36 protein-coding genes and 1 pseudogene are annotated in these 50,720 nt (G+C 60.0%); 26 read left to right on the top strand and 11 right to left on the bottom strand.

Features of this window, described 5'->3' with window-relative positions:
• Positions 1-360: 360 nt before the first annotated feature.
• The 8 genes from H6M51_RS22755 to urtA form a co-directional block, all read right to left on the bottom strand.
• On the bottom strand, positions 361-7,854 hold the full coding sequence (locus tag H6M51_RS22755) for a DUF5801 repeats-in-toxin domain-containing protein (RefSeq protein ID WP_185812103.1): 7,494 nt from the start codon (positions 7,852-7,854) through the stop codon (positions 361-363).
• 642 nt (positions 7,855-8,496) lie between these two features.
• The gene (locus tag H6M51_RS22750) at positions 8,497-8,826 is read right to left on the bottom strand and encodes a zinc ribbon domain-containing protein (RefSeq protein WP_185812102.1); all 330 of its coding nucleotides are present in this window, start codon (positions 8,824-8,826) and stop codon (positions 8,497-8,499) included.
• Between the two features lie 67 nt (positions 8,827-8,893).
• On the bottom strand, positions 8,894-10,126 hold the full coding sequence (gene fmdA / locus H6M51_RS22745) for a formamidase (protein ID WP_185812101.1): 1,233 nt from the start codon (positions 10,124-10,126) through the stop codon (positions 8,894-8,896).
• A gap of 45 nt (positions 10,127-10,171) precedes the next feature.
• Entirely contained in the window at positions 10,172-10,861 is a 690-nt protein-coding gene (gene urtE / locus H6M51_RS22740; RefSeq protein WP_185812100.1) for an urea ABC transporter ATP-binding subunit UrtE, read from the bottom strand.
• A 9-nt stretch (positions 10,862-10,870) separates the two neighbouring features.
• A complete protein-coding gene (urtD, locus tag H6M51_RS22735; protein WP_185812099.1) occupies positions 10,871-11,629 on the bottom strand; it encodes an urea ABC transporter ATP-binding protein UrtD in 759 nt (252 codons plus the stop codon).
• 11 nt (positions 11,630-11,640) lie between these two features.
• Complete coding sequence (gene urtC / locus H6M51_RS22730) at positions 11,641-12,768, bottom strand: urea ABC transporter permease subunit UrtC (protein ID WP_185812098.1); 1,128 nt, start codon at positions 12,766-12,768, stop codon at positions 11,641-11,643.
• 11 nt (positions 12,769-12,779) lie between these two features.
• Positions 12,780-13,706: an urea ABC transporter permease subunit UrtB gene (urtB, locus tag H6M51_RS22725; RefSeq protein WP_185812097.1), complete on the bottom strand. Its 927-nt coding sequence runs from the start codon at positions 13,704-13,706 to the stop codon at positions 12,780-12,782.
• A 79-nt stretch (positions 13,707-13,785) separates the two neighbouring features.
• Entirely contained in the window at positions 13,786-15,048 is a 1,263-nt protein-coding gene (gene urtA / locus H6M51_RS22720) for an urea ABC transporter substrate-binding protein (protein ID WP_185812096.1), read from the bottom strand.
• A gap of 333 nt (positions 15,049-15,381) precedes the next feature.
• On the opposite strand from urtA, the gene H6M51_RS22715 reads away from it, so the two are divergent.
• Both H6M51_RS22715 and H6M51_RS22710 read left to right on the top strand, forming a co-directional pair.
• Positions 15,382-18,759 (top strand): ATP-binding protein, encoded by a 3,378-nt coding sequence (locus H6M51_RS22715; protein WP_185812095.1) that lies wholly within the window; start codon positions 15,382-15,384, stop codon positions 18,757-18,759.
• Entirely contained in the window at positions 18,752-19,672 is a 921-nt protein-coding gene (locus H6M51_RS22710; protein ID WP_185812094.1) for a response regulator, read from the top strand. Before H6M51_RS22715 ends, H6M51_RS22710 begins: the two co-directional genes overlap by 8 nt.
• Positions 19,673-19,887: 215 nt before the next feature.
• On the opposite strand, the gene H6M51_RS22705 is transcribed toward H6M51_RS22710, so the two are convergent.
• Entirely contained in the window at positions 19,888-20,910 is a 1,023-nt protein-coding gene (locus tag H6M51_RS22705) for a LacI family DNA-binding transcriptional regulator (protein WP_185812093.1), read from the bottom strand.
• Positions 20,911-21,224: 314 nt separating this feature from the next.
• On the opposite strand from H6M51_RS22705, the gene H6M51_RS22700 reads away from it, so the two are divergent.
• The 8 genes from H6M51_RS22700 (at position 21,225) to H6M51_RS22665 (ending at position 29,663) form a co-directional block, all read left to right on the top strand.
• The gene (locus H6M51_RS22700) at positions 21,225-22,511 is read left to right on the top strand and encodes an ABC transporter substrate-binding protein (protein ID WP_246780652.1); all 1,287 of its coding nucleotides are present in this window, start codon (positions 21,225-21,227) and stop codon (positions 22,509-22,511) included.
• 213 nt (positions 22,512-22,724) lie between these two features.
• A complete protein-coding gene (locus H6M51_RS22695) occupies positions 22,725-23,672 on the top strand; it encodes a carbohydrate ABC transporter permease (protein WP_185812091.1) in 948 nt (315 codons plus the stop codon).
• Positions 23,669-24,613 carry a carbohydrate ABC transporter permease gene (locus tag H6M51_RS22690; protein ID WP_185812090.1) on the top strand — a complete coding sequence of 315 codons (945 nt, stop codon included), beginning with the start codon at positions 23,669-23,671 and terminating at the stop codon, positions 24,611-24,613. Before H6M51_RS22695 ends, H6M51_RS22690 begins: the two co-directional genes overlap by 4 nt.
• Positions 24,610-24,798, top strand: a complete 189-nt coding sequence (locus tag H6M51_RS22685) for a hypothetical protein (RefSeq protein WP_185812089.1) — start codon at positions 24,610-24,612, stop codon at positions 24,796-24,798. The genes H6M51_RS22690 and H6M51_RS22685 overlap by 4 nt, the downstream gene beginning before the upstream one ends.
• 2 nt (positions 24,799-24,800) lie before the next feature.
• Positions 24,801-25,898, top strand: a complete 1,098-nt coding sequence (locus H6M51_RS22680; protein WP_185812088.1) for an ABC transporter ATP-binding protein — start codon at positions 24,801-24,803, stop codon at positions 25,896-25,898.
• A complete protein-coding gene (locus H6M51_RS22675; RefSeq protein WP_185812087.1) occupies positions 25,891-26,886 on the top strand; it encodes an ABC transporter ATP-binding protein in 996 nt (331 codons plus the stop codon). Before H6M51_RS22680 ends, H6M51_RS22675 begins: the two co-directional genes overlap by 8 nt.
• A gap of 11 nt (positions 26,887-26,897) precedes the next feature.
• A complete protein-coding gene (locus H6M51_RS22670; RefSeq protein WP_185812086.1) occupies positions 26,898-28,550 on the top strand; it encodes a dihydroxyacetone kinase subunit DhaK in 1,653 nt (550 codons plus the stop codon).
• 312 nt (positions 28,551-28,862) lie between these two features.
• A complete protein-coding gene (locus tag H6M51_RS22665) occupies positions 28,863-29,663 on the top strand; it encodes a creatininase family protein (RefSeq protein ID WP_185812085.1) in 801 nt (266 codons plus the stop codon).
• 7 nt (positions 29,664-29,670) lie between these two features.
• Here H6M51_RS22665 and H6M51_RS22660 read toward each other — a convergent pair whose 3' ends face one another.
• On the bottom strand, positions 29,671-30,624 hold the full coding sequence (locus H6M51_RS22660; RefSeq protein WP_185812084.1) for a LysR family transcriptional regulator: 954 nt from the start codon (positions 30,622-30,624) through the stop codon (positions 29,671-29,673).
• Positions 30,625-30,801: 177 nt separating this feature from the next.
• Between H6M51_RS22660 and H6M51_RS22655 the strand changes: the two genes are divergently transcribed.
• From H6M51_RS22655 to H6M51_RS22630, 6 genes are all read left to right on the top strand, one after another.
• The gene (locus H6M51_RS22655; protein WP_246780649.1) at positions 30,802-31,818 is read left to right on the top strand and encodes an ABC transporter substrate-binding protein; all 1,017 of its coding nucleotides are present in this window, start codon (positions 30,802-30,804) and stop codon (positions 31,816-31,818) included.
• 156 nt (positions 31,819-31,974) lie between these two features.
• A complete protein-coding gene (locus tag H6M51_RS22650; RefSeq protein ID WP_185812082.1) occupies positions 31,975-32,796 on the top strand; it encodes an ABC transporter ATP-binding protein in 822 nt (273 codons plus the stop codon).
• On the top strand, positions 32,796-33,590 hold the full coding sequence (locus H6M51_RS22645; protein WP_185812081.1) for an ABC transporter permease: 795 nt from the start codon (positions 32,796-32,798) through the stop codon (positions 33,588-33,590). Before H6M51_RS22650 ends, H6M51_RS22645 begins: the two co-directional genes overlap by 1 nt.
• On the top strand, positions 33,590-34,903 hold the full coding sequence (locus H6M51_RS22640) for a cytosine deaminase (RefSeq protein ID WP_185812080.1): 1,314 nt from the start codon (positions 33,590-33,592) through the stop codon (positions 34,901-34,903). The genes H6M51_RS22645 and H6M51_RS22640 overlap by 1 nt, the downstream gene beginning before the upstream one ends.
• 2 nt (positions 34,904-34,905) lie before the next feature.
• Entirely contained in the window at positions 34,906-36,318 is a 1,413-nt protein-coding gene (locus H6M51_RS22635; RefSeq protein WP_185812079.1) for an FAD-binding oxidoreductase, read from the top strand.
• 479 nt (positions 36,319-36,797) lie between these two features.
• A complete protein-coding gene (locus H6M51_RS22630; protein ID WP_185812078.1) occupies positions 36,798-37,379 on the top strand; it encodes an NAD(P)H-dependent oxidoreductase in 582 nt (193 codons plus the stop codon).
• A 15-nt stretch (positions 37,380-37,394) separates the two neighbouring features.
• Here H6M51_RS22630 and H6M51_RS22625 read toward each other — a convergent pair whose 3' ends face one another.
• Positions 37,395-37,784 (bottom strand): RidA family protein, encoded by a 390-nt coding sequence (locus H6M51_RS22625; RefSeq protein WP_185812077.1) that lies wholly within the window; start codon positions 37,782-37,784, stop codon positions 37,395-37,397.
• A gap of 434 nt (positions 37,785-38,218) precedes the next feature.
• Between H6M51_RS22625 and H6M51_RS22620 the strand changes: the two genes are divergently transcribed.
• The 10 genes and pseudogenes from H6M51_RS22620 to H6M51_RS22575 all read left to right on the top strand — a co-directional run bounded on the left by H6M51_RS22620 (position 38,219) and on the right by H6M51_RS22575 (position 50,600).
• Positions 38,219-40,633 (top strand): aminotransferase class III-fold pyridoxal phosphate-dependent enzyme, encoded by a 2,415-nt coding sequence (locus H6M51_RS22620; protein ID WP_185812076.1) that lies wholly within the window; start codon positions 38,219-38,221, stop codon positions 40,631-40,633.
• Positions 40,634-41,006: 373 nt separating this feature from the next.
• On the top strand, positions 41,007-41,195 hold the full coding sequence (locus H6M51_RS22615) for a gamma-glutamyltransferase (protein ID WP_185812075.1): 189 nt from the start codon (positions 41,007-41,009) through the stop codon (positions 41,193-41,195).
• Positions 41,196-41,621: 426 nt separating this feature from the next.
• Positions 41,622-42,287: pseudogene (locus H6M51_RS22610) on the top strand (ferric iron reductase); the annotation flags it as partial.
• Positions 42,288-42,522: 235 nt separating this feature from the next.
• Entirely contained in the window at positions 42,523-44,919 is a 2,397-nt protein-coding gene (locus tag H6M51_RS22605; protein ID WP_185812074.1) for a TonB-dependent receptor, read from the top strand.
• 57 nt (positions 44,920-44,976) lie between these two features.
• Positions 44,977-45,909, top strand: a complete 933-nt coding sequence (locus H6M51_RS22600; protein WP_348644570.1) for an iron-siderophore ABC transporter substrate-binding protein — start codon at positions 44,977-44,979, stop codon at positions 45,907-45,909.
• Positions 45,906-46,934, top strand: coding sequence for an iron ABC transporter permease (locus tag H6M51_RS22595; RefSeq protein ID WP_185812072.1), 1,029 nt, complete (start codon positions 45,906-45,908; stop codon positions 46,932-46,934). The genes H6M51_RS22600 and H6M51_RS22595 overlap by 4 nt, the downstream gene beginning before the upstream one ends.
• Positions 46,931-47,917, top strand: a complete 987-nt coding sequence (locus H6M51_RS22590) for an iron ABC transporter permease (protein ID WP_185812071.1) — start codon at positions 46,931-46,933, stop codon at positions 47,915-47,917. The genes H6M51_RS22595 and H6M51_RS22590 overlap by 4 nt, the downstream gene beginning before the upstream one ends.
• Positions 47,904-48,701 (top strand): ABC transporter ATP-binding protein, encoded by a 798-nt coding sequence (locus H6M51_RS22585; protein ID WP_185812070.1) that lies wholly within the window; start codon positions 47,904-47,906, stop codon positions 48,699-48,701. The genes H6M51_RS22590 and H6M51_RS22585 overlap by 14 nt, the downstream gene beginning before the upstream one ends.
• 281 nt (positions 48,702-48,982) lie before the next feature.
• On the top strand, positions 48,983-49,525 hold the full coding sequence (locus tag H6M51_RS22580) for an RNA polymerase sigma factor (protein WP_185812069.1): 543 nt from the start codon (positions 48,983-48,985) through the stop codon (positions 49,523-49,525).
• A gap of 25 nt (positions 49,526-49,550) precedes the next feature.
• Entirely contained in the window at positions 49,551-50,600 is a 1,050-nt protein-coding gene (locus H6M51_RS22575; protein WP_348644569.1) for a FecR family protein, read from the top strand.
• The last annotated feature ends 120 nt before the right edge of the window (positions 50,601-50,720 follow it).

Genomic DNA, 50,720 nt, shown 5'->3' with positions numbered 1-50,720 from the left:
GAGTTTGAATGCGAGAGTCTTGGTCATTGGCTTTCCTTGAGCAAAGACCCAACCCAAACAGTGGCTTGGTCTGGACTGGATTGGCGTTTCCGAAGTGTGGCGGCACGTCTATGAAAAATTGCTAATTTCGGATCTTGTGGCCAAGAGAATCGACACCTGGAGCGAAGCCTATTCGCAGCGCGGCCAGAGAAAGCCGTTCCCAGGAAAGCAAAGAACCGCTGAATGTTTCGAAGCTCCGCACGGTTGCCGTGTCGGTATTGTGCCGACACGCCGCAAAACCTGATCCGGCGTCATCCGACAACAAGCGCACGAAAAAGGGCGCCGGATGGGCGCCCTTTTCATCTTCAATCAGGAGGTGTGTCAGTCGTGCGGGGTGACGACAGTGTGCTTGTCGTCGTAGAGGAACTTCACATCATGAACCCCGTTGAGGACGGCAATATCCGTCGCATTGCTTCCCGTTCCAATGGTGACAACCGTGTTGCCGCCCTCAAGCCTGGTATCGATCGCGGCCATTCTCTGGCTTGCCGTTGCCGCTTCACCGAGCAGGCTGTCAAGAAGCGCGGATACGTCCAAAGTATCGCCCTCCGAAAGCTTGTAGTCGGTAATCACGTCACGAACATCCATGTCATCGAAGGCGGTCTGATCGAACACGAAAGTGTCAGCACCGCTACCACCGGTCAGTATGTCTCTCCCCAGACCACCGAACACAACATCGTTGCCGGTACCGCCATTCATGAGGTCGTCGCCATCGCTACCAATCAAGATGTCGTGGCCGCCCAGACCGTTGATGGTAACACCACCGTCGTCGGCATTCTGAACGGTATCAACATCCGGCTTTTCATGCGGCGTTGTCGAGGATACGAGCACAGACTGACCGATGGTCGGAGTTGCGTCTATCTCCCATCCGTAGAAGTTCTTAGTTTTGGCGGTAGTATACGCCGAGACGCTCAGCGGCTGAGACGTGGTCAAAACAAAGCTGTTGAAATCACTATTATAAGCAACGCTTATCAAACCTTGAGGCTTGGTTGTATCATTATTGATTTGCTGAACAAGGCTAGCTGCAGCGACGTCAAACCGTTTGTCATGGCCGCTGCCACCGTTGAGCGAGTTAACGATGTAGGTTTCGTTGCCAATGACCAAGTGGATTTGGCTGTCTTGGCCAGAGTTGAACTTGGTGATTGTATTCGGAAAATCGACGGTCCGAGTGTAACGTGACATCGAGGGTGCGTTCGCGATGTCCGCGCTTACCGAAAAGGCATTGTCGGTTCCCGGCTCACCCGTCAGGGTAACGGTCGTTCCGGACCAATCACGATCTATCCCCTCGGAATTCAGCAGTTGTTGCAAAGTCTGCCCGCCCCCCACCGGCGCTGTCATCAGCAGAGCATTGTACACAGCAGTTGCCGAAGTTCCGTCTGCCACCACCGTGTGAGAGAAGATCTTGCCATTCAAAGTAATCTCCACCACGTCGCCAACATCATAGCTGTTGGAGAACTTAATGGTCGTGATTTGCCCCACGGGCTTTGCAACTCCGACAATAATCTCATCGCCGTTTGTGCCGTTCAGCGTGTCGGAATAGCGCTGCTCCACTGTAACGCGGGCAGAGTTGGAGTAGTCTTCACCGTCGAACGCGCGATAGTCGAAGCGGCCCCCAACTCGGCCCGTGTCGATGACAATCACGCCGTCGGGGCTCGTATACGCGTCCAGCCCACTGCGCTCCGAGATCGACGTGACAGAGAGATTATCACTGTCGACATCAGTGTCGTTGAACAACAGCGCCCAATCCGGCACCTCAAATTCCGTTCCCACGCCCGCATTGGTGATGATCTTGTCGGCAAACGCTTCTGGAGCGTCATTGACCGCCTGCACGTTTACCACCAGGTTGGCCGTAGTCGTATCGCCATCACCATCGACAAGCGTGTAGGTGAAGGTTTCGGTCGAATTGGACACCAGCTCCGCCGGAGCGTTGTAGGTCCATTCGCCGGTTTGGAAGTTGAAGATCAGCGTCCCATCGAGCGGGCTGTTCACCGCTATGCTTACACCGGTGATCGTCCCGGTTTGCATACCCGACTTTGTGATCGTGGTGGCGCCATCCCAAGTGTAGGTTACCCCACCGACCGTGATCGACAGAATGCGGCCACCATCGGCGCCGAAGCTATCATTGGCGCGGACGTTGCCGGAGGCTGTTGTCGGGACAACGGGCGCACCGACAGTTCCGAGAAGAATCGGGTCTGTGGGCGAGGTGATCACAATGACATTATCGACATTGTTCGGGAACGCGATCTGGCCGAGATCACTGTCATTTTCCGACACGTTGTTGCCGACGCCGACTGCGTAGGAGTCGATATCGTTATCGCGAAGGAAGTTCTCCCAATCCCGCAACTCAGAATTGCTCAAATCGTCATCATCATCGACCCGACCATCGGAAAAGAAGTACAGAGACGTGTTGGTGCCTGTCAGGTTATGGCCGCTGTTCGCATCCATGATGGCTTCAACAGCGTCGTCATACTCGGTGCCACCATAGGGGTTCGGGATGTTGTTCCGGATATAGGCGATGGCTTGGTCCTTCGTCATCCATTCTTCTGCTCTGGCATTGCTGGCGAAGGTTACGATCATGACCATGGCAGCGTCGCTCGCCGTGATCAGGTTGATCGCTGCCTGCTTGGCCACGCTGAGGCGGGACGCGGAGCCCTGACCGTCGACCGGCTCAGACATGCTGCCCGAAACGTCGAAGGCGAGGATCAGATTGCCGCCCACTGCCGGGTCGGATTCGCGAACCGTTGCGCTTTCGCCGATCGCAACCGGGCCGTCGTCTTCGAACCGGATCCGACCGCCGACTTCCACTTCGCTGACAGCCTTGTCGTCGTCGTAATCGGTGACGGTGAGGACGGCGTTGATCTTGCCGGCAAGCGTCTGCAGCGCAGTCGACGGGTTGCCGTCAGTCGCGTCATCGGTTTCGTCGTGGTCGAACGGATAATCATCGTGCTTGATCGAGACATACTGGACCAGAGAAAGGGTGCCAGTGTCCGAAAGATCCAGGGCAAACGCGGCCCGGTCGGACGCGTCGACGGTGGAGTTACCGTTCGAGTCATAGCGGCCTACAACCAGGCCGTTCTCCAGGAACAGCACGATCGAGCGGCCATCCGTGGTGAAGAGGCCCGAGGGGGTGCCGTTTCCACCGATGATTTTCAGATCCCACTCGATCTTCACGTCGTCATCGGCGCCGACGTTAACTTCGGCGGCGACGAAGTTCGCCTGCTGGGCGAACTGAGCCGTCATATCTGGGTCGGAGCCCTTGAGGGTCACGCTGTCAAAGATCGTGAGCGCCGAGGTATCGTCATCCTGCGTCCCAGCCGTTTCGTCAACCACAAGCCTCTCGTTGGTGTTGCGAGCAGTAGCGGTCGGAACGTCGTCGGTCACCTTGATGGTGAAGGCGCCGTCCAGGGGAACCGAGTCGCCGTCAAAGTCCGTCGCGGTGATCAGCTTGCCGAAGTTGATCGAGGTGACATCCGGGACCGACGGGGAATTCTGCAGATCGGTATTCTGATCCGCGATACCCTGACCGTCGCCATTGTCATCAAACGGACGGTCGTGGTCGAGCTGGTCGAAAAGACGGAACTCATAGGAGCCGTCTTGATTGAGCTTCAGCGAAAAGACCAGACGGTCGTCGTTCTTGTCGTAGCTTTCACCCGTATAGGGGCCCTTGTTGTCAAAGGCGTAGAGGACACCGTCCGCCTGAAGGTCGAAGCTCAGAAGCTCGCCCTTCGACTTGAGGCCGAGGGCCGAGAGCTGACTGCGGATCGAAGCCTCATTGATGAACGCGAAGGTGAGCGGATCGTCTGCACCGCCTTTCACCAGATTTGCGAGCGAACCGGAGATGAAAGCGGGCCCGGGCTGGTTGTTGCTGGGGCTGTCCGTATAGGACTTGTCTTGCTCGGCGCCATCATTGGGGCTGGTACCGAGCGATTCACCCGGTACATTTGCACCGATGGTCGAGATGTCGTCCTCATCGATGGTGCGGTCTTCCTTGACGCCGCTGAGGACCGGAATGTCGTCCTTGATCGTGATCGAGAAGGCGTTCTTCAGCACAACGCTGTCGCCGTCATAGTCGGTCGCCTTGATGATCGAACCGAAATCGATGGCCTCGACCTCGATGACCCGGGGACCGTTCTGCAGATCGATGTTTTCGTTGGCGCCCGCATAGGGACGATCGTGGTCAAGCTGGTCGACCAGTTCGAACGTATAGGAGCCGTTCTCGTTGAGCGTCAGCTTGAAGACGAGACGATCGCCATTGTCCGGATCATAGCTATCGCCCTTCTGTGGGCCGGCATTGTCGAAGGCATAGAGCACGCCATCGCGAATGTCGTAGCTGAGTTCAGCGCCCTGGGACTTGAGCCCCAGAAGGTCGAGGGTCGACCGGGCAGTGTTCTCGTTGATGAAGGAGAACTTCACGGTGTCGTCGGCACCGCCCTTGATCAGGTTGGCGAGCGAGCCGGAAATGAAGGCCGGGCCTTCACCATTGCTGCTCGGGCTGCCGGTAAAGGACTTGTCGATGCTGTCGCCGTCGTTCGGGCTGGTGCCGCTCGATTGGTTGTTCTTGATGTCGTCTTCATCGATGAAGCGGTTTTCTTTCGCGCCACTCAGTTCCGGAACGTCGTCCCGGATCTTGATCGAGAACACGTTGTCCAGCGAAACGCTGTCACCGTCATAGTCGGTAGCCTTGATGAGCCCGCCGAAGTTGATTGAGGTGACGTCGCGGAAGGCCAGACCGTCCTGGAGGTCAAAGTTTTCATCGGAATTGGTCGGCCGTTCCCGGAAATCATCGCCGGGCGCGTCGTGGTCAAGCTGGTCGTAAAGACGAAACTCGTAAGAGCCGTTGGCATTCAACCTCAGTTCGAAAACCAGACGATCACCGAACTGCGGATCGTAGCTCCTGCCAAGATCAGGGCCAGCGTTGTCGAAGGCGTAGAGGACGCCGTCACGAATCTCGTAGCTGAGCTCCGCCCCCTTGGAAGAAAGGCCGAGTCTCTCCAGCATGCCGCGGGCAACATCACCGTTGATGAAGGAGAAGGTCAGCGCTTCGTCGGCACCCGACTTCACCAGGTTGGCCAGCGTGCCGGAAATGAAGGCCGGACCGGGGCGATTGTTCGCGGGGCTGTCGGTGTAGGAGTCATCGGCACCGCCATCGTTCGGGCTCGTTCCGAGCGATTCACCAGGAATACGGTCGCCAATCGTGGAGATATCGTCTTCGTCGATCGTGCGGTGTTCGGAAGCACCGCGAACGAGTTCCGGAACGTCGTCCGTGATGGTGATGGAGACGAAGCCAGTCAGCGGCGTGCTGTCGCCGTCGTAATCGGTGGCTTGGATCACGGCACCGAAATCGATTGCGGTGACGTCGACCAGCGGCAGGATGTCCTGCAGATTGGAGTTCTGATCCGCACCGGAGTCAGGGCGAACATGGTCGAGCTGATCGTGGAGTTCGAACGTGAAATACCCCCATGAGTCGACCTGAAGGGAGAACACCAGGCGGTCCTGACCGGCATTGTAGACGACGCCCGGCGCTCCGGCATTGACGAATGCGTAGAGCGTGTTGTCGATGACGTCGAAGGACAGTGGCCCGCCCTTGGAGGTCAATCCCAGCTTGGCCAGCTCGGCACGGGCTGCCGCTTCGTCGATGATCGAGAACCGGGTCGAGCGGTTGTCGGCACCGAAATCGACAATCCCGTAAAGATTGCCCGAAACGGTTGCAGGCCCTGGCCCGTTGGAGAACTGGTCGCCCGTGAACGAGCCGTCGCGCACCGCACCGTCATTCGGGCTGGTACCAAGCGATTCACCTGGGTACTCCTTGCCAATCGTCGAGATGTCATCCTCGTCGACCGTGAATTCGAGCTTCTCGCCGCGGGCAACAGGTTCATCGTCTTCGACGCGAACCGTGACTGTGCCATCGACACTGTCACCGTCGGAGTCCGTCGCGGTAAAGGGAATGGTGAAGTCGAGGAAGGCGACCGGTACGCCCGTGAACGAAGGCTGAGCGTCATCCCCTTCCAAGACCAGTGGACCGAAGACAGGCCCTTCGCTGTTGTTTGTGCCGGGCACATAGTGATCGAGATTGCCGATCAACTCGAACGTGTAAGAGCCATTGGCCGTCGTTGGATCGAGCGTGATGATGAAAACATCACTGAAGAAGTCGCCCTCGGAGATCCGAGCAGGGGCCAAATCATCACCACCGTCGATGACAGACGGGATCAACATGCTCTTGAACGCGATCAACTGGTAACCGCCGTTCCACACGCCGCTCACGACAGTCCGCTCGATACGGTAATCAAGCGGAATTCCATCGGATTTCAACCCGTTCAGCGCGGGAATGGCAGCAACGATTTCGGCATAGCTCGACTCAGTCGTCAGCCCCGTGAAGCTGACCGTGCGGCCGACCGGATCGTCGTCGTTGAAGTTTCCGTCAGTGACATCCTCGTTCTTCAGATCGTTGTCAGCCCCCCAACGGATTGCAAGAGAACCCTGGGCGGTGGAAGCCTGGAAGTCTGAGAACGGACTGTCGAACAAGATCTTGAATTCGGGCTCGGGTCCCTCGCCCTCGCCATTGCCGGAAGGCAATGTATCTTCGGTCAGCACTCCACCAACCGGCGTACCGATGGTCGGAGCATCGTCTTGTATGTCGATATTGAAGGAGCCTGTGACGCTGTCGCCATCGCGGTCGGTAACCGTGTAGGTGAAGCCGAGCCGCAGAAGATCGTCCAGATCATCCTGCGAACCGTTGCGGCCTGCGTCCGGATGCTCAAGCTTACCGACGAGTTCGAATGTAAAGTCACCCGTAACGCGATTGGTGACTGTAATGGTGAACACCAGGTTGCCGCCTGAATCACGACCCTCGAGCGCAACGAAGTCCAGATCCGTGCCGTCGGTCGGCGCCGGCAAGCTTCTGACCGTGATCGGGAGACCGCCCGACGTGAAGCCGCTGAGGACCTTCAGGCCATCCCCCTCATCCACATCGGACGCACCGGTGAAACGGATCGCGGAAATCGGCCCCGAATCCGGGCCCGGATTGAACGGCAGACGACCGTTAAAGATCCTGACGCCTTCGCCGCCGGCAATGACAGCTTCATCGTAGATGAAAGAGGTGGTCAGCGGGCTCGGGATGGAGGGGCGGCCAGCGCCGCCGAAAACCGCCGTACGAACTTCGTCGCCGGAGCTTGAATTGCCCAGCAGAGCGGTCGTCAGGGGGCTCGGGATGGAGGGTCGGCCAGCGCCGCCGAAAACCGCAGCCGTACGAAATTCGTCGCCGAACTCGGTATCGCCCAGCAGATCCGCCAGAGCGAACTCTTCCGGACCCGCGTCGATTGGATTATCGTTGAAGTTCCGGCTGGCGGCAGGTGTCGACTGTGCCGAGAAGGTACCATCCGGACCGGCTGCCACGTTGATGTTGGAGTCTTCCAGGGCTGCAAAGAGAGCAACCTGCGGCAGCTCGACATCGCCGATGACGAAGGTCGGAATGTTGGCTGCGCCGCCGATGACGGTTATTTCGGTGCCGTCGGCGAGGACGAGGACGAGATTGTCGCCGTCGACCTGGAATTCGAGGTTGTCGAGTTCGATGCCGGCTGGCAGCGTGACGACGTTCTGCGCGTTCGGCGTGACTTCGCTCGGGATCGTCGCAGCTGCCGTCTGGACAGGCTGCTGAGCCGGGAGACGATCGGTGCGGTTGTCGGGCGTTTCCGCCTGAGCGACTTCAATTCCTTCTACAGTCTCGCGAACGAAACCCAGATCCTGCTCGACCGCAGAGTCGAAATCCTTGGCTGCGGAAGTATTATCGATGCTGGAGAGACGCGGATCTTCGATGGACATGGTAACTCACCCCTTAACAAGTTGGATGCAGTTAAATCCTGATAAAGGGAAGACGCAATAGTTTGTTAACCTAGGCCGCATAACCTGTTATGCTTGCATAGGCCAATATTGAACTTGAAGTTAATTTCGGAGGAAAAAAGCCGAGTTTTCGACGGTCTATTAAAATTTTATACTTTCTAGAATGCCATCGCATGGAAGAGCACAAGTTCTCTCCCTACCGAAGTAACCTTGAGTTCAGTGGCTCGTGCTCTTTCACAGGACAGCTCCGTACCCGGCTCGCCATGCAGAATTGCAAATCGACACATCTGGACTGCCGCAGTAGGACAGATGAACCAGCTTCCTCGTTCGACAAGCCACCAGCCATGAAGCACATCGCAGGGGGCATCAAGAACAAAACTCGAAGGGACAGTGCGGTTTTCCCGCCAGGCGGCCCCTGCGGTAAAGCGGAAAGCGACACCATGTTCGTTGCGGGCGCGGCGAAACGACGGTCCGCTCGGACAGCGGGTAAGGTAAGGTCTTGTCGCTTATCGTCGTGCGGATTGGTTTTCAGATGAAACGAGCATCAGCGTTCCGTCACCGATAGGACACGCCGGCATGCATCTTGGTCCTGCGCAGGAACACCAACGCCATGCGGATCAACCCTCAGTGACTGATCATCCAGGGTCGAGCTGAGGGGAAGACCTTGGCACCATCCGCGCGATACACCGACTTCGACTGTTTCGGTGCGCCGGAACAGCAGCTGCAGCCGGCCCCGTGGGACTTCGATGTCTTGGGTTCGTGGGCCGCCTTCTCGTTTGTTCCAATCGCAGTTCGCGTCGCCTTGTCCATCAAGGCGAAGAAGGGCGTCGAGAAGAAGGCCCTTGGCGAAGGCGTCCCGCATCGCGGGCAGTCGCAAGGGTCGCCCGAAATCGCCATTGGCCGGTTCTCGGTGAAGCCGCCGCAATCCGGGCAGTTGTAATCGTAGTTGGGCATGATCGGTCTTCCTCCGGATGTAAATCAAGACGCAGGACACGGCCGTACAGCGCCCTGCGTCTGAGCGTCAAAGGTCGCGAGCCAACGGCACGTCGATCTTGCCATCGAGGAACTTCTTCGGCCCGTCCGCACCCGGCTTCATGTCGAATTCGAAGATGTCGAGCGGCAGCCAGAGCGTGGCGCAGGCGTTTGGAATGTCGACAACGCCGGAGATATGGCCCTGGACCGGCGCCGTGCCGAGAATGGCATAGGCTTGCGCCCGGCTATAACCGAACTTCGTCATATATTCGATCGCGTTGAGGCAAGCCTGGCGATAGGCGATGTGCACATCGAGGTAATGCTGCGTGCCACTCTCGTCGACGGAAATGCCCTCGAAGATCAGGTAGTCGTCATACTTCGGCGTGATCGGCGACGGCCGGAAGATCGGGTTCTTGATCCCGTATTTCGACATGCCGTCCTTGATCAGCGAGACCTTGATATGCAGCCATCCAGCCATTTCGATCGCACCGCAGAAGGTGATCTCGCCATCGCCCTGGCTGAAATGCAGGTCACCCATCGAAAGACCGGCGCCGTCGACATAAACGGGGAAATAGATCTTCGATCCACGCGACAGGTCCTTGATGTCACAATTGCCGCCATGTTCCCGCGGCGGTACGGTGCGCGCGCCTTCTGCGGCAGCCTTGTCGTGTGCCTCGCCCTTGAGGCTGCCCATGTGGGCTGTCGGCCCACCATCCGGCAGCGTCGCCAGGGCCGGCACCCGTGCCGGGTCGGTATCGAATAAGGCCTTTTCACGGCTGTTCCACGTCTCCAGCATCCTGTGATCCGGCAGGCAGCCGATCAGGCCGGGATGGATGAGCCCGGCATATTTGACCCCTGGCACGTGGCGCGAGGAGGTAAACATCCCGTGGAAGTCCCAGATCGACTTCTGCGCCTCGGGGAAGTGTTCGGTCAGGAAGCCGCCGCCGTTCTTCTTGGAGAAGAAGCCGTTGAAGCCCCAGAGAGAGTTGTCGAAAGCACCGATGTCGAGGATGTCGACAACCAGCAGGTCGCCAGGCTGCGCCCCCTTGACGCCGATCGGTCCGGACAGGAAATGCACCTGGCTGAGATCGACGTCGCGAACGTCGGCAGCATCGTCGTTATTCTTGATCTGGCCGCCGGTCCAGTCATAGGTCTCGACCAGGAAGTCGTCCCCCGGCTCGACCCAGCAGGCCATTGGAATGTCCGGGTGCCAGCGGTTGTGGATCTTCTCGTTGGTATAGGGCGACTCGCTGAGATCGACCTTGATCAGGGTATCGGGCATGGCTTGGCTCCTTCCTTGGATGTGAAGCGGCTGGGTTTCGTGGGATCAGACGGAGAGGAAGCTGGAGACGCGGGCCTCGTCGATGCCGGCGCGCGGGGCCTCATGAACGAATTCGCCCTTTTCGATCACCAGCACCCGGTCGGCCATATCGAGGGCAAAGCTCAACACCTGTTCGGACACGACAATGGATAGGCCGATCTCGTCGCGGATCCGGCACAGCGTTCGCGCCATTTCCTTGATGATCGATGGCTGGATGCCTTCCGTCGGCTCGTCAAGCAGCAGCACCTTCGGCTTCGACGCCAGCGCGCGAGCGATCGCCAGCTGTTGCTGCTGACCGCCGGAGAGATTGCCGCCACGCCGCCCCTTCATCTCAAGCAGCACGGGAAAGAGTTCGTAGATCTGCCCCGGCACGGCCTTCTCGCCGGTCACGGTCAGCCCGGTCTCGATGTTTTCCTGGACGGTGAGCGTTGAGAAGATCATCCGCCCCTGCGGCACATAGGCGAGACCTTTGGCCACCCGTTCGTAGCTTTCAAGCCGCTCGACCGGGGTCTCGCCGATCCGGATCGATCCGGCGGCGGAGGGAACGACCCCCATCAGCGACTTCATCAGCGTCGTCTTGCCCATGCCGTTGCGACCCATGATCGCAACAATCTCGGCGGGTTTGACGTCGAAGGACAGACCGTGAATGACTTCGCTCTGGCCGTAGCTGACCTTCAGTTTTTCGACAGACAGCATGACGATCTCCTAGTGACCGAGATAGACTTCGACGACCCTTGGGTCGTTCTTGACGCGCTCCATGCTGCCTTCCGACAGGACCTTGCCCTGGTGCAGCACGGTGACCCGGTGGGCGATGTCCTCGACGAACTTCATGTCGTGCTCGATGACGATGACCGACTGGTTCTTCGTGATCATGTTGAGGAGTTCCGCTGTCTTGATGCGCTCGGCAACGCTCATGCCGGCCACCGGCTCGTCGAGCATCAGAAGCCGCGGCTTCTGGATCAACAGCATGCCGATCTCGAGCCATTGCTTCTGCCCATGGCTGAGGATTGCCGCATCGGTATTCAGAAGATCCTTGAGGAAGATCAGCTCGGCCACTTCCTCGACCCGCTCGATGACCTCCTTGTCCCGGCGAAAGGTGAGCGCACCGAAGACGGAGCGACCACGAGGAAAGGAGAGTTCGAGGTTCTCGAAGACGGTAAGATCCTCGTAGATCGACGGGTTCTGGAACTTGCGACCGACACCCGCATGCACGATCTCGTGCTCGCGCATGCGGGTGAGCTCCCGACCATCGAACCGGATGGAGCCGGACGTCGCCTTCGTCCGCCCGCAGATGAGATCGAGCACTGTGGTCTTGCCGGCCCCGTTCGGTCCGATGATCACGCGGATCTCATTCTCGTCGACATAGAGCGACAGGTCGTTGACCGCCTTGAAGCCGTCAAAGGACACGGTGAGAGCGTCGATACTGAGGATGAAGTCTTTGGCGGGTTGAGAAGCAACTTGCATGCTGGCCTCCATCATTCGGCCGCTTGCGGCTGCGTCAGCGGCGCGCGTTTCAGGAAGCCGGGTAGCCGGCGTGTCACGAACGGCTCGACATGGTCCTTGACTACGCCGGCAAGGCCGTAGGGGAAGGCCATGACGACAGCGATGAACAGACCGCCCATGGCAAACAGCCAGAGTTCGGGGAAACTTTCGGAAAAGGTCGTCTTTGCGGCATTGACGAGAAGCGCGCCGTAGATCGCCCCGAACAGCGACAGGCGTCCGCCGACGGCCGCAAAGATCACCATCTCGATGGAGGGCACGATCCCGACGAAGGACGGCGACATGAAGCCGACCTGCAGCGTGAACATCGCACCACCGATGGCTGACATCGCGGCGGCCAGGCAGAAGATGAAGATCTTGAAATTGGCGACGTCATATCCGGAGAAGCGAACCCGGTCCTCGCGATCCCGCATGGCGATCAGCAATCGGCCGAACTTCGAAATGCGGACCGCCTGGGCGAGAAGCAGCACGCCGATCAGAAGCACGGCGTTGACGAAGTAGAGGATCAGCTTGGCCTCGTCAGTACGGATATCCCAGCCAAGCAAGGTCCTGAGATCGGTGATCCCGTTGACACCGCCGGTATAGCCCTGCTGGCCGATAATGAGGATGGTGAGGATCGCGGCAACGGCTTGGGTGATGATGGCGAAATAGACCCCACCGACACGCCGCTTGAACATGGCCGAACCAATGATGAAGGCAAAAATCGACGGCACCAGAATGATCGCGGCAAGTGTGAAGGAGAAGGAATAGAAGGGCGCCCACCATGACGGCAGCGTGGTGATCTGGTTCCAGTCCATGAAGTCGGGAATGCCCGGCGTCGACTGGATCTTCGTCGCCTCGGGCGTGGAGGCCTCAAGCTTCAGGAACATGGCCATGCAGTAGCCACCGAGACCGAAGAATATCCCCTGACCGAGGCTGAGGATGCCCCCATTGCCCCACAGCAGCACGAGGCCGATGGCAACGAAGGCATATGTCAGATACTTCCCGATCAGATTGAGCCGAAAGACATCCAGCCCCAGCGGCAGGACAATGAGCAGCAGCGCAGCGAGGACAGCGAAGTAGAGCCATTCCTTGCGGGAGAAGAGAAAGCCGACAGCAGGCATGGGAGGTCTCCTTAGCGGCGGATGTTGAGGGAGAAGAGGCCTTGCGGGCGCAGCATCAGGATGCCGACGACGGTGAGCAGCGTCAGAACCTTGGCCATGGAGCCGCTGAGGAAGAATTCCATCGTCGACTGGGCCTGGGAGATGGTGAAGGCCGAGGCGATGGTACCGATCAGACTGCCCGCGCCGCCAAAGACGACCACGAGGAAGGTATCGACAATGTAGAGCTGTCCAGCCGTTGGTCCGGTCGAGCCGATCATGGTGAAGGCGGAACCGGCAATGCCCGCGATGCCGCAGCCGAGCCCGAAGGTCATGCGGTCGACCTTCTTGGTATCGATGCCGACGGCACCGGCCATGACGCGGTTCTGCACCACCGCGCGCACCCGCTTGCCCCAGGACGAGCGATACATGAGGAAATAGACACCGGCGGCGATGATCAGGGTGAGCGCCATGACGAAGAGGCCGTTGAGCGGCACCTCGATCGTATCGCTGACGGCAACGGACCCCATCATCCAGTCAGGGAGGGTTACGCCGACTTCGCGGGCGCCGAAGATCGAGCGATACAGTTGCTGCAGCACGAGCGACAGGCCCCAGGTGGCCAGCAGCGTGTCGAGCGGTCGACGATAGAGATGACGGATCAGCGCCCATTCGACGAAAACGCCGAGCGAAAACGAGGCTGCGAAGGCAAGCGCCATGGCAACGAAGAAGTAGAAGGGGAAGAGCCCGGGCAGATAGGTCGTCACCAGGGTCGAGACGAGATAGGTGACATAGGCGCCAAGGATCATGAACTCCCCATGCGCCATGTTGATGACCCCCATCTGTCCGAAGATGATGGCAAGACCCAGTGCCATCAGCACGAAGACGGAAAACAGGATCAGCCCTGCAAAGCCCTGCATGGCCAGGATCGAGAAGAATTCGCTGTAGGTATAGTCGCCGATCATTGCGTCACCTCGCATGCCCTCGAAAAATGTTCGGGAAAAAGGGGCCGGCCAGGCCGGCCCTCCAGACGGGGAACGAGGCTTATTGATAGCCTTCCGGGAACGGATCGGGCTCCATCAGGTCCGTGGTCTCGTAGACGACGTCGTACTGACCGTCGGCGCGGGCATGCCCGATGCGGGTCTTGGACCAGAGGTGGTGGTTCTCGTGAACCTTCACATAGCCTTCCGGAGCCGTGGTCAGTTCTATGCCGGGCGAAGCGGCGCGCACATTGTCGATGTCGAAGGAACCTGCCTTCTCCACCGCAGCCTTCCACAGCCAGGGGCCGAGATAGGCGGCCTGGGTGACGTCGCCGATGACGATATTGTCACCCCACATCTTCTTGAATTCGGCGACGAACGACATGTTGTTCTCGTTCGGCAGGCTCTGGAAATACTTCATGGCGGCATAGGCTCCGACCATGTTTTCCCCGCCGATGCCAAGGATCTCGTCTTCGGTGACCGAGATCGTGAGAAGCAGCGGCTTCTCCTTGGTCATGTCGATGCCGGCAGCCTTCAGTTGCTTGTAGAAGGCGACGTTCGAACCACCGACGACGATCGCATAGATCACATCGGGCTTCTTCAGCTTGATCTTGTTGATCACTGAGTTGAACTGCGTATGGCCGAGTGGGTAGTATTCTTCGCCGACGACTTCGAGGCCGAGCTTCTCGATGTGCTTGCGGGCGATCTTGTTGGAGGTGCGCGGCCAGATATAGTCGGAGCCGAGCAGGTAGAAGCTCTTCGCACCCTTCTCCTTCACCACCCAGTCGATGCCGGCGAGAATCTGCTGGGTCGCTTCCTGACCGGTATAGATGACGTTCGGCGACTGCTCGAGCCCTTCATAGAAGGTCGGATAGTAGAGCATGCCGTTATACTGCTCGAAAACCGGCAGAACGGCCTTGCGCGAGGCCGAGGTCCAGCAGCCAAAAACGGCAGCGACCTTGTCCTCGACAAGCAGCTTCTTCGCCTTTTCGGCAAAGGTCGGCCAGTCGGAGGCACCGTCTTCCTGGATCACCTCGATCTTGCGACCGAGAATACCCCCGCTGGCGTTGATCTGCTCGATGGCAAGCTTCTCGGCCTGGACGGAACCGGTTTCGGAAATCGCCATGGTGCCGGTCACGGAATGCAGGATGCCGACCTTGACCGTGTCGTCGGTCACGGCAAGGCCCGTCGTATTGACCGCCGCGGTAGACGTGTCCTGGGCAAGCAGCGGTGTATTGAGGGCGGCCAGCAGGGGGATCGATGCCACGCCCACAAGCAGGGCTCGGCGACTGATGCTCATCTGTGGGGTCTTGGGGTCTTCAGACATGGCGTGCCTCTTTATCGTTCTAGGAGGGTTGCGGCGGGGCTGGCAGCAGTTGAACCGGCCAACTGGCAGTAAATTCGTCGCAATTTGTGCAGCGCAACAATGGAGCGTTTGACGTATACCCACCCGGGTCTTTGTCCCCTATGATTTCCTTCAACAGAGGCGATCCATTCGGGAAACCAAGGAAAAACAAGAGCCTGCGTCATCGGTTCATTTGACCCGCAAGGTCTGGCGCCAGGATCTGAAATCGCGATTTCCCCGAATGGTACGAGAATTGCCTCCCAAAGCAGGGGCACAGCGCGCGACAGGCCGCCTCGCCGGTCGCAGGGGGATGAATTGAACCAGGCCGAACGGATTCCCAGAATTCGGCGGACCTACAACAAGTGGGTCGCCAACCAGACATTGGAGGACTACGCCCTGCGCTTCACCGCGCACGAGGTGCGTCGTTTCTCGCCGGGTCGGATCGCCAACACGGCGCTGGGTGCGATCTCCTTCCTGGCGCTGGAAGCAATCGGTGGGGCCATCACCCTCAGCTACGGCTTCACCAATGCAACGCTTGCGATCCTGGTTGCATGCTCGGTCATGCTGATCATCGGCATCCCGATTGCCTACAGCGCCGCCCGCTACGGGGTGGACATCGATCTCCTGACCCGCGGTGCCGGTTTCGGTTATCTCGGCTCCACCGTGACCTCGCTGATCTATGCCTGCTTCACATTTCTCTTCTTCGCCATCGAGGCGGCGATCATCGCCAAGGCGCTGGAATTGATCACGGGACTGCCGCTGACGATCGGCTATATCGTCAGCGCGGTCGCAATCATTCCCCTCGTCACCCACGGGGTGACCTTCATCAGCCGGTTCCAGGCATGGTCGCAGCCTTTCTGGGTGGTGCTGCAGCTTGCCCCCTTCGTCTTCATAGCAGCCCAGGGGCTTGAGCCGGTGCGCGACTGGACCGGCTATACCGGTCTCCTCGGCCCGGTCGACCATAGCTTCGATATCGCGCTCTTCGGTCTCTGCTCGGCCGTGGTCTTCTCTCTCGCGGCACAGATCGGCGAACAGGTCGACTATCTGCGCTTCCTGCCGCGCAAGACCGCGCAAAACAGGGTCCGGTGGTGGGTCGCGCTTTTAAGCGCGGGCCCAGGCTGGATCGTCATCGGCGGGCTGAAGATTCTGGCAGGCTCGTTCCTGGCCTTCTACGCCTTCCGCAACGGCGTTGCGTTTGAGGATGCCTCCGATCCGACGCAGATGTATCTAACCGTGTTCAGCCAGATGCTCGGCTCACCAGAGTTTGCGCTGGGCGTCACCGGCATCTTTGTCGTCATCTGCCAGGTCAAGATCAACGTCACGAATACCTATGCCGGGTCGATCGCATGGTCGAACTTCTTTTCGCGCCTGACCCATAGCCATCCGGGGCGCGTCGTCTGGCTCGTGTTCAACGTGTTGATCGGCCTGCTGCTGATGGAGTTCGGCATCTACAAGGCGCTGGAAACCGTGCTCGGCCTCTATTCCATCGTCGCCATCGCCTGGACGGCGTCCATCGCCGCAGACCTGATGATCGCCAAGCCTCTCGGCCTGTCGCCGCCGATCATCGAGTTCAAACGGGCCCATCTCTACGACATCAACCCGGTCGGTTTCGGCTCGATGACGATCGCAGCAATTGCGGCCTTCGCCGCCTATGGCGGCCTCCTCGGCGAACCGGCAAGCAAGATCTATGTCTATGTTGCGCTTGCCCTGCCCTTCGTGCTCGTGCCGCTGATCGCCAAGGTCACGGGCGGGCGCTATTACATCGCGAGAACCAGCAGCGTTCATGCGGACGCTTCGGGCCATGCGGGATGTTCGATCTGCGAACTGAAATTCGACCGGGAGGACATGGCCCACTGCCCGGCCTATTCGGGACCGATCTGCTCGCTGTGCTGCTCGCTCGATGCACGCTGCCACGACATCTGCAAGACCGACGCACGCTTCGGTCAGCAGGCAAAGGCCGTCGCCCGTGCCTGGCTTCCTCCCAGGATGGCCGAGGCGGTCCATGGCAGCGTGATGCGCTATATCGCGCTCTTCGCGGTGGTGAACGCCTTCATGGGCAGTGTCTTCTGGCTCATTTACTTCCAGAGCACGATCGAATATCCGGATGCCGCCGAACTGATCGGCTTTGAGCTCTGGAAGCTCTACATCATCCTCTTCATCCTTGCCGGCATCGTCACCTGGCTCTTCGTCCTGGCGCAGGAAAGCCGTGACTTCGCCGAGGAGGAGGCCAGCCGCCATACCAGGCTGCTGATGGACGAGATCCGCGCCCATGAGGAAACCGACCGACAGCTGCAGAAGGCCAAGGAGGCGGCGGAATCGGCGAACCTTGCCAAAAGCAAATACGTCGTCGGCCTGAGCCACGAACTGCGCACGCCGCTAACTGCCATCCTTGGTTATGCGCAGGTTCTCGAGCGACAGCAGGGCATGCCACACTTCGTCCACAATGCCGCGCGCACCATCAAGCGCAGCGGCGAGCACCTCGCCGACATGATCGAAGGCCTGCTCGACATCTCCAAGATCGAAGCCGGCAAGTTCGAGATCTACCGTCACAAGATTGCACTTGGTCCCTTCCTCGACCAGATCGTGGACATGTTCAGCTTGCAGGCGCAGGCGAAGGGCATCAGCTTCGAGTTTCGTGCCACCTCAGCCATTCCGGATTATGTCTATACCGACGAGAAAAGGCTGCGGCAGGTCCTGATCAACCTGTTGTCCAACGCCATCAAGTTCACCCATCGGGGCCATGTCTGCTTCACGCTGTCCTATCGCGGCCAGGTCGCCACCTTCGACATCGAGGATACCGGCGTCGGCATCAAGCCCCAGGACCTGGAGCGGATTTTCCTGCCCTTCGAACGGGCCGAGCAGCCCGTCGACCAGACCCAGCCGCCCGGTACGGGTCTCGGCCTGACGATCACACGGTTGCTGGTCGAGATCATGGGCGGTGACCTGAAGCTGACAAGCCAGCCCGGCACGGGCACGCAGTTCACCATCCGCCTGATGCTGTCGGAGGCCCAGAGGCCCGATGACCTGGCGGCACCGGCACTCGCCGTTGCGGGCTATGAAGGACGCCGCAGGATGATCCTCGTCGCCGATGACGATGCCACCCAGCGGGCGCTGATGGAGGAGGTTTTGACCCCGCTTGGCTTTTCGGTGATCACCGTGAACGACGGGCCGGCCTGCCTCTCGACCCTTGCCCTGCACCGCCCGGACATCGTCATTCTCGACCTTGCTATGCCCAGCATGTCCGGCTGGGACGTCGCCCGGCGCATCCGCCAGCGTTACGGACGTGACCTGCCGATCCTCATTCTGTCGGCCGACGCCGGCACCGAGCGCACCAGGCCGGAATACGCGCCGCTGTTCGATTCCTACCTGATCAAGCCCTTCAACTTCGAAGGCCTGTTCGAACGTCTGGCGACACTCATTCCGCTGACCTGGATCCTAGATGACGGGATCCATGTCGAGACATCCCAGCGCCCATCCTTCGCCGCAGACGAACTGCCCGACGCGCGCAAGCTGCAGCAGCTCAGGACGCTCGGAGAGACGGGCTTCGTCCGCTCGATCGAAGCGATGCTGAACGACCTGGAGATCTCGACGCCGGGTACCGAGCGTTTCTGCCGACATATGCGCCAACTGGCCACGAACTACCGCATGCGCGAGTTCCTGGCGATCATCGAGGATACGAGGAACCATGCCTGACACGTTCGACGGCAGCCGCGTTCTGATTGTAGACGATTCCAGCGAGGCACTCGCCATGCTGTCGGACGCCCTGAGCCTGGAGGGGCTTGAGGTCCACACATCCAGCAGCGGCCGGTCTGCCATTTCCATGGCCAACTCCAAGGTGCCGGACATCGTGTTGATGGACGCGATGATGCCAGGACTGGATGGTTTTGAGACCTGCCGGATCCTCAAGGCGGCGCGCGGTTTTGAAGACCTGCCGGTGATCTTCATGACCGGCTTCAACGAGAATGAGCATGTTGTGAAGGCGCTTGCCTCGGGAGGCGTGGATTTTGTCGTCAAGCCGATCCTGCTCGATCAGCTTTTTGCGCGCATGCGCGTCCATCTGAGCAATTCCAAACGGTCCCGTTCAGCCCGCCATGCGCTCGATTCCACCGGCCGCTGGATCGTCGCCTGCGACCCCAACGGCTTGATCGCCTGGTCGACACCCCAGGCATCGGATCTCTTGGCCAAGGTCGGGATCCGTGCCGATGCCAATAGCTATCTGCCGCTGGAGATCCTGTCCTGGCTTGCCGACGGCGCAGGAAACGACATCGGCGGCAATCCCAACATCTTCCATTACTCCCGCCTCGGTCACGACATCGAATTCCGCCGCCTGACAGAAGGCCAGAACGACGAAATCCTGCTGCGGCTGGTGGACCGCCACCGCGGCGCCGACGAGGAACAACTGGCTAGAGCCTTCGGCCTGACCCTGCGCGAGGCAGAGGTTCTCCTGTGGGTGGCCCATGGCAAGTCCAACAAGGAAATCGCCGACATCCTTGAGATGTCACCACGCACCGTGAACAAGCACATGGAGCAGATCTTCAACAAGCTGGCCGTGGAGAAGCGCACCTCAGCGGCCACTCTGGCCGTCCGTGTGCTCTGGCGGGAATGACGCAGATCCCAAGATCATGGCTCTCCATTCACCCGGGTCAGCATTGCAGTGACCTTGCGAGCCAATTCGCTGAAACCCCTGTTAGCTCGGTGGCCACAGCCCACCCTGGGCGGATATGCACTTACGATCGGAGTACAACATCGGATAGCGCCGCATTTTCAATACCGGCAGGGTGTTACCGAAGGCCAGCCCTCTTTTTGGTCGCGTTTCACGCCTCAAAGATTTTCCTTGAGTAGGATCTCGATGCGAATCTTTTCCTGGGCAGCCAAAGGTTCGCGGGCATCCGAGCGGGCGCGCATGATCCGAATTGCGCTGCGCACCGCATGGCCCGGATCCTGGGCGATCACGGCGTCGATCTGGTCGTCTCGCAGCGCCTGTTCGGTGAAGGGTGTTCGCTCATGGACGACGACCGCGATGCCGCCAAGCTCCACGTTTCCAGCGGCCGCGAGAATTGGCGCGCGGGCTTCGGCACTCAGAACGTAGATCCCGCAAACATCGCGATTGCCCGCAAGCACGCGCGCAACCACCTGGCGTGTGCGGGCCTCATCGGCATGGGTTTCGATCGACGGCAGACAGGTCAGATGCGGGAAGGCACGGTTGATCACATGGTCAAAGTCCAGACGGCGTTGAATGCTGTCGAGGGACTGCATGGTCTCCGCGATCACCATGACCTTTCCCGGTTGGGGCCCCGCCAGCATCCCCATAAGCTTGCCTGCGGTCGCACCGGCCGCGAAGTTGTCGATGCCGACGAAATCGGCCTCCGGCAGCTTTTCCTGACCAGACAGGAATTGTACGACCTTGATATTGCGCTCCAAAAGCCGGGCCATGGCGTCGCGCACCTGCGGCGATTCAGGCGCCATCACGGCAACGCCGTCGACCGTCTCCTTGTCGAGGCTGGAAAGAAGCTTGGCGAGGCCATGCGCATCGTCGATCTCGATCTGCCGATACGAGATTTCGGTCAGGTCGCCCTTCAGCGCACTGGTCAGTTCCTCCACGTGGCGCAGCAGTTCCATGAGATAGAGATCACCGCTGTTCGGCAGCAGAAAGAGGAAGCGATAGACCTTGTTGCGGGCAAGGCTGACGGCAGCAGGATTGCGGATGAAGCCGATCCGCTCGATCGCGTCATTCACGAGCCGGGCCGCCTTCGGACTCACATTCGGTCGGTCGTTCAAGACACGGTCGACGGTCGCAAGGCTGACGCCTGCAGCCTCGGCCAGATCTTTCGCTGTTGGACGCATGATGACTTCCTGCTGATTTGCGCCTCAGAGCTTTCCTTCAAATCGTCGCGAAAGGCAAGAATTGATGTGCGCACCTCAAAAATTGCTTGCGTTGAGGTGCGCACATCAATTAACCTTTGCCTCGGTTCAGGGCGACGCGTTGGTTGTGGCCCGTTCCGCTGGAGGAGGCCGGCCAGAGATCAGGGTCCGGAGCCGGCATTTGGCCCGCAAGGGCGTTTCGCCATCCGTTGGGAACCGGACGGCGCTGGGAGGATGACATGATGAAATCGCTTTACATGAAAGGCCTGCTTGCTGCCGGAACAGTCGCCTGTTCGATGAGTTTCGGCGCGGTGACAGCGCATGCCGACGACAAGGAACTGACGCTCTGCTGGGCCGCATGGGACCCGGCAAACGCGCTGGTTGAACTCAGCAAGGACTTCGAGGCATCGTCCGGCATCAAGATGAAATTCGAATTCGTGCCGTGGCCGAACTTCGCCGACCGCATGCTCAACGAACTCAACTCGGGCGGCAAGCTTTGCGACCTGATGATTGGCGACAGCCAGTGGATCGGTGGCGCCGCCGAGAACGGCTGGTATGTCAAGCTCAACGACTTCTTCGACAAGGAAGGCATCAAGATGGATGCCTTCGTGCCGGCGACCGTCACGGGCTATTCGGAATGGCCGAAGAACACCCCGAACTACTGGTCGCTGCCAGCCTTCGGTGACGTTGTCGGCTGGACCTATCGCAAGGACTGGTTCGAGCGCCCGGAAATCCAGACCGCCTTCAAGGAAAAGTACGGTCGCGACCTGACACCGCCGGCCACCTTCGACGAACTGAAGCAGGTCGCCGAATTCTTCCAGGGCCGCGACATCGACGGCAAGACCGTCTACGGCGCCTCGATCTACACCGAGCGTGGTTCGGAAGGCATCACGATGGGCGTGATGGACGTGCTCTACAGCTATGGCTTCAAGTATGACAATCCGGAAAAGCCCTATGAGATGGAAGGCTTCGTCAATTCTGAAGGCGCCGTGAAGGGTCTCGAATTCTACAAGTCGCTCTATGATTGCTGCGTCGCGCCGGGAACGTCCAACACCTACATGGGCGAAGGCATCGATGCCTACAAGTCGGGCCAGGTGGCCATGCAGATGAACTTCGCCTTCACCTGGCCCGGGTTCGAGGCTGATCCGAATGTCGGCGGCGGCAAGACCGGCTATCTCGTCAATCCGGCAGGCCCGGGTGGCGAGAAGTTCGCCCAGCTCGGCGGCCAGGGCATTTCTGTTGTCGCCAACACCGACAACATGGACGGCGCATTGGCCTACATCAAATGGTTCGCCCAGAAGGACGTTCAGGACAAGTGGTGGTCGAAGGGCGGCTTCTCCTGCCTTCGGGCCGTGGTCGAAGACCCGAACTTCGCCAAGAGCCAGCCCTATGCGCAAACCTTCCTCGACAGCATGGCGATCGTGAAGGACTTCTGGGCCGAGCCGTCCTATGCGACGCTCCTCCAGGCCTCGCAGAAGCGCTTCCACGACTATGTCGTCGCGGGCAATGGCACCGCGAAGGAAGCGCTGGACGGGCTGATTGCCGACTGGACGGAAACCTTCGAGGACGAAGGCAAGCTCTGACACGAGAAGAGCAAGGCGCCCGGACCTGGGGTCCGGAAGTCGTTCACTCAATCTCTCCCCCAGCAGCGCCGGGGGAGAGCCCCCAAGCCAGCGTTGCCGCCGGCGCCACCGTCTGAAACTTCACGCCGGCACAACCCGAGCTTTGCCTTGTTGCCTCATGGGACAAGGCACTGCGCGCGGCCGCCCTTTGGAAACGCCACACGGATCCGGACGATGACCGACACACCCGCAGACCACCTCGCCCGCGCGACGCCACAACCGGTTGCCAGACGCATCCGGGGCTTGAGCGACAGGGCCATCGCCTGGATCTTCGTGGCCCCCACGATCTTCCTGCTTCTGTCGGTCAACATCTTTCCACTGATCTGGACCATTCGCCTGTCGTTTACGAACTTCGCAGCGAACAAGCCGAATGCGGAAGTGAAATGGGTCGGGTTGCGCAACTACGAGCGTATTCTGACCGACGCCGACACCTGGGCGAACATGCAAACGACCGCCCACTTCCTCATCTGGACGATCGTCTTCCAGGTGCTGATCGGCTTCACCTTGGCATGGCTAATCAACCGCAAGTTCAAGGGCAATGACCTGGTGACGACATTGATCGTCATCCCGATGATGCTGTCACCCGCCGTCGTCGGCAATTTCTGGACCTTCCTCTACCAGCCGCAGATCGGTCTCGTGAACTACGCCGTCGAATTCCTGACCGGCATTCCCGCCGACAGCTTCTCGATGCTTGGCCCGGGCGGCTGGGCGCGCTGGGCAATCGTCATCGTCGACACCTGGATGTGGACGCCCTTCGTCATGCTGATCTGCCTGGCCGGCCTGCGCTCCATTCCCGACTACATCTATGAGGCAGCTGAAGTCGACCGCGCATCGAAATGGCGGCAGTTCTGGACGATCACGCTGCCGATGGCTTTGCCCTTCCTGATGCTCGCAGTCCTGTTCCGCGGCATCGAGAACTTCCGCATGTTCGACCTCGTGGTCCTTCTCACCGGCGGGGGGCCGGGCGACGAGACGCTGCTCGCCTCAATCGACCTGAAGCGCGAAGCCTTCGAGAAATGGCGGACCGGCTATTCGAGCGCCTACGCGATTGTCCTCTTCGTCACGGTCTTCGGTCTGGCTTCCATCTACGTGAAGGCCCTGAACAAGGTGAAAGAACGATGAGCGCCCATTCCGTCACCGAACCGTCGACCGCCTCCAAGTGGCTAGCCGGCATCCTCGTCGGACTTTACGCGGTGATCACGCTGATCCCGCTGCTCTGGATCATCTCGACGAGCTTCAAGTCCGGCCCGGACTCGATCAGCTATCCGCCGAAGGTCGTCTTTCAGCCGACGCTGGAAGGTTATGTGAACCTCTTCACGACCCAGTCTCGCCCCTCGGCAGACGATCTCGCCAAGCTACCGGCGCCCACCACCTGGTACGACAAGATCACCCGTGAAAGAGGCATGATCATTTCGGGTCCATCGCGCTTCGGGCAACGTTTCCTGAACTCGGTCATCATCGGCTTCGGCTCGACATTTTTGTCGATCTTCTTGGGAACGCTGGCCGCCTATGCCTTCAGCCGATTCAAGGTGCCGCTCAAGGACGACCTCCTGTTCTTCATCCTCTCGACCCGCATGATGCCGCCGATCGCGGTCGCCATCCCGATCTACCTGATGTTCCGTCAGCTCGGACTTTCGGATACGCATCTCGGCATGATCCTGCTTTATACGGCGGTCAACCTGTCGCTGTCAGTCTGGCTGCTCAAGGGCTTCATCGACGAAATCCCGCGCGAATACGAGGAAGCTGCACTGATCGACGGCTACACCCGCTTCCAGGCCTTCTACAAGGTCGTGCTGCCGCAGGCGGCGACCGGCATCGCCTCGACTGCCATCTTCTGCCTGATCTTCGCCTGGAACGAATATGCCTTCGCCGTCCTGCTGACGAGTGGCAATGCCCAGACGGCGCCCCCCTTCATCCCGACCATCCTGTCGGTCGGAGGCGGTATCGACTGGCCGGCCGTCGCGGCGGCTGCGACCTTGTTCCTCATGCCCGTGGTTATCTTCACCGTGCTGCTGCGCAAGCATCTGCTCCGCGGCATCACCTTCGGAGCCGTGCGCAAATGATCAACTTCCTTGCCCGCCTCAGCCGGTTCCGCCGGTCCGAATGGGAAATGCTCGCCTCGGCCCTGATCGCGCTCGGCGTAATCATGCTGATGCAGCCGCTTTCGCTCACCCTCTTTACCTTGTCCTTTCCGGTGACGCTGATCGGAACCGTCATGTTCATCGTCGTCAGTCATTTTCCGGAGTAGTCATGGCTCAGATCCGCGTTCAAAATCTGCGCAAGGACTTCGGAGCCTTCAATGCGGTGAAGTCCTCCACATTCACCGTTGAGGACGGCGAGTTCTTCATGCTGCTGGGTCCGTCCGGCTGCGGCAAGACGACGACGCTGCGCATGATGGCCGGTCTCGAACTGCCAACCAGCGGCGAGATCTATATCGGCGGCGAAGAGGTCGGCATGAAGCGCGCCAGCGAGCGCGACATCGCCTTCGTCTTTCAGATGTTTGCGCTCTATCCGCATATGAACGTGCGCAAGAACATCTCCTATCCCCTGGTCAGCCAGGGCGTATCACGCGTGGAAGTGGATCGTCGCGTCGCGGAAGTCGCCCGCATCCTGCAGATCGAATCCATCCTAGACAAGCCGGTCGGCGGCCTCTCGGGCGGCGACCGCCAGCGCGTCGCCCTTGGCCGCGCGATCGTGCGCGAGCCAAAGGCCTTCTTCATGGACGAACCGCTGGGCGCGCTCGATGCGGAGTTCCGTGAGCATATGGCAGAGGAGCTCCGCGCTCTGCATGACCGCATGGGGGCGACAACCGTCTATGTCACCCATGACCAGCTGGAAGCCATGCAGATGGGCGACAAGATCGTCGTCATGAACCATGGCGTGATCGAGCAGTTCGGCAAACCGCAGCAGATCTATGACTGGCCGGCCACCAAGTTCGTGGCGAAGTTCATCGGCTCGCCGCCCATGTCCTTCCTGGAGTTCGAAGGTGCGATTGATGAAGGAGGCGATGCGGTGACGATCGGAGACACCCGCATCGACGTGCCGATGTCCCGCGAAGGACGAAAGGGCGCACTGACCCTCGGCGTCAGGCCGGAACATGTCCGCCTGACGGATGCCGCCGGCCTTCGCGGACGGGTAGCGGCCGTCGAATATCTCGGCACCACACAGATCGTCACCATCGAGACCGCGCATGGTGAGATCAAGGCGCGAACGGCATCGAGCCATGCCATACGGACAGACGCCTCCGTCGGGCTCGAATTCGATCGCCGCTCTCTCACCTTGTTCGATGCGACGAGCGGACGGGCCCTTCTGTCCGAAGCCAATGAAGGAGTTCTCACCCGTGGCTGAAGTCGTCCTTTCCAGCATCGGCAAGTCCTTTGGCGCAACCCGCGCGCTGGACGACGTGACGATGACCGTCCCGGACGGCTCCTTCGTGGTGCTTCTCGGCCCGACAGGCGCGGGAAAAACCACGCTGCTGCGCCTGGTTTCCGGTCTCGAGACGCAGGACAGCGGAGACATCCGGATCGGCGGACAGTCCGTGACCGGGCTGACGCCGGCACAACGCAATGTCGCAATGGTCTTTCAGCAATACTCCCTCTACCCGCACATGACGGTGCGACAGAACCTCGAGTTTCCGCTGAAATCGCCTCTGCTGCGGACACCTCAGGCGGTGATCGATCAGAAGGTGAAGGCCATTGCGGAGGTCCTGCAGATCGGCCACAAGCTCGACAACCGAGCAACGGCCCTCTCGGGCGGCGAAATGCAGCGTGTGTCGATCGGCCGGGCACTGGTTCGCAATCCGCAGATCTACCTGATGGATGAGCCGTTGAGTTCGCTTGACGCGAAACTACGCGCAGACCTTCGGGTCGAACTGAAGAGCATCCAGGCGAAGTCCGGTGCCACTTTCCTCTACGTCACGCATGATCAGATCGAAGCAATGACCATGGCGACCCATGTCGGCGTGCTCAAGGAAGGACGCCTGGTTCAGTTCGGATCACCCCGCGAAATCTACGAAGCACCGGTCAGCATCTATGCCGCGACCCGGCTTGGGCAGCCGCGCATCAATGTGCTCCCCGCAAATCTTTTCCCCGGAGCACCAGCAAAAGCGCATTCGATCGGCCTCAGGCCCGAGAATATTCGCGAGGGAGAGGGCCAGGAGGCGAAGGTGGTCCGTGTCGAACATCTCGGGGATCAGACACGCCTGCATCTCATGCTCGCGGAGCACCCGATCATTACCGTCACCGATGCCCATACCGCCCTCAAGGGCGGTGACATCATCAGAATTCAGCCGCACGAACCGCTCTATTTCGATGCGGCCGGAATGCGTCTCGTCTAAGGGAGGGTCACATGTCTCAATTCCTCAACAGCAGGGAAAACGTCGTAATCGAGGCAATCGACGGTGTGCTCATGGCCTCGGCCGGGGCATTGAGCCGACTCGATGGCTATCCGCATATCCGCGTCGTGGTACGTTCCGACTGGGACAAGTCGAAGGTCGCAATCGTGTCGGGCGGCGGATCCGGTCACGAGCCGGCCCATGCCGGCTTCGTCGGGCGCGGCATGCTAACGGCCGCGGTCTGTGGTGACGTCTTTGCCTCTCCGAGCGTGGATGCCATCCTGGCCGCAATCCTGGCGGTGACCGGTCCCCTTGGTTGCCTGCTGATCGTCAAGAACTATACCGGTGACCGCCTGAACTTCGGCCTCGCTGCCGAGCGCGCGCGTGCCTTCGGGCTCAATGTCGGCATGGTGATTGTCGATGACGACATCGCCCTGCCCGATCTGCCCCAGTCGCGCGGGGTGGCCGGAACACTTTTCGTGCACAAGATCGCCGGTGCCATGGCAGAGAATGGCGCAAGCCTCGATGCCCTCGTCGAGACGGCGCGACGGGTGATCGCCAATACCCGTTCGATCGGCATCTCGCTTGACACCTGCACGGTTCCAGGATCTCCGAAGGAGGCCCGAATTCCGGAAGGGCGGGCTGAACTCGGCCTCGGCATTCATGGCGAGGCTGGGGTCGAACAGATCGATTATGATGGCGTCCGGGGTGCGGTGGCCGCCATGGCGGAGAGGCTTGCCGCTGGCATGGAGGATAAGCCCCATGTCGTTCTCCTGAACAATCTCGGCGGCACCTCCGTCCTTGAAATGGCCGTTGTCGTCAACGAACTGGTCCAGTCCCCGATCGGTGGGCGCATCTCGCATATCGTCGGACCGGCGCCGATGATGACTTCGCTCGACATGCACGGCTTTTCAGTTTCCGTGATGCCGGCAGAAAAGGCCGATCTCGATTTACTGGCCAAGCCCGTCGGGCTGGCGGCCTGGCCGGGCGTGGCGGCAATCCGGCCTGTCAACATCATCGCCTTGCCCGATGGCCTGACCCCGATCGCGCCGCTCGCCTCTGAGCATCTGCCGACGCGCCAGTTCCTGACGGAGTGCTGCAAGCTTCTGATCGAGGCGGAAAAGGACCTCAACGCGCTCGATGCCAAATCCGGCGACGGCGATACCGGCTCGACGCTGGCCAGTGCCGCCCGCGCCCTGATCGAAGCCCTCGACCGATTGCCGCTGGCAGATCACACGCAGCTGCTGCGCGCCATGGGCCAGGAACTCAGCCAGACCATGGGCGGCTCTTCCGGAGTTCTGCTCGCCATATTTTTTGCCGCGGCCGGAGACGGTGCCTCCAGCGGGCTCAGCATGCGTGAGGCGCTGAAAGCGGGACTGGCGCGTATGCAGGAGATTGGCGGTGCCGGCCTCGGTGACCGAACGATGGTGGATGCGCTGTCACCAGCGCTGGAAGCCTTCGACAAGGGTTTTGCAGCGGCAGCCACCGCGGCTCGTACGGGTGCCAACCTGACCGCCACCTATCTCAAGGCACGGGCAGGCCGAGCTGCCTACATCAATGCCCGGCAGCTTGAGGGCCACGTTGATCCTGGCGCAGAGGCCGTCGCACGCCTCTTCGAGTTCCTCGCGCGTCGCCATGGCGGACCACAGGCCAAACCCGCAGATTAAGGGCCGCCGGCAACAGAAAGCGGCAAAGCGCCATGTGCGGCTCCGAAACCAGCCCCGCCGAAACTGCGCCAGAATTTGAAACGACCGAGAACGTCGTGTGGTTCTCCATGTTTAGACGCGGAGCACCTGAACCTTAGCCGCATCTAGCCATCTGGCCGCAGGCATTCCAAATGGCCACTGTCGTCGTCGGAATTTGCCCGATCGGCCAGCCTGCGAGCGCAATTTGGCATCGCTGCGAGCGAAATATGGTGCTTTTCGAGTTCTACGCTTTTGCCTATCGAACGGGAAAGGTTACGAAAGCGGGGAACGGCTATGGCCAGACCATTCTTCTGGAACGAACTGACGACCTATGATTTCGCAGCACTTTCGCCCGAAACAACGGTCGCCATCCTGCCGATCGCCTCGACCGAACAGCATGGCCCCCACCTACCGATCGCAACCGACGTCGCCATCGCCAATGGCATGCTGGCCGAACTGAAAGTTCAGCGTCCGGATGACCTCGACTTTCTCGTGCTTCCTACCCAGGAGATCGGCAAGGCGAACGAACACGTGTACGGCCCCGGCAGCCTGTCCTTCGGCCCAGAGATCCTGATCCCGGCCTGGACGGCCATCGGCAGCAAGGTTGCCGAAGCCGGCATCCGCAAGCTGGTCATCGTCAACTCCCATGGCGGCAATGTCGACGTCATGAGCATTGTCGCTCGCGAACTGCGCGTCCGTCACCAGATGGTCGTCGTCTCGACCCAATGGGGCCGTTTCGGGAACCCGGAGGGGATGATCTCCGAGCATGAAAGCCGCTATGGCATCCATGGCGGCGAAGTCGAGACCTCGCTGATGCTGCATTTCCGACCCGAACTGGTGCGTATGGACAAGGCGCAGAACTTCGTCTCGAAAGCCGAGGAGATGCGCGCGAATTCGAAGTTCCTCACACCGCTTCCACCGCATTCTCTGGCCTGGATCGCCCATGACCTGAACCCCTATGGCGTCGTTGGCGACGCCTCGAAGGGCACGGCGGAAAAGGGTGCCGCGATCTGCCGCCACCAGGTGGCCGGCTTCATCGAAATGCTGCGCGACGTCGCGGCCTACCCGCTGTCCAACCTCTATACGCCCGGATGAAGAGGGCTCAGACCTGGCCGCGAATAGTCTCGGGGATATGGCCCCGGGCCTTCAGATCCTGGACCAGAGCCAGAAGTTCCTGCATCAGATATTCGACAAAGAGGCTCGTCGCGGAATCGAGCGGCGCACGCGCCCGCGCAAAGAGCTTCATCGGCTGGTGCCGGATATGCGCCTCGGTGAGGGGCCGAAAAATCAGCTCGCCCCGCCGGCATTCTGCCACCGCATCAAGCGGATTGAGCATCGTCAGCCCCGTCCCCGCCTTCACCAGCTGCTTCATCAGTTCCGAGGAATTCGTCTCGACGACCGGCTCGACCGGCAGCGGCAGCGGCGCAAGCGCGAGATCGATGATGTTGCGCAGGCTGGTGCCCGCTTGGGCGAGGATCAGCGGCTCCTGCACCACCTCGACCAGATCGACCGGCCCCTCTTCCTCCGCCAGCCGATGCCCGGGCGGCAGCACCACACCGACAGGCACATCGAAATTAGCGAGCGTCCGGATGCCGGGTGTCGCCGGGATGTTGAAACCGAGGCCGAGATCGACCTCTCCGGTCAACACCGGGTTGATCGTCGTCGAGCCGCCGTCATTGCGCAGCTTGATCTGAACCCTCGGATGCTCGGCGACAAAACCGGCCAGGATCGCCGGCAGCGGCCCCGAGGCAAGGCCGACGGTCGTCACCAGCGAAACCTTGCCCGCCTGTGGGGTCTTCAGTCCGCGAATGCGCCCTTCCAGCCGCTCGTAGTTTTTCAGAACGTCGCGGATATGCTCGACACAGAGCTCACCCGCCGCCGTCAGCCGCAAGCCTTTCGGCAGCCGCTCGAAGATCGGCGCCCCCAACTCTTCCTCCAGCGCCAAGATCTGGCGGTTGACGGCCGATGATGCGACATTGAGGCGCTGGGCCGCTTTCCGGATCGAGCCGCAGCGAACGATTTCGTTGATGTAGACGAGCTTTCGGGAGTGCAGCACGGGACCTCCGCTGCGCAAAAATTAGTCATGCCGCATCACTATGCATCAATCTCGGGGGCGATGCAAAAAAAGCATCGATGCGGACGAAATTTGATGCTTTTCAAGACGCAACGCGACCGATCAAATGACCAAAAAGGAGCCCGAAAACGGGTCCTGCAACGAACAGGGGAACGATCAATGCGCGACACGCTCACCAAGACCAGCCTCTTTGCCCTGTTGGGCCTTGCAGCTTCGCTGGCTTCTGCCTCAACCGCACTGGCCCTCGACGAGGTCAGTTATGGCACCAACTGGCTCGCCCAGGCCGAACACGGTGGCTTCTACCAGGCCGTCGCCGACGGCACCTATGAGAAATACGGCCTGAAGGTCACCATCATCCAGGGCGGCCCGCAGGCGGCCAACCGCTCCCTGCTGATCGCCGGCAAGGTGGATTTCTACATGGGAAGCCCGCTCGGCGAGATGGACGCCGTCAAGGAAGGCATTCCGCTGATCGACGTCGCGGCCATCTTCCAGAAGGATCCGCAGGTCCTGCTCGCCCACCCCGATCAGGGCATCGAGACATTTGCCGATCTCGCCAAGCTCGACACCATCTTCATGGGCAAGGATGGCTACGTCACCTATTACGAGTGGATGAAGAAGAATTTCGAGGGCTTCACCGACGAGAAGTACAAGCCCTACACCTTCAACCCCGCCCCCTTCATAGCCGATCCGAAGTCTGCGCAGCAGGGCTACCTGACTTCCGAACCCTATGAGATCGAGAAGCAGGCCGGCTGGGCTCCGAAGGTCTTCCTGCTCGCCGACAACGGTTACAACCCCTACTCCACCATGATCACCACCACGACGACCATGGTCGAGACCAAGCCGGATGTTGTCCAGCGCTTCGTCGATGCCTCGATCGAGGGCTGGTACAACTATATCTACGGCGACAACAAGGCCGCCAACGACCTCATCAAGAAGGACAATCCGGAAATGACGGATGGCCAGATCGAGTATTCGATCGCCAAGATGAAGGAATATGGCATTCTCGAATCCGCCGAAGCGCTCGAAAAGGGCATCGGCTGCATGACCGACGAGAAGTACAAGGCCTTCTTCGACGCCATGGTCCAGATCGGCGTCCAGCCCGCCGACCTCGACTACAAGAAAGCCTACACCACCCAGTTCGTCTGCAAGGGCGTAGGGATGGCGTTGAAGAAGTAAGGCTCTGCCCCTCATCCGGCTGCCGCCACCTTTCCCCGCAAGCGGGGAGAAGGAGTTTCTGGGCAAGCGCCGGGGATGACATCCCCTCTCCCCGCTCGCGGGGAGAGGGTAGGGTGAGGGGCAGCGCTCCTCTTCGTTCACAGTCCAAGGCCATCCATGTCCCTTTCCGAAGTCCAGACGCTCGCTCCTCCCCCCGAACAGCGCCGGGCGCTGGTGGTGATGAAGGACGTGTCCAAGGTCTTTTCCAGCGGCACGGTCGCGCTGACCGGCATGTCGCTGACGGTGAACGGCGGCGAATTCGTCTCGCTTCTCGGCCCCTCCGGCTGCGGCAAGTCGACGGCACTCCGGATCATCGCCGGCCTCGGCGACGTCACCACGGGCACAATCGACTGGCCAAGCTCCCGCATCAATTCCAAGGGACTGCCCGAAGGCGACATCTCCTTCGTCTTCCAAGAGCCTACGCTGATGCCGTGGGCCACCGTCTTCGGCAATGTCTACCTCCCGTTGAAGCTGCGGGGCGTCACGAAGGCCGCAGCAAAGGCGGACATTCTCGCCGCCCTGGAACGCGTCGGCCTCAAAGACTTCGCGGACGCCTATCCCCGCGAACTCTCCGGCGGCATGAAGATGCGCGTGTCGATCGCCCGAGCGCTGGTCACCAAGCCGAAACTGCTGCTGATGGACGAGCCCTTCGCCGCACTTGATGAGATCACGCGCCAGAAGCTGAACGACGACGTGCTGCGCCTCTGGAAGGAGACCGGCATCACGGTCATCTTCGTCACCCATTCGGTCTTCGAAAGCGCCTACCTCTCCAACCGTATCGTCGTCATGAAGGCGCGCCCCGGTCGCGTGCATGCGGATTTTCCGCTGGTCACCAGCCTTGAACGCGACGCGCTTTACCGTTCCTCGGAAGAATATCGCCAGGCCTGCGAAACGGTCTCGAAGACATTGCTGGAAGCCATGGGTGGGGAGGAGCACTGATGACCGGACCGGCCGAAACCCTCCTGAAGATCCTCATTCCGATCCTCGTCGTCTTTGTGCTTCTCGTGATCTGGCAGGTCGGCGTCTGGGTCTCCGGAGTGCCGCAATACATTCTGCCGGGCCCGATCGCCATCGCCGGCGCTCTGGTCAAGGACTGGGGCACGCTCTCGCCGGCGCTCTGGGTCACCACCCAGATCACCCTGATGTCACTCGCGCTGGCGCTGATCGGCGGCGTCGGCATCGCGGTCTTCCTCGTCCAGTCGAAGTGGATCGAAGTCGCCTTCTATCCGATCACCGTCATCCTGCAGGTGACCCCGATCGTCGCGATTGCACCACTGATCCTGATCTACGCGCCTTCGACACAGGTCGCACTTTTGATCTGCGCCTTCCTCGTCGCCTTCTTCCCGATCCTCTCGAACATGGTGCAGGGCCTGAAGAGCGTCGACCACAATCTCCTGAACCTCTTCGATCTCTACGGCGCCTCCCGCTGGCAGACCCTGCTCTATCTGAAGCTCCCGGCCTCCCTGCCCTATTTCATGACAGGCTTGCGCATCGGTGGCGGCCTCGCGCTGATCGCCGCCGTGGTCGCAGAATTTGCAGCAGGCTCGGCCGGCGCCGGCTCGGGCCTTGCCTTCCGCCTGCTGGAGGCCCAGTTCCGTCTGAACATTCCCCGACTCTTCGCTGCCCTCTTCCTGCTCTCCTGCCTCGGCGTGGTCATCTTCGCCATTACCTCCTTCATTTCCTGGCTGGCGCTGCATCGCTGGCATGAGAGCAGCCTGAAACGAGAAAACTGATGTCGAATGCCATTGCCACTCTGCCCGCCGCCAAGCGCTTCGTTCTCGCCAATGCGACGCTGCCCGAGATCTGCGTCGATGGTGTCGAGGCCCCGGCCTGCGAGGGCCTGATCAGCGCCGATATCGTTGTCGCCGACGGCAAGGTCGAGGCGATCCTGAGGCCCGGGACCGCCCCATCAGGCCTCCCCTCTACGGATCTCCGCCACGGCATGGTCTGGCCGACCTTCGTCGACATGCACACCCATCTCGACAAGGGCCATATCTGGGACCGCAAGCCCAACCCGACGGGCGACTTCATCGGCGCGCTCGAAGCCGTACAGGCCGACCGCGTTGCCCGCTGGACGGCTGACGACGTCAAAGCCCGGATGGAATTTTCCCTGCGCACGGCTTACGCCCACGGCACGAGCCTGATCCGCACCCATCTCGACAGCCTGGCGCCCCAGCACCGCATCTCATTCGAGGTCTTCGCCGAAGTCCGCGACGCCTGGGCAGGCAAGATCGACCTGCAGGCCGCCGCCCTTTTCCCCTTTGACCAGATCACCGATGAGGCCTTCTTCAAGGATCTCGTTGAGGTCATCGTCGCCAACAAGGGCCTGCTCGGTGGCGTCACCTACCTGATGCCCGGGCTTGATGAGAAGCTCGACATCCTCTTCCGCACCGCAACCGAGAAGGGCCTCGACATCGACCTGCATGTCGACGAGACGCAGGACAAGGAAACCCTGACGCTGAAGACGATTGCGGAAGCCAAGCTCCGCAATGGCTTCGAGGGCGCAGTCACCGTCGGTCACTGTTGCTCGCTTGCCCGCCAGGACGATGATCTCGCAAAACGAACGATCGATCTGGTGGCTGAGGCCGGCCTCTCGGTCGTCTCGCTGCCGATGTGCAACATGTATCTGCAGGACCGCGTGTCAGGACGCACGCCCCGCCAACGCGGCGTCACCCTCTTCCACGAACTGTCAGCCGCCGGTGTCGCAACCGCCGTCTCCTCCGACAACACCCGCGACCCCTTCTATGCCTATGGTGATCTTGATCCGGTCGAAGTCTTCCGCGAGGCGGTGCGCATCATCCATCTCGACCATCCGCTGGATACGGCAGCAAGGGTCGTCACCCGCACGCCGGCCGACATCCTGAAGCGCCCGGATCATGGCCGCATCGCCGTCGGCGCCAAGGCCGATCTCGTCCTCTTCAGCGCCCGCCGCTGGAGCGAATTTTTGTCCCGTCCGCAGGCCGACCGCATCGTGATGCGGAATGGCATGGGCATCGACCGCAGCCTGCCGGATTACCGCGAACTTGACCCGTTGCTTGGAGTTTAGCCATGGCCGACTACGCCAAAATCAAGGAAGAGCTTGAAGGCATCGCCGTCGAAGACAATCCGGCGCTCGTCAAACAGAAGAGCCGCGACTTCTACTGGTATTCGCCGATCCTGAAAGAAGAGCTCGACAATGTCGTCGGTGACCTCGTGGTCTCCCCGACGACGGAAGACGAGGTAATCCGGGTTCTGAAGGTCGCCTATGCCCATGGCGTGCCCGTCACCCCGCGTGGCGGCGGCACCGGCAATTACGGCCAGGCCATGCCGCTCTCGGGCGGCATCGTCTTGAACCTCATTAACATGAACAAGGTGAAGGAGATCCTGCCCGGTCGGGTGATCTGCGAGCCGGGCATCATCATCTCCGAACTCGACAAGCAGACAAAAGCCCATTCCGGCCAGGAACTGCGCTTCCATCCCTCGACCGCACAGACTGCCTCGGTCGCAGGCTTCATTGCCGGCGGCTCAGGTGGCGTCGGATCGATCACCTGGGGCGGCCTGCGCGATCTGGGCAACATCCTGCGGCTCCGTGTCGTGACCATGGAAGCCGAGCCCCGCGTGCTCGAACTCTCCGCCTGGGACCTGCAGAAGGTCTCCCACGCCTATGGCACCAATGGCATCATCACCGAAGTCGAGATGCCGCTGGCACCCGCTTACGACTGGGTGGACGTCATCGTCGGCTATGAAGAGTTCATGGACGCGGTGAAATTCGCCGATGCACTCTCCCACAAGAACGGCATCCTTTTGAAGGAAGTCGCCCCGATCGCAGCCCCGATCCCGTTCGACTACTTCACCCGCCACAAACCCTGGCTGAAGGAAGGCCAGTCGGTCGTGGTGCTGATGGTGGCCCCGCATTCGATGGAACCCTTCCTGGCGCTCGCCGAACGCATGAATGGCGACATCCGCTTCCGCTCCGATACGGTCGAAAGCATGAAGGGCATCCCGCATGCCTATGAGCTGACATGGAACCACACGACGCTGCGGGCCCTCAAGCTCGACACCAACATCACCTATCTCCAGGTCCAGTATCCCGGCCCCGATCATGTCGAGAAGGTCCGGATCATGACCGAACTCTTCCCCGACGAGGTCATCGGCCATCTGGAATTCATCAAGTTCGACGGCCAGATCCAGTGCGCCGGCCTGCCACTGGTGCGCTACACCACCAAGGAACGGCTGGAAGAAATCATCCGCATCCACGAAGAGAATGGCTGCCCGATCTTCAACCCGCATCGCTACACGTTGGAAGAAGGCGGCATGAAGCAGACCGACCAGGTCCAGCTCGCCTTCAAGAAGGAGACCGATCCGAAGGGTCTGTTGAACCCCGGCAAGATGATCGCTTGGGAAAACCCGGACTTCGATTTCTCCGCAGGCAAGAACTACCTTTTCCCGGGCCTGGAGGTGTTTGCGGAGGCTGGAGAATAGCGACTCGACGGTTTGCCTTGGTGCTCTTGATACCCCCCTCTGCCCTGCCGGGCATCTCCCCCACACGGGGGGGAGAGCGGGATACGGCCGACGCCTTGCACAAACGCCACCATTGAAGATGCGGCTACGGTATTTGGACATGACAAACTTGGAGCAGGACTTCGTCATTCGCAACGATTGAGGGAATGAAACCGGCGCGCCCATCCACTCTCCCCCCGTGTGGGGGAGATGTCCGGCAGGACAGAGGGGGGTACCCCATGCGCAACGACAAACAACAACAAGGAACTACCCTACCGCCACACCAACACCATTCCGAAGGTACTCCCGGCCGGCCTTCCGGCTCATGCAAAACCTGACATGGCATCCCCCATCCCTCGACATCAGGCGGCGAAGGATCGGGATGTTGGGACAAACGGCGCGGAAGTTTTGAATTGAACCCCGACTGCGAAAGCGGCGGGTAACGACTTGGAGCTTTTGATATGCGCGTACTCGTCCTTCACTCCCACCCTCTCGATGAAAGCTTCGGCCGGGCGCTTTACAAGCTCACCTGCGAGACCCTGGAAAAGGCAGGCCACGAGGTCGATGGCTGCAATCTCTACGAGGAGGGTTTCGACCCTGTCCTTTCGGCCCATGACCGCCGCGTCTATCACGACATCCCGGACAATCTGACGCTGGTGAAACCCTATGTCGAGCGCCTGCTGAAGGCTGAAGCACTGGTGATCGTCACGCCGGTCTGGAACTTCGGCTTCCCGGCCATGCTGAAAGGCTATTTCGACCGCGTCTGGCTGCCCGGCGTTTCCTTCGACCTGGTGGATGGCAAGCTCACCCCGACGCTCCGCCACATCAAGAAGCTCGCCGCCGTCATGACCTATGGCGCGACCCCCATGCGCGCCTTCCTCGCCGGCAATCCGCCGAAGAAGATCGTTACCCGCGTACTGCGGGCTCAGATCAAGATCGGCGCACCGGTCAAGTATCTCGCCCATTACGACATGAACAATTGCACGGAAGAAACCCGTGCAGCCTTCATGGCCAAGGTGCGCCGCGAGATGGAAAACTTCTAAGAGAACGGCCGGCGGTCAGACGACCTTGGCCGCCGTCACCTCGACCTCGACGAGGAATTCCGGCCGCGTAAAGCCGCCGACGACGAGCAACGTCGAGACCGGCTTCGGATCGAACGTGTAGCGATCGCGGACAGCCATATAGGCCGGAAAGTCCTCTCGTCGCGTGACGAATCCGGAGATCCGGATTACATCCGCGAAGGTCATGCCGGCCTCATCGAGAACGGCCTTGATCGCTTCGAAACACAGCTCGGCCTGGCCGGTCACATCGGCTGGGATGCTATCATCGGGCCGGATGCCGAGCTGACCGGACGTCACCAGCAGGCTGGCGCCGGGCGGGACCAGCAGACCGTGGTTGTAATGCCCGAAGGGACGGCGGACGGAGGGAGGATTGAAGACCTTTTTCATGGGTTGAGCCTAGCGCGGCATAGAGCCCCTTGGAAGGCAAAAGAAGAACCCATGCCAATTGCTGGGGACAACATCCACACGGTCGTGACCGTCAAGACGCCAACCACGAACCCTCACGCCTGCAGTCCATGGACACATCGCCAAGACCATGGCCTCAATGGACCTGATCGACGTCCTACAGCAGCAGGTCATCACTGCGGGTCGGAGCGCCCGCAGGCCGATGCCATGCATCGGCAGGCGCGTCCCCGCCTCACCTCACGCGCGGCCGCAGGAAAGTTTGGCATTTTCCGAAGTAAACTCGTGCCAATCTTAATGTGCGCCATACGCACGCCGTGAGAATACTGATTAATGCCGACCGATGATGTGCCGCTCATGACCGTGCCTGGCTGAGGCATATGGTACCGTCTGGTCTTTCATGAAGGGGACTTTGACCAATGATGCTCCGTGTTCCGAACGCAGAGGAGACCGAGATTCTGCTCGGCAGCATTTCGGCGCCAGACCTGCCCGTCGATCGGATCGCTCAACGCGTCGAAGAAGTCTACGGGCTGACCGGAGAGTGGAAGCGCCTTGGCGGCGAGCGCGAACAGAATTTTCGGCTGACCACGCTGGATGGAAGCCTCTTCGTCGTGAAGATCGCTGCCCAGACAGAACCGTTGGAAAGCCTCATGTTCCAGATCAATGCTCTGGAGCATATCCAGCGGATTGATCCTGAGATACCCGTGCCTCGCGTGCAGCACACCTTGTCGGGCAAGGCAATCTCCGACATCACCGATACGGACGGGCGCAGCTATGCGCTTCGCATCCTGACATTCGTCACGGGCAGCACACTCCTCGAAGTCATAAAGAGCTCTGGAGCGGTCTTGGGTGCCGAAGAGCTCATGTCGCTTGGCGAGATGGGCGGACGTCTGACACGCGCCCTGCAGGGATTTCGCGGAGACGGTGCGCCCCACGTCATGCCATGGGACCTCTCGAACGGATTGTTGTTCTCCGACACACTGAAAGCGACCATGCCGCAAGATGTCGGTCCGGTGCTACAGTCCGTTCTGGACGAACTGAGAATTGTACTGTCAGACCGGCTGCCCCGGCTTCGTGCGCAGGTCGTCTACCACGACTTCCACGAATCCAACGTCCTTGTCAGCCTTGAACCCTCTTTCAGGATTGATGGTATCATCGATTTCGGCGACATGATCTTCGGGCCGGTCGTCCAGGATCTGAGCGTGACGATCGCTTCGCTGATCCATTGGTCGGTTGATCCGGTCTATGCCGCCGCCTGCCTTGTCCGCGGCTACCAGCGCCAGATGCCGCTGGAGGCGGCCGAGCTTGAGATCCTCAAGCCACTCGTGGTGGCGCGTCTGCTCTTGCAGGTTGGGCTCGTCGCGCATCAAGCGGCTCAGGACGGCGCGTCTGGCTCGAAGCTCGATGAGTTGCAGTCAATGTATGTGGACGCCTTGTTGAAGCTGCACGCGCTGCCGAACGAGGAATTCCTTCAGGCAATGGTGCCCTCAGTCGTCCCCGGGGTCAGCCCGCAGGCCCTCATGTCAAATTCGCCCACGCCCGGTTTGCTGAAGCGGCGCGAAGCGGTGCTCGGCAAGACCTATACGTTCTACAACGAACCCCTCGAAATCGTTCGCGGCAAGGGTAGCAAGCTCTTTGACGCTTCGGGCAAGGAATATCTCGACTGCTACAACAATGTAGCCAATCTGGGCCATTGCCATCCCTATGTCGTTGATGCCCTGGCACGTCAGGCGAGCACGCTCAACACAAACTCCCGCTATCTACACGCCGAGATCGTCAGGCTGGGGGAACGGCTGGGCGCCACTCTGCCGGATAGCCTCGACACCTGGTTCTTTGTCTGCTCGGGATCGGAAGCGAACGACCTGGCCGTCCAGCTCTCACGGATCGCGACAGGCAATGAGGGGGTCGTGGTCACCGAAAACAGCTATCACGGCAACACCACGATCGTGTCGCCGCTGTCGCTCATCGACTATGATGTACAGCACAAACCCGACTGGGTCGAAACGGTATCCCCTCCCAATCTCTACAGAGGCATCTACCGGGAAGGTACACCGGATGCCGGCGCCAGATATGCCGACCACGTAAAGCAGGCGGCCGAACGGCTGGACCGCCGCTCTCACGGCATGGCCGGCTTGATGATCGACTCGATCTTCGACGCCAACGGTGCGCTGGTGCCGCCCCCGGATTACCTTTCGCGCGCCTATGCGGCAGCGCGATCCGCCGGCGCCCTAACCATTGCCGACGAAGTCCAGATGGGGTTTGCGCGCTCCGGAACGCATATGTGGGGTTTTCAAGCCTTCGGTGTTGAACCCGACATCGTGACCATGGGCAAACCGATGGGCAATGGTCATCCGATCGCCGCCTTGGTGACCAGGCGCGAGATCGCAGAACTGCTGCAGAAGCGGACGGGGTACTTCAACACCTTCGGTGGCAACACGGTATCAGCCGTGGTCGGCAACGCTTGTCTCGATGTCCTGATCGGAGAGAACCTGCAGGCGAATGCCGCCCGTAGCGGGGCAGCGCTGCGACAGGGTCTGGAAGCGTTGATGAGCCGGCATCACATCATCGGCCACATCCACGGTCGAGGATTGTTCATCGGCGTTGAGCTGGTGATCGACCACGAAACGAAGGCTCCGGCCAAGCTTGCCGCACGTTGGGTTCGTGAACGGCTGAAATCGCTTGGCGTGCTCGTCTCGTCGACAGGCCCGTTCGGAAACATCATCAAGATCCGCCCGCCTCTGGTCTTCAGCCTGGCAGACGTTGCGCGATGCCTTGAGACACTCGATCAAGCCATTGGCGAGATACCCGCAGACTTGAGGACAAAAGGCGCCTGAGACAAAGCCAAGTCAACGGCGGGAACGCCTCAGATTTTGCCTGATACTGCGCCTTCTGGCGCCTCTCATCTTTGCTCACTCTTTACCGCGAATTGCGGCTTCGCAGCCGGCTTCCGGTCGCGTTCACGCACGCCGAGACACTGTCGAAAGCCGGAAAAGTCCCCGTCCATACTACGAGAATTCACCAAGTAATGCGGGACATCGCGGAGCTAACATCCTTCTGTTACAGAGTGGTTGGGGCATCCGCAACAAGCGATCGGACATCGCTTGGCGGGGACTATCAACCCTTCGGGCATACGCATGTGCTCACCGGCGTCACGGATTTCGGCCTTGATCCGCAGGAGGCGATAGCCAGCCGCGCATCTTCCAAAGCATGGGCCAAACCATCGTCGAACGCGGGATTCCAGGGCCCGCGATCAGAGGGCTTCAGGAAATAGGCCACAAGGTCCTCGTTGCACCGGAGCCCCACGGCGGCGGGCAGATGATCATGATCGACTGGAAGGAGGGTGTTCTGATCGGCGGATCGGACAGCCGTGTGGATGGATGTGCGCTGGGTTATTGAGCGCTGCCCGCTGACCGCATCTCCGCCCTCTGAACACACGTCCCGCAGGGCGGAGATGAATACCGAAGCAAGGTTGGCCGTATAGTTCGTCGGAAGCCAAGTAGCCGAAGCGCTGCACCTGAAATCGATTTTGAAGACCTGATGGAAATTGTCAGTGGCGTGCCAGCCCTGACAAAAAATTTTAGGCGAAGGTCCCAAATGGGGCGTAGAGGACGTCTTCGTTTCAGAGCCTTGGCATGCTCCCACAATTTCATGGCTTTGTTACGAGGACACCTTCCGTGATTAGCGTTATATCTAGCGAATATCACTTTCGCCTTCAGGTCTGAGGCGATAGTGGCGATAATCGAAGCATCAAGAGCGGAAGCAGGACTTGTCCAGCGCGCGCTCGAAGCGCAAGCAGCCTATCTGCAGGATGTCAGGGCGGACATGGGTCTGCCCGGCGAAGGCTGGACGACAGTCGAGGCATTCTTCAATGACGACAAGGCCATCGGGGAATTTCTGGTATTCGAACAATCGCTGAACGAAGGCGCCGACGTGAAGACAGCGGCAGCGCTGCTGATGACCGATTACGGCTACATCATTGCTGCTGCGGTCGTTCCACTCTACGTCGGTTTCGGCCTCGTTCCCGACCTTTCTCCCGCCAGTATCGCGCTTCTCTTTCATACTAAGGAGGAGGACCACGACGGGAAGCTTCATTTGAGGCGCCGTGCCGATGTCCGTTTCCTGGAAGATGGATTTTGGCAGGGACAGTTGGACAGTCACCCTGACGAGGAACGGTTTCGGTTGGAAATCGAGCGGCATTTCACCCCAGTGGTCGAAACAGTTCACGCACGTACACGCCTATCCCGCGCCGCGCTGTGGCGGCTTGCCGCAGATGCGATCGCCGGTCGCTTTCTCGATTGTGGTCGCCGGTTCGGCACGGTCGAGGCCGCAAAGACGTCCGCGATGCGAATTCTCAAAGTGCCCGGTTCGCCACTGAGCAATCGACAACTCCAATTCTTCGACCTGACGGTGCTCGACGAACATCAACGAGAGTTTTCCTATACCTTCCGCCAGCGTGGGGGATGTTGCCGGTTCTATCAGGTTGATGGCGGCGAATACTGTTCGACATGTGTTCTGAAAGACCCTGGCCAACGAGACGACGAGTTGCGTCTCGCCATGCGCCAGCACCTGCGTCTGGTCTGACAGAAGAAACTCGTAAAATTTCCCGAAGTCACAGTCCCAAATCCGGAAACGCGATCGTCTAACTCGCAGGAGCAGCAGCATGAGTTGCTGCTCTGAGTGGTGGACTGCGGCGCGTTAAGCTGCCTGAGATTTGGGGATTTCGATGACGAGAAAGATTGCCGTGCAGGTGGGAGCCAGGAAAGGTCTCCGGCGGATCCTACTGATGACGGGGACGGCACTTGCGATGCTCACGCCTGCCTTGCCGGCGGTAACGCTGGAAGCGCGAGCGCAGGCAACGACGCAATCAATCTCCGTGCCGGAGGGGCCGCTCACCGCCGCTCTCAACAGCCTGGCGGCGCAGACAGGCCTCCAGATTCTGTTCGATGCATCGGTCGCGGAGGGGAAGGTTACACGCGGCGTGAATGGTAAGTTGACCTCCGAACAGGCGTTGAGGGCCGTGCTTTCCGGAACCGGCGTCGATGCCCGCTTCGCCGGTGAAAATCAGGTCACGTTGCTGGATACAGCTTATGGTTCCGGCTCCTCCGATCAAGATGGTACCCTGCTGCAACCGATTCAGGTCTATGGAGCACGCAATACGACAACGCTCAGCGGCACAACAAGCAGTGTAGCCATCCTGAATGCGCAGAGTCTCGCGGACAGCCAGATCCGCACCACGCAGGACACCTATCGCCGCATGGCGAACGTGATGGACAGCGCCACGGTCAATTCCGGTTTCGTCATCCGCGGTATGAGTTCCGAAGGTCTTGTAGCGTCCGGTGGACCAGCGGGCTCAATCTACATCGATGGCATCCTTCAGACACGCTACAATGCACGCTTCGGCTCTCGAAATCTCTGGGATGTCGAACAGGTTGAGGTCTACCGCGGCCCGCAATCGACGCTTTCCGGTCGCGCTGCCATGACCGGAGCAGTCTACATCAAGTCGAAAGATCCGACCTTCGAGAAGGAGGCAGTTCTTTCCAGCACCGTTGGGTCAGACGATTTGGTTGGCGGCGCCTTCATGTTCAACACACCTGTTGTGGAAGACGAGATTGCGTTGCGCATGTCAGGCGCTTTTGAGAGGTCGCGCGCACAGCCGGATTACTCGAACTTCTACATCTACGACAACTACAGCGACCTGATTACAGACATCAGCGGCACCTTCCGTGCCAAGATGTTGGTGACCCCAGCAGAACTGCCAGAGACGCGCGCTCTTTTGACCTATTCCTATTCCAAGGACCGGCCAAATGATGCGCTTGTCGGACTTTATTCGGGGCGTGGCGATTTCAATAATTCGCCCGTCACCTACACCGAATACCGCTGGACGGAAGTCCACAATCTCGGGCTGGAGTTGACCCACGACATTTCCGACGCCCTGCGCATCACCTCGCAAACCGGCTTTCAATATGGAATCAACAACCGGCGCTCCATCGATTACGGCACTCCAGGATTGATCAATGGCATCACGGGCGAGGACGACAACTCAATATTCACCCAGGAACTGCGTCTGAACTACGAAGAAGAGAAGTGGAAATGGGTCACGGGGATCTATGGCAGCCATGAACGCTGGGTGGGCGCAACGGATATCGTCGCATTCAACCTCTACCAGCAGAATGACACGCAGCGGCGCCAAACCTCGAACCTCGCCATCTTTGGCGAGGCAACCTACGAATTCGTCCCCACCTGGTTCGCCACAGTGGGTGGACGCCTGGACTACTTGTACGACAAGGACCATCAGCAGAACTATTTCGGCCTTATCAACCGATCACCGGTTCTGACAGGGCAGCCGTCGTCCCTGACAGAGTTGAACTTTGTGCCGAAAGTCGGGATTTCCAAGGAGTTCGGCGACAGTCAGACCGTCGGCCTGACCTATACCCAAGGCTTCCGGTCGGGTGCATCCTACTATGACCGCGTGACGAAACAGCTTGGCTCCTATGATCCGGAGTATTCACAGAACGTCGAACTCTCCTACAAAGGCACGTGGCTTGACGATCGGCTGTCGCTGAATGCGAATCTCTTCTACACCAGATATGAAGATCAGCAGGTCGAAATACGACCGGACCCGAAGATCCCCGGTTACCGGATCATTTCGAATGCAGCCACGTCGAGGGCCTGGGGCTTCGAAATCGAACCCAGCATGGAGGTCAACGACCAGTTCACAGCCTTCGCTTCGATCGGATATCTGAACACCAAGTTCATCGACTTCAAACATGCGGCACTGCGCGGACCGCAGGATGGGAAATCCTTCCCCGAAGCACCGGAATGGAACTTCAGCTTTGGCGGTCGCTACGAGTTTGACAACGGGGTCTTCGTGAGCGCCGACGGCAAGTACACGACCAGCTACAATTCGCGCTTTGGCACCAATGGCATGTACAAGATCGACCCACGCCTCATACTGAATGCGCAGGTCGGATTCCAGAAGAACAACTGGGAGGTGACCGCCTTCGTGGAAAACCTGACCGACGAGAAATACTTCACGCTTATCGATCCCGATTATTCCCTGCCATTCGGCCAGGCCGGCAAGCGCCGTTCCTTCGGATTGAACCTCCAGGCGAAGTTCTGATTGCGGTGGCTGCGGGGCTCGTGCTCCGCGGCCATTCTGACTCTCAATGAGGTTATGGTGTCCCTGTTGCGTTTCTGTTCCCTTCTTTTCGTTTCACTGCTGTCCGCTTCGCTTGCACAGGCGGCTTGCCTCGGCAAAGCCGTAACTGAGGATATTTACAATCCGCCGGTCTGCATTCCGGCGGAACCGAAACGGATTGTCACGCTCGATCCATTGATCACGCTTGGAATGCTGATCGAACTCGAAGCTCCTGTCGTTGCAACACCCTACATGGCGATCACCGAGAACGAGATCCTCGATGTGGTGAAGACCAAGAAGATGATCGATCTCGGCAATCCAAAGGAGCCGAGCCTTGAGCGGCTCGCCGTGTTGAAGCCCGACCTCATTATCGGTTCGGTCGAAGCGCATGCGTCAATCTACGACCAGGCAGCACGGATTGCACCGACGGTCCTGTTCAAGCATATGGACTGGAAGAAGTATCTGGAGCGCCTCTCCGAAGTGACCGGGCGCGAAGGTGCGGCAAATGCCGCGCTCGCCACCTATGAGATCCGCGTCGCGGCCATTCGTGAACGCATGAAGGACAAGAAGATTACGGTCTCTACCGTCCGCTTTGCGCCTGATCGCTTCGTCGTCTTTGTCGATGGACCGGATGCCTACGCGCCCTTTGCCGTGCTGCGGGAGGCCGGCGTCAAACGGACGGATTACGAAACGGTGACCGATCGTACGATCGTGAAGAGGCCGGACTGGGAAGAACTTGCCAATCTGGATGGCGACGTGCTGCTGTATGTGTCGGCCAGCGGCTTCGAAAAAGCGCCGGACGACGCGCTGGAGAAGCAGGTCACGGACAACCCGCTTTGGCAACTGCTTCCGGCTGTTCAGGCCGGCCGCGCCCATCGGGTCGACCGCGGCCCCTGGCAGAGTTTCCATGGCATCAGTTCGGCCAATCGCATTCTCGATGATGTCGAGCGCTACATCCTGGTTTACCGATGACAGGCCAAGGATCCGGTCGCCCGGCGAGGGCCGGCAGCAATCCGCTGCTCGGGCTGACAACGCTTCTGTGTCTTCTCATTATTGCAGCATGGGGCGCAACCGCGATGGGCGCGGTGACCATGCCGCTTTCCAAAATTGCGGGCGCGATCCTTCAGTTCGACGGCTCTCGGGACCATCTGCTCGTGATGACTGTCCGCCTCCCCCGCGTTATCGCAGCCGTTCTCGCAGGCAGCGCACTGGCCGTGGCGGGCGCCATCATGCAGGCCGTCACCAACAACCCGCTCGCCTCCCCTGACCTGCTCGGTATCAACGCGGGTGCCGCCTTCGCCGTTGTCATGGTGATGACGCTCTTCGGCGCGCGTACCGGCAACACTTTTGTCTGGTTCTCCTTCTCGGGGGCCGCCGTCGCCGCGGTCGTCGTCTACGCCGGGAGCTCTCTAGGCAGGGTCGGGCATTCTCCTCTGGCACTTGTGTTGGCGGGTGTCATTGTCGCAACCTTCCTGACGTCGGTCACCACAGCCATGCTGATTTTCGATCAGAGCACGCTCGATGCAGTGCGCCTCTGGACAGCCGGTTCGGTAACGGGTCGAACCATGGCGCAGGCGAAAACCGTCGCACCGTTCATCGTTGCCGGCCTCACTGCAGCACTGCTTCTCGGCCGACATCTCACGACACTCAGCCTCGGGAGGGATGCCTCCCGTTCACTCGGACAGAACCCTCTCGTCTGGCGAGGTGCATCGATCGCCATCGTCATCCTGCTGGCCGGCGGGGCCGTTGCGCTTGCCGGACCGATCGCCTTTGTCGGACTTGTGGTCCCGCATAGTGTTCGAATGTGCATCGGCGCCGACTATCGACTGGTCATTCCTTTCGCGGCACTCGGCGGTGCACTGCTGGTCGTTACCGCCGATATGGTCGGCCGGCTTCTCTTCGGCAGTCAGAGCTTTCCAGTCGGCGTGACGATCGCGCTCATCGGCGCTCCCTTCTTCCTCCATCTCGCCCGAACACGATTGAGAGGCGAGACATGATCCGCCTTTTCCTCGGCCTTACGCTTCTACTGGCCAGTCTTGTCGCCGCAAGCCTTGCTTTTGGCGAGGTCTCGCTGACATGGCGCGAACTCTATCATGCCATGACCGGCACGGACGCCACCGCCCCACGGAGCGCGATGATTGTTTTCGACCTACGTCTACCGCGCGTGCTTCTCGCACTCCTCGTCGGCGTGGCTCTTTCTCTTTCCGGCACGATAACGCTGGCCATCATGCGCAATCCGCTGGCGGAGCCGGGAGTGCTCGGCATCAACAGTGGCGCGGCGGCGGCGGCATTGGCAGTCATCGTCCTGGTTGAGGACCCACCGGTCGAATTCTTGCAAGGGGCCGGTTTTCTGGGTGCGGCTGCAATGGCACTCGCAGTCTATGCGCTTGCAAGGCGCAGCGGCACATCCTCGCTTCGCATCATCCTGATCGGCATCGGCCTTTCGTCCCTCGCCACGGCCTTCACGACCCTTCTCTCAGCATTCGGCGAGATCGGCGACGTGCAGCGCGCGATGATCTGGCTGGCGGGCAGTGTTTACGATGCCAATATGGTCAAGGTTCGCCTGCTCGCACTCTGGCTCGTCGTTCCCGTCACGTTTGCCCTCCTCTCGGCGCGTGAACTCGATCTCATTCGTTTCGGAGACCATTTGGCCAGAAGCCTCGGACAGCCTGTTGATCTCGTCCGGGGCATCACAATCGTGCTGGCCACCATGCTTTCGGGCGCTGCCGTAGCAGCCTCCGGACTCATAGGCTTCGTCGGCCTGATAGCACCGCATATGGCGCGGCGACTGGTCGGGGGTGCACATCGCCGGATACTTCCGATCGCAGCGCTCATCGGCGCCTGCCTTGTCGTTGCCGCAGACCTCGTCGGCCGCATAGTCCTGCCGCCGGTCCAGCTTCCAGCCGGCATCGTTACCGGGCTCCTTGGTGCACCATTCTTCGCCTATCTGCTTTGGGTACGCCGACATGACCACAGATAAGCCGGCGCGCTTTGGCAAGATCGAAGGCAAAGGTGTCAGCCTTGCTTACGGCAGACATCGTATCGTCGACAATCTTGATATCGCCATTCCGGAACGACGCTTCACCGCACTAATCGGCCCCAATGGCAGTGGCAAATCCACAGTCCTGCGCAGCTGTGCGGCGCTCATGAAGCCGTCCAGCGGTGCCCTGCTGCTCGATGGCCGCGACATGACAGAAATGTCAACCCGCGAGATCGCGCGAAAGGTGGGCGTTCTGTTGCAAGGACCCGTCCCGCCGGAAGGTTTGACTGTGGCAGATCTGGTACGGCAGGGACGCTATCCGCATCAAAACCTGTTTGGCCGGTGGTCTGTCGATGACCAGCAGGCTTGTGACGAGGCCTTGATGCTCACAGGCACGACCGATCTTTCCGATCGCATGCTGGATAGCCTCTCGGGCGGCCAGCGCCAGCGTGTCTGGATTGCCATGGCGCTGGCGCAGGAGGGCGAAGCACTTCTCCTCGATGAACCGACGACCTATCTCGACATCGAGCATCAGATCGAACTGATGAACCTCATCAAAATGCTGGTCGACAAGCATGGGAAGACGGTTGTTGCCGTTCTGCACGACATCAATCAGGCAGCACGCTTTGCCGAGCACATCATTATCTTGAAGGAAGGCAGGATGGTCGCGGCAGGAAAGCCTGACGCGGTCATTTCCGCCAAGACGATCTTTGATGTGTTCAACGTCAAGACCATGGTGATCTACGACCCGGTTGCCGGAACCCCGCTTTGCGTTCCGCTGTGAGACCATCAGCGGCGTTGCTAAAAAATCACATCCTCGGTGCTTTTAGGCGAATGGCACGCACCTGCCCTTCTCTCTGGCCAAAATGAACAACCCGAATCGGGCAATGAAATCAGGCATAAACATGAGATTTTTGCTCTTGATTTAACGCGCTCTGCTGTTTAGTTTTGAATTCTTCTAACCTATTGTGGTTGAACGTTTTTTTAGGATCGATTAGCCCTTTTTGTGATCACGGTTCGGGCATTTCAGCGTGAACCGGAATGCTGTTTGGGACCTGTTAACCAATGCCGAGCTCTTCCTCCTCACACCTGGCCTGGGATGGTGTTGATAGTGACGCCCTGCTCAATCTGGCGATGGAAGCCTACTATGCCGACATCACCAATGCGGTCCGCCGGCGAGGCCATCCCAGTTCCACCGCCCGTGATGTCGTGCATGATCTCTATGTGAAACTCTCCGCCAGACCGGAGGTGCTGCAGAACAAGCGCTCCATCAAGGCCTTTCTCTGCCGCGCCGCCATCAATCTTGGCATTGACCTCCAACGCCGAGAAACGAAGGAAGCCCGCCTTTTCTCCGGCTCCGAGCGCGAAGCGCTTTTGGTCCCGAACTCCGGACATGCACCGGACCACCGGCTCGACATTGAGGCGCGGCTCTCAATCCTGCGCACGGCGATCGCCGAACTGCCGGAACGACGCCGGGCTGTCTTCATTCTGCATCGCCTTCATCATCTCACCCCGGACCAGATCAGCGCCAAGCTGAATATTTCCAGGAATATGGTGGACCGCCACCTGCGTCGCGCCTTCGCCCATTGCCTTGACCGTATTCTCTAGAGCGACAAAAGGTCATCCATCTCGGGTGAAAATCGTTATATGTACGGACCCAATGTACCAAGGAGTCCCACAGCGCCGACCTCAAGCGTCTCATACTCAAAGGACACGTCTGGAATTATTCATGCCGCTCAAGGGAGAGAATCAGATTCGGAAAAAGCGCAATCGCGAAGCGGCCGACTGGCTCTTGCGCAATACCAACCCGAATCGATCACCTGCCGATAGTGCCCGCTTCAAGAAGTGGCTTGAGGAAGATCCGGAGAACTGTCGTACCTATCGTGCAGCAGAACGCATGCTGGGCGACGCTCGGCAAGCGATCCAGTCCGATCCTGACCTTGCCGAGATCGACATCAAGCCAAGGAGCGTTGCAAGGCCGATTGTCGCGACGATTGTCATTGCCGGGATGGCGACCGGCGCCTTTTTTGCCCTCGGCGGCCCGCTGCGCCTTCAGGCAGACGTGATCGCAGGGACAAACGAGATGCCGGTGCACACATTGCAGGACGGCTCGGTGGTGCAACTCAACGCCTCCTCGGCAATCGCCGTGGATTTCACAGGAGAGCGCCGCGTCATTCGCCTTCTGCAGGGGCAGGCTTTCTTCAAGGTCGCTCACGCGCCCGAACGGCCATTTACGGTCGTTGCAGGGGAAGCGGAAATCACGGCGCTCGGCACGGCGTTTGACGTACGCTACGGCAGAGAGGACACGGAAGTGACCGTCACGGAAAATGCCGTACAGGTGGATTTCGCTGGGCAGCACCCCAGTCCGATCCGCGTCCCCCAGGGCCGGCAGGCAATTCTGGACCATGAGAATGAGAAGGCAGCCATCTCAACCGTCGATGCGCTCGTAGCTCTCGCCTGGACGCGCGGTCAGATCGCGGTAGACAATGCGCCGCTTTCCTACGTTGTCGAGGAGATGAACCGCCATTTCTACGGACGGATCGTGATCGCCGGTCCAACGCTGGCCGAGCGCCGCGTCAGCGGCACAATCAAGGTTGCAGACACCGATCACGCGCTTGCTTTCTTGACAAACGCGCTCGGCGTGAAGGCGACACATCTCGGCCCTCTGATCGTGATCCGTTAGTGGAACAATGCCCTTTTACTCCGCTGCCGATCACGCCGCCCTGTTTGCGACGGCGCGGGCGACGACGAAGCGGGAGATCATCTGGCTCAGCGTATTGGCTTCGCCGTTCAACACGGCAGA

The organism is Rhizobium sp. AQ_MP, assembly GCF_014237835.1.
In the GTDB taxonomy this organism is placed as follows: Bacteria; Pseudomonadota; Alphaproteobacteria; order Rhizobiales; family Rhizobiaceae; genus Allorhizobium.
This window is presented reverse-complemented; position numbering and strand designations above follow the sequence as displayed.

Excerpts from the sequence above, each read along its gene's own strand:
- H6M51_RS22755 (WP_185812103.1), bottom strand. The coding sequence starts at position 7,854 with ATGTCCATCGAAGATCCGCGTCTCTCCAGCATCGATAATACTTCCGCA.
- H6M51_RS22750 (WP_185812102.1), bottom strand. The coding sequence starts at position 8,826 with ATGCCCAACTACGATTACAACTGCCCGGATTGCGGCGGCTTCACCGAG.
- fmdA (WP_185812101.1), bottom strand. The coding sequence starts at position 10,126 with ATGCCCGATACCCTGATCAAGGTCGATCTCAGCGAGTCGCCCTATACC.
- urtE (WP_185812100.1), bottom strand. The coding sequence starts at position 10,861 with ATGCTGTCTGTCGAAAAACTGAAGGTCAGCTACGGCCAGAGCGAAGTC.
- urtD (WP_185812099.1), bottom strand. The coding sequence starts at position 11,629 with ATGCAAGTTGCTTCTCAACCCGCCAAAGACTTCATCCTCAGTATCGAC.
- urtC (WP_185812098.1), bottom strand. The coding sequence starts at position 12,768 with ATGCCTGCTGTCGGCTTTCTCTTCTCCCGCAAGGAATGGCTCTACTTC.
- urtB (WP_185812097.1), bottom strand. The coding sequence starts at position 13,706 with ATGATCGGCGACTATACCTACAGCGAATTCTTCTCGATCCTGGCCATG.
- urtA (WP_185812096.1), bottom strand. The coding sequence starts at position 15,048 with ATGTCTGAAGACCCCAAGACCCCACAGATGAGCATCAGTCGCCGAGCC.
- H6M51_RS22710 (WP_185812094.1), top strand. The coding sequence starts at position 18,752 with ATGCCTGACACGTTCGACGGCAGCCGCGTTCTGATTGTAGACGATTCC.
- H6M51_RS22705 (WP_185812093.1), bottom strand. The coding sequence starts at position 20,910 with ATGCGTCCAACAGCGAAAGATCTGGCCGAGGCTGCAGGCGTCAGCCTT.
- H6M51_RS22700 (WP_246780652.1), top strand. The coding sequence starts at position 21,225 with ATGAGTTTCGGCGCGGTGACAGCGCATGCCGACGACAAGGAACTGACG.
- H6M51_RS22695 (WP_185812091.1), top strand. The coding sequence starts at position 22,725 with ATGACCGACACACCCGCAGACCACCTCGCCCGCGCGACGCCACAACCG.
- H6M51_RS22690 (WP_185812090.1), top strand. The coding sequence starts at position 23,669 with ATGAGCGCCCATTCCGTCACCGAACCGTCGACCGCCTCCAAGTGGCTA.
- H6M51_RS22685 (WP_185812089.1), top strand. The coding sequence starts at position 24,610 with ATGATCAACTTCCTTGCCCGCCTCAGCCGGTTCCGCCGGTCCGAATGG.
- H6M51_RS22680 (WP_185812088.1), top strand. The coding sequence starts at position 24,801 with ATGGCTCAGATCCGCGTTCAAAATCTGCGCAAGGACTTCGGAGCCTTC.
- H6M51_RS22670 (WP_185812086.1), top strand. The coding sequence starts at position 26,898 with ATGTCTCAATTCCTCAACAGCAGGGAAAACGTCGTAATCGAGGCAATC.
- H6M51_RS22665 (WP_185812085.1), top strand. The coding sequence starts at position 28,863 with ATGGCCAGACCATTCTTCTGGAACGAACTGACGACCTATGATTTCGCA.
- H6M51_RS22655 (WP_246780649.1), top strand. The coding sequence starts at position 30,802 with ATGCGCGACACGCTCACCAAGACCAGCCTCTTTGCCCTGTTGGGCCTT.
- H6M51_RS22650 (WP_185812082.1), top strand. The coding sequence starts at position 31,975 with ATGTCCCTTTCCGAAGTCCAGACGCTCGCTCCTCCCCCCGAACAGCGC.
- H6M51_RS22645 (WP_185812081.1), top strand. The coding sequence starts at position 32,796 with ATGACCGGACCGGCCGAAACCCTCCTGAAGATCCTCATTCCGATCCTC.
- H6M51_RS22640 (WP_185812080.1), top strand. The coding sequence starts at position 33,590 with ATGTCGAATGCCATTGCCACTCTGCCCGCCGCCAAGCGCTTCGTTCTC.
- H6M51_RS22635 (WP_185812079.1), top strand. The coding sequence starts at position 34,906 with ATGGCCGACTACGCCAAAATCAAGGAAGAGCTTGAAGGCATCGCCGTC.
- H6M51_RS22630 (WP_185812078.1), top strand. The coding sequence starts at position 36,798 with ATGCGCGTACTCGTCCTTCACTCCCACCCTCTCGATGAAAGCTTCGGC.
- H6M51_RS22625 (WP_185812077.1), bottom strand. The coding sequence starts at position 37,784 with ATGAAAAAGGTCTTCAATCCTCCCTCCGTCCGCCGTCCCTTCGGGCAT.
- H6M51_RS22620 (WP_185812076.1), top strand. The coding sequence starts at position 38,219 with ATGATGCTCCGTGTTCCGAACGCAGAGGAGACCGAGATTCTGCTCGGC.
- H6M51_RS22615 (WP_185812075.1), top strand. The coding sequence starts at position 41,007 with ATGGGCCAAACCATCGTCGAACGCGGGATTCCAGGGCCCGCGATCAGA.
- H6M51_RS22605 (WP_185812074.1), top strand. The coding sequence starts at position 42,523 with ATGACGAGAAAGATTGCCGTGCAGGTGGGAGCCAGGAAAGGTCTCCGG.
- H6M51_RS22595 (WP_185812072.1), top strand. The coding sequence starts at position 45,906 with ATGACAGGCCAAGGATCCGGTCGCCCGGCGAGGGCCGGCAGCAATCCG.
- H6M51_RS22590 (WP_185812071.1), top strand. The coding sequence starts at position 46,931 with ATGATCCGCCTTTTCCTCGGCCTTACGCTTCTACTGGCCAGTCTTGTC.
- H6M51_RS22585 (WP_185812070.1), top strand. The coding sequence starts at position 47,904 with ATGACCACAGATAAGCCGGCGCGCTTTGGCAAGATCGAAGGCAAAGGT.
- H6M51_RS22580 (WP_185812069.1), top strand. The coding sequence starts at position 48,983 with ATGCCGAGCTCTTCCTCCTCACACCTGGCCTGGGATGGTGTTGATAGT.